This window comes from Salmonella sp. 741265050_HSA, from assembly GCF_046569445.1.
GTDB classification, from domain to species: domain Bacteria; phylum Pseudomonadota; class Gammaproteobacteria; order Enterobacterales; family Enterobacteriaceae; genus Salmonella; species Salmonella enterica.
Window position 1 is genome coordinate 1 of the sequence record NZ_JBKFSV010000005.1, and the last position, 57,671, is coordinate 57,671.

A 57,671-nucleotide genomic window follows, 5' to 3' on the forward strand; every position below is an offset into this window, starting at 1 on the left:
TACGGACGGGTACTGTTTTGTGACTGCCGGATGGCGACGTGAAACGTCTTATCCGGCCTACGGACGGATACTGTTTTGTGACTGCCGGATGGTGACGCGAAGCGTCTTATCCGGCCTACGGACGGGTACTGTTTTGTGACTGCCGGATGGCGACGTGAAACGTCTTATCCGGCCTACGGGCGAGTACTGTTTTGTGACTGCCGGATGGCGACGTGAAACGTCTTATCCGGCCTACGGACGAGTACTGTTTGTAGGCCGGATAAGCGCCAGCGCCATCCGGCATTTTTTATAATACCTTCTCTTTTCTGGATTTCTCTTCGTTAACCGTTTCAGCATCAGGCGGCTTCCTTGAGCGAAATGCGTGATGGTGGTATCGTTTAGCGCTTTTTAAAAAATATCGACAACCTTTGAGGGGATTTTCGTAATGCGTATTATTCTGCTTGGCGCTCCGGGCGCGGGTAAAGGAACTCAGGCTCAGTTCATCATGGAGAAATATGGTATTCCGCAAATCTCCACTGGCGATATGCTGCGCGCCGCAGTGAAATCAGGCTCCGAGTTGGGCAAACAGGCGAAAGATATCATGGACGCCGGTAAACTGGTGACCGATGAACTGGTGATTGCGCTGGTTAAAGAGCGTATCGCCCAGGAAGACTGCCGTAACGGTTTTCTGCTGGACGGTTTCCCGCGCACGATCCCGCAGGCTGACGCGATGAAAGAAGCGGGTATTGTCGTGGATTACGTGCTGGAATTCGACGTACCGGACGAACTGATCGTTGACCGTATTGTGGGTCGTCGCGTACACGCCGCCTCTGGCCGCGTTTACCACGTAAAGTTTAATCCGCCGAAAGTGGAAGGCAAAGATGACGTCACCGGCGAAGATCTGACCACCCGTAAAGACGATCAGGAAGAGACCGTTCGCAAACGTCTGGTGGAATATCATCAGATGACCGCGCCGCTGATTGGCTACTACCAGAAAGAAGCGGAAGCGGGCAACACCAAATACGCTAAAGTTGACGGTACGCAGGCCGTTGCCGACGTGCGCGCAGCGCTGGAAAAAATCCTCGGTTAATTTTTTCGCGTAGTGAACCGCTTATCAGGCCTGCCATTATCCCGCAGGCCTGATAAGCGTAGCGCCATCAGGCAATCGGTGCCGGATGGCGGCCTGAACGCCTTATCCGGCCTACTGGCATCGTTAGCGCCATTCGGCAAATTCTCGTCTTACCTCTCGCAGCAATTAGTTCTTCTTTATCGCTTTTCCGCTACAATTATCAACAATTTGAATAGATAAGAGGCGGCAATGCGTCAGACGAAAACCGGTATCCTGCTGGCTAACCTTGGCACGCCAGATGCCCCAACTCCTGAAGCGGTAAAGCGCTACCTGAAACAATTTTTAAGCGACAGACGCGTGGTGGATACTCCTCGTCTGCTGTGGTGGCCGCTGCTGCGTGGCGTTATTTTACCGCTGCGTTCGCCGCGCGTCGCGAAACTCTATCAATCTATCTGGATGGATGGCGGTTCGCCGCTCATGGTATATAGCCGCGAACAGCAACAGGCGCTGGCCGCGCGGTTGCCAGACACGCCCGTCGCGCTGGGGATGAGCTACGGTTCGCCCTCGCTGGAAAGCGCTATCGATGAGCTGTTAGCAAGCGACGTCGACCATATCGTCGTGCTGCCGTTGTACCCGCAATACTCTTGCTCAACGGTGGGCGCAGTCTGGGACGAACTGGGGCGGATACTGGCGCGTAAACGTCGTATTCCCGGTATCTCATTTATTCGCGATTACGCGGATGACGGCGCTTATATCGATGCGCTGGCGAAAAGCGCGCGTGAGTCGTTCGCCAGACACGGCGAGCCGGATGTGCTTCTGCTCTCTTATCACGGCATTCCACAACGTTATGCGGATGAAGGCGATGACTACCCGCAGCGCTGTCGCGATACCACGCGCGAACTGGTTTCCGCATTGGGGCTGCCGCCGGAAAAGGTAATGATGACGTTCCAGTCGCGCTTTGGCCGTGAACCGTGGCTGACGCCGTACACCGATGAAACGCTAAAAATGTTGGGTGAAAAGGGGACTGGCCATATTCAGGTCATGTGTCCGGGATTTGCCGCGGATTGTCTGGAGACGCTGGAAGAGATAGCGGAACAGAACCGCGAGATTTTCCTTGAAGCGGGCGGTAAAAAATATGCGTACATTCCGGCGCTGAACGCGACGCCGGAACATATTGATATGATGCTGAAACTCACGGCGCCGTACCGTTAACGCGGCGTCTTCATCCTCGCCATAAAGAAGCGTGCGCCGTCCTGCAAGGCATCGTCGGCGATTGTCATCATTCGCGAATAGTGCAGAAAGGCGTGCAGCGTGCCGGGATACATTTTGTATTCGCAGGGCTGCTGGTGCGCCTGTAATGTCTGGTGCAGCAAGCGGCTGTCATCAATGAGCGGATCAAACTCCGCGCTGGCAATAAAGCAGGGCGGCACATCGCGCGTGAGATCGTTATTAAACAGACAATACCAGGGCGATTCCCGATCTTCATCGTTACGCAGATAGGCCTTTTCGTACATGTCCAGATCTTCACGCGTCAGGCCGTCCCACGCGCCGCCGAACAGACGGCGGCTTACCGAATCCTGCAACCCATACAGCCCATACCACAACAGAATCGCGATAACGTTACCGCAGCGAATGTGCTTATCACGTAGCCAGAGCGCGCTGGCAAGCGCCAGCATGGCGCCTGCGGAATCTCCGGCGAAACCGATTTTCTCCACGTTGAGCGAGTATTCATCGGCATGTTGAGAGAAGTAGCTGCATACCGCGACGGTTTCTTCAATGGCCTGTGGATAACGCGCTTGCGGCGACAGCGAATAATCAATACCGATCACGGTGCAGCCGGTATAACGCGCCAGCAGACGCATTATCCGGTCATGCGTATCCAGATTACCGAGGATAAATCCGCCGCCGTGCAGATAGTATAAGGTGGCCTGGCTGGTCGGCTGCGGCGAGTAGAGCCGGGTTGTTACATCGCCATAAGGCGTAGGGACGACGCAGGTGCGGGTGGTCATAGACGGCGCGTCGGCATTCCAGAAACGGCGCTCAAGAAGATAATACTGACGCTGGGTCTCAATATCGCCATCGGCAGGCCAGGGGGGAAGGCCTGGTTGCTGGAAGTTTACGACGGCTGTCATTTCGTCTGACAGTCGGGTGAGTACGGGAATTTTATTTTCCGGCTTCATAAAACGCTCCTTGTGAAAGTGAACCATTGTAAAAAACGCGGCTGGAGAAACTGCGATCTCGTCGTCCGATATTGAAACGCCATCGTCCGTCGCGCGCAGCAGGGGGAATGTGCTACCATGCAGCGCTCCGTTATTCATCCGTAAGCACAATCATGAAATTTCCCGGTAAACGTAAATCCAAACACTATTTTCCCGTCAATGCGCGTGACCCGTTGTTGCAACAAATTCAGCCAGAACAGGAAACCAACGCCTCCTGGGTCGTCGGTATCGACCAGACGTTGGTGGATATTGAGGCGAAAGTGGATGACGATTTTATTACACGCTATGGATTAAGCGCCGGGCATTCTCTGGTGATAGAAGACGAGGTGGCGGAGAAGCTGTATCAGGAACTGACGCGGGAAAATTTGATCACCCATCAGTTTGCTGGCGGCACTATAGGCAATACGATGCATAATTACTCGGTACTGGCGGATGACCGTTCGGTGTTACTGGGCGTGATGTGCAGCAATATTGAGATTGGCAGCTACGCTTATCGTTACCTGTGTAATACTTCCAGCCGTACCGACCTGAATTATCTGCAAGCGGTAGATGGCCCGATTGGCCGCTGTTTCACGCTGATTGGCGAATCCGGCGAGCGTACCTTCGCTATCAGCCCCGGCCATATGAATCAGTTACGGGCGGAAAGTATTCCGGAAGCGGTGATCGCTGGCGCTTCCGCGCTGGTGTTGACCTCATATCTGGTGCGCTGTAAGCCTGGCGAACCGATGCCTGACGCGACGATGAAAGCGATCGAATACGCGAAAAAGCATAACGTGCCGGTTGTCATGACGCTGGGCACCAAATTTGTGATCGCCGATAATCCGCAGTGGTGGCAGGCGTTTCTCAAAGAGAATGTCTCGATTCTGGCAATGAACGAAGAAGAAGCGGAAGCGCTGACCGGCGAAAACGACCCGCTGCTGGCGGCGGATAAGGCGCTGGACTGGGTCGACCTGGTGTTATGCACCGCCGGGCCGATAGGGTTATATATGGCGGGCTTCACCGAAGAGGAAGCAAAACGTAAAACCCAGCATCCGCTGCTACCGGGAGCTATTGCTGAATTTAACCAGTATGAATTTAGCCGGGCAATGCGCCATAAAGATTGTATTAATCCGCTGCGCGTTTATTCGCATATTGCGCCGTATATGGGCGGGCCGGAAAAAATCATGAACACCAACGGCGCGGGCGATGGCGCGCTGGCGGCGCTGCTGCACGATATTACGGCGAACAGTTACCATCGTAGCAACGTACCGAACTCCAGTAAGCACAAATTTACCTGGCTGACCTATTCGTCGCTGGCGCAGGTGTGTAAATATGCTAACCGTGTCAGTTATCAGGTACTGAACCAGCATTCTCCGCGTCTGACACGCGGGCTGCCGGAACGTGAGGACAGCCTGGAAGAGTCGTACTGGGATCGCTAATCTGGCTTGCCCGATGGCGCTGCGCGCATCGGGCCGTCCGGCAAACCCTTAACTGGCGACGACTTCACCCGCGGGCGGCGTTTCAAGCAGTTCCAGCATCGCCCGGGCAATTTCTCGCTCGCCCATCACTACCTGATTGGCTCCCCGCTCGGTAATATATTTCACTTCATCATCATAGTGCGCGCGGGCGATTATCTCGATATCAGGACTTTTTTCCCGCGCTGAGGCGACAATCTCACCGGCTTCGTAACCGTTGGGGATGGTCAATAACAGCCAGCGGGCGCAGTCCAGATGCGCCAGATTCATGATTTCTTCGTTAGCGGCGTTGCCCAGTACGGCGCGAATCCCGCGTTCGCGCAGTTCATCCACGCGGGTACGGGACGTTTCGATAACCACCAGCGGAATCCCCGCCGCCAGTAATTTTTCTCCCAGCAGACTGCCTACGCGGCCAAAACCCACCAGCAGGGCATGATTACAGATATCCACCGGAATTTGCTTCTCTTCTTCGATAGCCTCTTCCAGAGTTTGCTCTTCCAGCGTTTCGGTTTTCGCCAGATACTTCTCCAGCAGGGTAAACAGTACGGGATTAAGCATAATCGACAAAATAGCGCCTGCCAGCACCAGGTTCTGTCCCGCTTGCGGCAGCAGATTGAGCGCCATGCCGAGTCCGGCGAGAATAAAGGCGAATTCGCCGATTTGCGCCAGGCTGGCGGCAATGGTCAGCGCGGTTCGCGGCGAGTGGCCGAACATACGCACCAGGAAAAACGCAGCGATCGATTTGCCAAAGACGATAATGGCAAGCGTCGCCAGCACCGCCAGCGGCTGTTGGATCAAGACTAACGGATCGAACAACATGCCGACGGAAACAAAAAACAGGACGGCAAAGGCGTCGCGCAGCGGCAACGTATCGTGCGCCGCCCGGTGACTCAGTTCCGACTCATTAAGCACCATTCCAGCGAAGAACGCGCCCAGCGCAAAAGAGACGTCAAACAGTTCTACCGCGCCAAACGCAATGCCTAACGCCAGCGCCAGTACGGAAAGGGTAAATAATTCGCGCGAGCCGGTGGCGGCGCTGCGGGCCATAATCCACGGCACCAGGCGGCGTCCGACCAGCATCATGATGGCGATAAACGCCACCACTTTACCAATGGTTATCCCCATATCGACCGTCAGCGAGGCTATGCCGACATCGCCTTTTTCCACCATGCCGGAAACGGCGGGCAGCAAGACCAGCGTCAGCACCATCACCAGATCTTCGACAATCAGCCAGCCGATGGCGATTTGTCCGCGCTGGCTATCAAGGAGTTGCCGCTCCTCAAGCGCGCGCAGCAGGACGACGGTACTGGCGGTAGACAGACAGAGCCCAAAAACGATGCCGGTCATTAATGACCATCCCAGCACGGCGGAAAGCGCCATACCCAGCAGCGTCGCCACCGCTATCTGAGCGACAGCGCCGGGAATGGCGATAGACTTTACCGCCATCAAATCCTTCAGCGAAAAATGCAGCCCGACGCCGAACATCAATAGAATCACGCCGAGCTCCGCCAGCTCCGGCGCCAGTTTGGTATCCGCAACAAAACCTGGGGTAAAAGGTCCCGCCAGAACGCCCGCTAACAGATATCCCACCAGTGGAGAAATACGCAATTTGTTGGCAATCATGCCGAGAATAAAAGCGAGCACAAGGCCGCCGACAATGGTGGTGATAAGCGGGGTAGCGTGATGCATTCCGTCTCCTTTGGTTGCTGGACTCCAAAACTCCGGGTAATAGTTTATGACAATTTCAATCAGGATGTTTATAAAAAATGGTTGTGTTTTATAAAAAAATACAATCTGACGGTAAAAAGAGCACGGAACGGAAAAGTGATAAGTATGGGATGGGCAAAGCATGATGGCATCGGGATGTACAGGCGGTTAAAGCGTACCTTTAACCGCCATAAAATCACGCTTTATGTCGATTATCAGGTAATAATATGGTCAGTATCCCCAGAAGCGGCAGGAAAGCACAGATTTTATAAACTAAGTAGATACTGGTATGGTCGGCAATCAGCCCCAGCACCGCTGCGCCCAGGCCTCCCATCCCGAAGGCAAACCCGAAAAACAGGCCGGAAACCATACCGATGCGTCCTGGCAGCAGCTCCTGGGCATACACCAGAATGGCGGAAAACGCCGACGCGAGAATAAAGCCGATAATCACCGTTAAAATCCCCGTCCAGTACAGTGTGGCGTAGGGTAAAACAAGGGTAAACGGCGCGACGCCGAGAATAGAGCCCCAAATCACATATTTCCTGCCGATTTTATCGCCCACCGGCCCGCCGATTACCGTCCCGGCAGCCACCGCAAACAGGAAGGCAAACAGATGGAGCTGCGCGTTTTGTATTGATAATCCGAATTTTTGCATCAGATAAAAGGTGTAATAGCTACTGATGCTCGCCATATAAAAATATTTCGAGAAAATGAGTAGCAATAACACGCTGACCGCCAGCACGACTTTATTGCGCGGCAGCGGGTTAGCGATTATCGCTTTTGGCTTGCCTTTCGCTATCCGGTGCTGGGCGGCATACCAGCGGCTGATCTGCGCCAGCACCACGATCGCCAGCAGCGCGGCCAGCACAAACCAGGCGACATTCCCTTTGCCATAGGGCGCGATAATCACGGCGGCCAGCAGCGGGCCCAATGAACTGCCGAAGTTTCCGCCGACCTGGAAGATAGACTGCGCCAGACCATGACGTCCGCCGGAGGCCATGCGCGCCACGCGGGATGATTCCGGGTGAAAAACGGACGAGCCGGTACCCACCAGCGCCGCAGCGAGCAATACGCCGCCAAAACTTCCCGCCATTGCCAGCAGTACCAGCCCGCTCAGGGTAAAACACATGCCGACAGGCAGCGACCACGGCATGGGATACTTATCCGTCCAGTAGCCGACGACCGGTTGCAGTAGCGATGAGGCGAGCTGGAACGTCAGGGTGATCAAACCTATCTGGACGAAGGTCAGCGAGAACTCCGCCTGCAACAGGGGATAAATGGCTAAGATTAGCGACTGGATCATATCGTTCAGCAGATGGGAAAGACTGATCGCGCCCAAAATACCAAACGAAGTACGTGCTTTAGCGGCCGCTGCGGGCGCGCCGGCTAACGGCTGGGTTGGTTCACTCATGGCCATAGAAAGTCACTTAAATTTTATGCGATGTTGGAGATAGTAGGATGTGTAATTATTACTTGCCTAACATACCTGTGAAATGTGTTTGAAGGAAGTCTCAATTCTGAAAACATATTTGTCTATTATTGCAAGGAAAGGTAATTTCTGCGGTTGATATTGAGTCAGGGAGAGAAAGATGAAATTTTTGAAACGGGGTGTGGCGCTAGCGTTACTGGCGGCGTTCGCGCTGACGACTCAGCCTGCACAGGCTTACGAAAAAGATAAAACCTATAAAATTACTATCCTGCATACCAACGATCACCACGGTCACTTCTGGCGCAGCGAATATGGCGAATATGGTCTGGCGGCGCAAAAAACGCTGGTGGACAGTATCCGTAAAGAGGTGGCGCAAGAGGGGGGAAGCGTCCTGTTGTTATCCGGCGGCGACATTAATACCGGGGTGCCGGAATCCGATCTCCAGGATGCGGAGCCCGATTTCCGCGGGATGAATCTGATTGGCTACGACGCTATGGCCGTCGGTAATCATGAATTTGATAACCCGCTCACCGTATTGCGCCAGCAGGAAAAGTGGGCGAAGTTTCCCTTTCTTTCCGCCAATATTTATCAAAAAAGTACCGGCGAGCGTCTGTTTAAGCCGTGGGCTATTTTTACACGCCAGGATATAAAAATCGCGGTAATCGGCTTAACCACCGATGACACGGCGAAAATAGGCAACCCGGAATATTTCACCGATATTGAGTTTCGTAAACCTGCTGAAGAAGCAAAGGTGGTGATTCAGGAACTTAATATGAATGAAAAACCGGACGTGATTATCGCGACCACACATATGGGGCATTATGACAACGGCGATCACGGTTCGAACGCGCCGGGCGACGTTGAGATGGCGCGTAGCCTGCCTGCCGGTTCGCTGGCGATGATTGTGGGCGGTCACTCACAAGACCCGGTATGCATGGCGTCGGAAAACAAAAAACAGGTGAATTACGTACCGGGAACGCCCTGCGCGCCGGATAAGCAAAATGGCATCTGGATCGTGCAGGCGCATGAGTGGGGTAAATATGTGGGTCGCGCGGATTTCGAATTCCGTAACGGCGAGATGAAAATGGTTAACTACCAGCTTATTCCGGTAAATCTCAAGAAAAAAGTGACCTGGGATAACGGGAAAAGCGAGCGTGTACTTTACACGCCGGAAATCGCCGAAAATCCGCAAATGCTCTCGTTATTAACGCCGTTCCAGAATAAAGGTAAAGCGCAACTGGAGGTGAAAATTGGTAGCGTGAATGGCCTTCTTGAAGGCGATCGCAGTAAGGTCAGATTTGTCCAGACCAATATGGGACGGGTGATTCTGGCTGCGCAGATCGCGCGCACCGGCGCCGATTTTGGCGTGATGAGCGGCGGCGGTATTCGCGACTCGATTGAGGCGGGAGATATTACCTATAAAAGCGTGCTCAAGGTACAGCCGTTCGGCAACATTGTGGTGTATGCCGATATGAGCGGCAAAGAGGTGGTTGATTATCTCACCGCCGTAGCACAGATGAAACCGGACTCCGGCGCCTATCCACAGTTCGCCAATGTGAGCTTTGTCGCCAAAGAGGGCAAGCTCACCGATCTGAAAATCAAAGGCGAGCCTGTTGATCCGGCTAAAACCTATCGCATGGCGACGCTGAGTTTCAACGCCACGGGCGGCGATGGTTATCCGCGCATCGATAACAAACCGGGATACGTGAATACCGGGTTTATTGACGCGGAAGTGCTGAAAGAGTTTATTCAGCAGAATTCACCGCTGGATGCGGCGGCGTTTACGCCAAAAGGCGAGGTGAGCTGGCTGTAGCGGTACGGATAGCCATCACTGCCTGATGGCGCGCAGCCTTAAGGCCTACGGATTATGTCTGCTGTAGGCCGGATAAGGCGTTTGCGCCGCTATCCGGCAATGTATTTTACGCAGGCTTAATCCCGACGCGCGATATCAGCGAATTTAGCACCCAGGATGGCGGCCAAATCGTCAGCCGCCAGTTCAATATCCAGCCCGCGTTTACCACCGGAAACATAAATAGTGGCAAACGTGCGGGCTGGCGCATCAATCAGCGTGGGCAGCCGTTTCTTCTGTCCCAGCGGACTGATCCCGCCGACCAGATATCCCGTGGTGCGTTGCGCCACCATCGGGTCGGCCATATCGACCTTTTTCGCGCCCAGAGCTTTGGCGACTTTTTTCAAATCCAGCTGCCCGGCTACAGGCGTCACGGCGACGGCCAGTTGCTTCATATCGCCATTCACGGCGACCAAAAGCGTTTTATACACCTGATCGGCGTTTAGCCCGAGCTTACGCACCACTTCATCGCCAAAGTTAGTTTCATTCGGATCGTGATCGTAGGTGTGAATGTTAAACGGAATCTTATTCTTTTCGAGTAACTTAACTGCGGGTGTCATAACGTTCCTTCTTACTACAGACGTGATTTGCCATCAGCATACGCCCGAAAGCGGACTAAAAAATAGTATAATCTTGTGCATTAGGTCTTGGCAGTTGCGGCAACTTTGAGCGACAATCTGAAGATCCGAAGCGAAAGCGTCGGGATAATAATAACGATGAAATTCCTCTTTGACGGGCCAATAGCGATATTGGCCATTTTTTTATTTCAATATTTGCGGTAGGTTGCCTTCGCCGTACAGATGTAGCGCCCCTACGGCTACCACGTAGCGTCCCGGCGGCAGTGCCAGCAGCGCGTCGCGCCAGGCTTCATTGCGTTTCACCATCAGTACATCATACAGCGGTTGGCTAAACGTTCTGGGGAGCGAAGCGCCGACGCTGGTCGGCGGCTGTTCAAGCCACCAGCCGATCATCACCTGCAAAAGCCGTGCGTTGGTGTGCCAGTGCGTCAGCGTGTCGTCGAGCAGCGCCATCCCGCCATCGGGCAGATCGCAGAGTAGTTCGAGCTGGTGTTTCGCCCCTTCCAGCTCTTGCACCGGCAGCGACATTTCGCGGGCAGCCTGTAATAGCTGATAATCAATGCCATAGTCCGGGCGCAATCCCAGCCGTTGCGCCTGCGTGGCCTGTAGCACCATAGCTATCTGCCATAAAGGTTGATTATCAAAATGGATCAGCGGCATACCCAACTCGCTGACCCGTTTTTCCAGTGCGCTTAGCTGCCCGGCGCTGAGACGTTCGACCAACGGCGGGCATTTGGGGAGATTGCTGAATGGCGTTTCGTTACCTGAAATATCCGCTTCAACGACCAGCGCGTCGGCCTGGCGTAGCTTTTTCACCAGCTTTGCTGGAAGAGGAGCCATATCGCGTGTCCCCATATGAATACTGCCAACCAGATGCAGATGACGACCGCCGGGCAGGGAGAGATCGATAGCAGGCCAACTATTTGGGGTACCACGCAGCGCGCGCCATAAACGTTTAAGTTGATTTAATAACTCCATACGCGCTCCCTTTGAAAAAGCTCATGCTAGCGCGTTGGAGAAAAGGGCGCAATGCGCCCTGACGGGACGTCAACGATCGGTCGGGTTATTCGTTGCCGTCGAGATAGGCCGTTCTGGCGATGGTCATTTCAAGCTGGCATTTATAAATACTGATGCGCTTCTCAGCAGGTATGGCCTCGGATTTTGCATCGCTAAGTTTGCCGCACTGCTGCTCTTTTTGGGTCACCCAGACTCGCTGCTCTTGTTTTAATGCCGTTCGGGCAGAGGCGGGTAGTGAATTCCAGACCTGATTAAGCTCGCGATCTCTACTCTCAAATTTCTTTGCTGCGATTTCAATCAGTGAGTTATTTTTTTTCTTTATAATACTATCACCAGATACCGTCATTCTTGCCATTACATAAATAGATCGCGCCAATTTATCGGTTTTTTGCACAGAGGTGACAACAATATCTTTGTTGTTGTCTGCTAGCTGAATATTGTAGTTAACCTGTTTCCAGGTCACCGTATTGTTTATTACCTGTCCATCCCCTTGTGAAATATAGAATAGAGTATTTGGTAAGTCTTTCATTAATTTAAACAATGGCTGAGGAATACTCATGGCGACGGTAGCCGAGCAAGTTCGTAGGTTGGCATTTTCTGGTTGAGGGTTCTGCGTGATTACATCACTGAATTGAACAGGAATAGCCCGGAGTTGTTGCTCGTATTGAGTCTGGGGGATATCGAAGAAAAGCGTGGAGGGCTCTTTAATATAGTCTTGCTGTAAACGACCTAATGCTTCATTGTAAATCCATTCTTTTGCCGCCGTGACTGCATTATCGTTGCCACATTTTAACTCTGGAGTGGAATCAAATAACCCTGCATAACTGACGGCGGGAGAAAGCAGGAAAAGAAGCGTAACTGCTTTTCTAAACATAAATAACACATCCTTATGATTCAAAAAAACATTATAAAATGTTGATTTTTATTTTTCTACAGGATGTGCGGTTAAATTTTATATATATATTGATACGGTAAATTACTGATGGCTTAATAATATATCAGGCAGCTGATGCTGCCTGATATAGCGTTTTTACGCTTTCGGTTTAAAGCGCAATAGCCGGTTGGCATTGCTGACGACGGTAATGGAAGACAGCGCCATTGCCGCGCCCGCTACTACCGGGTTTAACAAGGTACCGGTAAACGGCCACAGAATACCGGCGGCCACCGGGATACCAATGCTGTTGTAGATAAATGCGCCAAGCAGGTTTTGCTTCATATTGCGCAACGTCGCGCGCGAAATGGCCAGCGCATCCGCCACGCCCATCAGACTATGGCGCATCAGCGTAATCGCCGCGGTTTCAATCGCCACATCGCTGCCGCCGCCCATCGCGATACCGACGTCCGCCTGCGCCAGCGCGGGCGCATCGTTGATACCATCGCCGACCATCGCAACCTGACGACCCTGGCTTTGCAGACGTTTAATCGCATCGGCTTTGCCATCCGGCAGAACGCCCGCAATGACTTCGTCAATACCCGCTTCTTTGGCAATCGCGTTAGCCGTCGTTGGGTTATCCCCGGTGAGCATTACCAGACGGTATCCGGCGTTGTGCAGGCGTTCAAGCGCGGCAATACTATCGCTGCGCAATGGATCGCGTACCGCCAGTAACGCCGCCGCTTTACCGTCAATCGCCAGCAGGACCGGAGTCGAGCCTTGCGAGGCCTGCGCGGTGATTTCTGCCGTCATATCATCCGTGGCGACGTGCTGTTCGTTCAGCAACGCCTGGTTCCCCAGAAGCAGTTGATGACCTTCTGCTTCACCGCTGACGCCCAGTCCGCGCAGCGTTCTGAAACCGTTCACCTGCGGCAGTTTATCGTCGCCGGCTTTTTCCAGAATCGCATGGGCCAGCGGGTGGCTGGAGCCTTGTTCGAGCGCGGCTGCCAGACGTAATGCCTGAGCTTCATCAACGCCGTTAAAGGTTTTTACCGCCACCACTTGCGGCTTGCCTTCCGTCAGCGTCCCGGTTTTATCAAAAACGAGGGTATCCAACGTACTGGCGCGTTGCAGGGCATCGGCGTCGCGTACCAGCACGCCGAATTCGGCAGCGCGGCCTACGCCGGAAATAATCGACATTGGCGTCGCCAGGCCTAATGCGCAAGGGCAGGCGATAATCAGTACGGTGGTGGCGATGACCAGCGTATAAACAATTTGCGGCGCCGGTCCGAAGAAATACCAGATAGCGGCGCTGAACAGCGCAATGGCCACGACGACGGGAACGAATACCGCGGAGATTTTATCGGCCAGTTGGCCAATTTCCGGTTTACTGCTTTGCGCCTGGCGTACCATGCGAATAATGCGTGACAGCGTGGTATGACTGCCCACCGCGCTGGCGCGGAACAGGACGCTGCCGTCCTGGACGACGGTGCCGGCATGAACGCTGTCGCCTTCGCCTTTTTGCTGCGGAATGGGTTCGCCGGTCAGCATGGCTTCATCAAGCCACGCTTCGCCCTGGGTAATTTCGCCATCCACTGGCACGCGATCGCCGGTAGTGAGCCGCAGCAGCATCCCAGGCTGAACGTCCGCCAGCGGGACGCTTTTTTCGCCGTCTTCTGTCACGACGCGTGCGGTGGGCGGGGTGAGATCGAGTAATTTTTCCAGCGCTTTTGAGGAACGCTGACGGGCGCGCGCTTCCAGCATGTGTCCGAGATTAATCAGACCGATAATCATCGCGCTGGCTTCGTAATAGAGGTGCCGCGCTTCCATCGGGAACCACTGCGGCCACAGGTTGACGCTCATGGAGTAGAGCCAGGCGACCCCGGTGCCGAGCGCCACCAGCGTATCCATCGTCGCCGTGCCGTTCAGCAGGCTTTTCCACGCGTTACGGTAAAAATGACCGCCCGCAAAGACCATCACCGCAAGCGTGATCAGGCCAATAGCCAGCCACAGGCTGCGGTTGTCGCCGGTCACCATCATGTTATCGCCGATCATCCCCCAGACCATGACCGGTATACCGACCGCCAGGGCGACGATGGCCTGCCAGCGAAAACGTTTCATGGTGGCGATGGCGGTTTCCTGCTGGCGCTCGCGGCGTTTGATGTCATCTTCAATCGCTTCTGCGCCGTAGCCGGCTTTTTCCACCGCCTGCACTAAATCAGCGGCGGACGCGCTGCCCATCACCAGCGCAGTGCGTTCCGCCAGGTTTACCCGTGCCTGTGTGACGCCCGGTACGCTTTGTAGCGCATGTTGTACGCGGGTGACACAACTGGCGCAGCTCATGCCGCTTAACAGCAACTGTTGGCTTTCTTCATCGGCCGTCGCTACCGGAAGCTCATGAGGAACCGCTGCCAGTGCTTCCGACGGGATTGATGACTCTGTCAGCGGTTTAGCCTTTGGGTGGCTTAACGTCGCGCCATACCCGGCTTGTTTGATGGTTTCAATTAACGCGTCCGCACTGGCGGTACCGGTAACGTGCGCTTCGGTTACGGTGACGTCCGCCAGCTCAACATCCGGACGTTGTTCAAGACTTTCTTTCACGCGTTTAACGCAATGACCGCAGGACAAACCGTCCAGGGTCAGGTCGATAGTTTGAGACATAGTAAAAACTCCTTTATGATTGGTCATCAATTCATTGACCTTAGTAATCGTAGTGACTCACTGTGATAAAGGTTAAACCTTCCAGCAAGGTTAAGGTCAAGGGGGAAATATGAATATTAGCGATGTGGCGAAAAAAACCGGTTTAACCAGCAAAGCCATTCGGTTTTATGAAGAGAAAGGGCTGGTGACGCCGCCATTACGTAGCGAAAATGGTTATCGCACCTACACGCAGAAGCATTTAAACGAGCTGACGTTGCTGCGACAGGCGAGGCAGGTGGGGTTTAATCTGGAAGAGTGTGGCGAACTGGTCAATCTGTTTAACGATCCGCGACGCCATAGCGCAGATGTAAAAAAGCGGACGCTGGAAAAGGTCGCGGAGATCGAGCGCCATATCAGCGAGCTGCAATCAATGCGCGATCAACTGCTGGCGTTGGCGGAGAGTTGTCCCGGCGATGACAGCGCCGACTGCCCGATTATTGATAATCTTTCCGGCTGCTGTCATCACAAGGCGCAAAAGCCACGTTGATTAAACGGCGCGAATGCGTAAGGTGATGCCTTCCACGGCGATCACTTCGACATGCGTACCTGCGCGCAGGTCTTCGTCAGCGCATACCGGCCACGAGCTGTCGCCGACACGCATATGACCCCGTCCGTTAACTAACGCGGCATCAAGCATAAACCGGCGGCCTACCAGTTGTTGTCCGCGTTGGTTAAGGCGGCTGTCGGTCGGCTTCTGCTCCCGCACGCGACGCGCCAGCCAGCGCCACCAAAGCCAGGCCGCCAGCAACGTTAAGGCCGCAAACAGCACGCCCTGCCATTCCCAGCCGAGCGGTAAGAGCCAGACGGTTAAGCCGGTAATCACTGCCGCCACGCCGCTCCACAGCAAATAGCCGTTACCGCCGAGCATTTCCGCAGCCAACAACAGGCCGCCGAGGCTAAGCCAGAAGATATGCGGATGTACCAGAATCATCGCTATCATGCTTTTTTCCGTTCGCTGGCGCTGTCCTTAACCAGCTCGCTGATCCCGGCGATAGCGCCCATCAGACTGCTGGCATCCAACGGCATCATGACCACTTTGCTGTTATTCGCCGAGCCGATTTGCTGTAACGCTTCGGTGTATTTCTGCGCCACGAAGTAGTTTATCGCCTGAATATCCCCGGCGGCGATGGCTTCAGATACCATCTGCGTAGCGCGGGCTTCCGCTTCGGCGGAACGTTCGCGCGCTTCCGCCTGCAGGAAAGCGGACTGACGTTCGCCTTCGGCTTTCAGAATCTGCGACTGTTTTTCCCCCTCGGCTTTCAGGATTTCCGCCTGACGTACCCCTTCGGCCTCAAGGATATAGGCGCGTTTGGTACGTTCCGCTTTCATCTGGGCGTTCATCGAGGAGATCAATTCCGCGGGCGGGCGGACATCGCGAATTTCGATACGGGTAACTTTAATTCCCCACGGATTGGTGGCTTCATCGACAATATGTAGCAGCCGCGTGTTGATGCTGTCGCGCTGGGAGAGCATTTCATCCAGCTCCATCGAACCGAGCACCGTACGGATATTGGTCATGGTCAGGTTAATGATCGCCAGTTCCAGGTTACTGACTTCATAGGCGGCGCGCGGCGCATCGATAACCTGAATAAAACAGACCGCATCGATAGTGACGTTGGCGTTATCTTTTGAGATCACCTCCTGCGACGGAATATCCAGCACTTGTTCCATCATATTGATCTTGCGGCCAATTCTGTCCATAAACGGTACAACAAGGCTTAATCCCGGCTGCAGGGTTTTGGTGTAACGTCCAAAGCGCTCCACCGTCCACTGGTATCCCTGCGGAACGATTTTGACGCCCGCGCCGACGATCACCAGCGCGACGAAAATGAGAATAGGGATAAGAATGAGCATAGCTAAACCTCCTGTTGCGTTGTCCATAAACCGATTTTGCTGACGAATTAAGCGAATTATACCTGATTCAGTAAAGCATGTTCCCCCCTTATTAATTACAGGGATACACTATCGCTATAAAAATATGAACAATGGATGCGCAATAAATGACAGAACGTAGCATGTTGCTTGAGTTAAAGCAGGTCGGTTACCGGACTGCGACGACAAAAATAGTGAATAACATCAGTTTTACGCTGCAACGCGGCGAATTTAAGTTAATTACCGGTCCTTCTGGCTGCGGAAAAAGTACGTTGTTGAAAATGGTGGCCTCGCTAATAAGCCCTGATATCGGCATGATTCTTTTTGAGGGGCAGGATATTACTACTCTGAGTCCGGAAGCCTATCGCCAGCAGGTTTCTTATTGCGCTCAGACGCCAGCGCTATTTGGTGATACGGTTTACGATAACCTGATTTTTCCCTGGCAAATTCGCCATCAGCGCCCGCAGCCGGCAGCCTTCGCAGACGATTTGGCGCGTTTTGAACTGCCGGAGACGATTCTGCAAAAACCGATTGCCGCGCTTTCCGGCGGGGAAAAACAGCGTATTGCTCTAATTCGTAATCTACAGTTTCTGCCGAAAATACTGTTACTCGACGAAATAACCAGCGCGCTGGATGAACATAACAAACGGAATGTGAATGATATTATTCATCGCTATGTTCGCGATAAGCAGGTCGCTGTCTTGTGGGTAACGCATGATAAAGATGAAATTCAACACGCGGATAAGGTGATAACGTTAACGCCATCTGCCGGAGAGATGCAGGAGGCGCGTTATGAACGAGCATAATATTACCAATACCTCGCTGGCGTTATCGATGCTGCTGGTGGTGGTCGCGATGCTCATCAGTCACAAGGAAAAGCTGGCGCTGGAAAAAGATATTCTGTGGAGCGTATGCCGGGCGGTGATACAGCTCATTATTGTCGGCTATGTACTGAAATACATCTTTGGCGTTAATCATGCCGCCCTGACGCTGCTGATGGTGCTGTTCATCTGTTTTAACGCCGCCTGGAACGCGCAAAAGCGCAGTAAATATATCGACAAGGCATTTCTCTCCTCGTTTATCGCCATCACCGTCGGCGCCGGACTAACGCTGACGGTACTGGTGCTTACCGGTTCGATTGAATTTGCGCCGATGCAGGTGATTCCCATCGCTGGCATGGTCGCCGGTAATGCGATGGTGGCGGTAGGGCTGTGCTACAACCAACTGGGGCTACGTTTTCATAGCGAGCAGCAGCAAATACAGGAAAAGTTAAGTTTGGGCGCAACGCCGAAAATGGCCTCCGCCGGGCTTATCCGCGATAGCATCCGCGCATCGCTTATCCCGACGATCGACTCGGCAAAGACCGTTGGGCTGGTGAGCCTGCCGGGGATGATGTCCGGGCTGATTTTTGCCGGGATCGATCCGGTAAAAGCGATTAAATATCAAATTATGGTAACGTTTATGCTGTTGTCGACAGCCAGCCTGTCTACCATCATTGCCTGCTATTTAACCTACCGGAAGTTCTATAATTCGCGTCATCAGTTGGTAGTAATGCCGCTCAAGAAATCATGATAGTTGCCGGATGATGGCGCAAGCGCCTTATCCGGCCTGAGGACGACAGATAGGCCAGATAAGCGCGCCATCAGGCAAGAGAGGATTAATACAGTAGCGCGTACAACTGGCGGCGGTATTTCGACGCCAGCGCGTCGCCGGTGCCGAGCGCGGCAAGGATCTCCTGGAAGGTTTTGCGCGTCTGTCCCTCGGCGGCGGTAAGATCTTTTCTCAGATGGCTGAACAGCAATTCCAGCGCTTCTTCATTACGTCCGACCTGGTGCAACTGCAACGCCAGTTGCGTTGCCAAAGCCGCATCCTGCGGATTCTCCGCGACTTGCTGCTGAAGTTGCTGAATTTCCGGCGTATCCGCCGCCTGTTTAAGCAGTTCGATCTGCGCGACCAGCCCCTGATAACGAGTATCCTGATCCTGTAGCGGGATAGTTTTTAATACCGCTTCGGCCTCTTCAGAGCGGTTCAGCGCAATTTGCGCTTCCGCCAGTAACAGGCCAATCTCACTATTCTGCGAAGAGAGCTGCCAGGCGTCTTTGAGCAACGGCAGTGCGTCAATGTAGTTGCCCTCCTGCATTAACTGCATCGCTTGTTGCGCTTTTAGCTCTTCTTCGCGCGGTAGTACTTTATCCAGCAGAGCGCGGATCGCCTCTTCCGGCTGCGGCCCCTGGAAACCATCGACCGGTTGGCCATTCTGGAACAGATAGACAGTCGGGATAGCGCGCAGACCAAACTGAGCGGCGATCATCTGTTCGGCGTCGCAGTCCAGCTTTGCCAGAATAAACTGACCGTGGTACTGGGCAGCCAGACTTTCCAGCACTGGCGTTAATTGCAGACAGTGTTGGCTGCGTTCAGACCAGAAATAGAACAGTACCGGCGTGGTCATGGACTGCTCTAAGGTCTGCTGCAGGTTGGATTCATTAATATTGACAATGTTCTGTACGGACATGGCGTCGCTCTCTTTTGTCTGTGTCACGTTTACATGGGGGCTGACTGGCGCGCTTCAACTCAGCTTTGTAAAATTTTATCCAGCACCCGGCCCGGCAATAGGCGTTTCAGCGCCATCACCGCCCAGGTGACCAGCGTAACGGGATAGCGCAGCCTGGGTTTATCGCTTGCAAAAGCATGACGGACTTTCGCTACTACCGCGTCAGGATCGCGGGTGAAACGTGCGGCGATGCCGGGATTTTCTACCGGTTTATCACGCTGCGTCTGGTTAACGTTATCCGTAAAACGGGTACGAATCGGCCCCGGTTCTATCAGGCTCACTTTAATGCCTGTGTGCCGTAGCTCCATACGTAGCGCGTCAGACCAGGCTTCGAGCGCATATTTGCTGGCGGCGTAAGCGCCGCGCCCTGGGGTGGAAATCAGCCCCATCACCGATGAGGTCATCACAATGCGTCCTTCGCCATGCGGCAACATGGCCGGAAGTAAGCGCATGGTAAGCTGATGCGCGCCGAAAAAATTACTGGAAAACTGTTGCTCCATCTGCTCACGGCTGATGGTAGAAAGGGGGCCATACACGCCGTAGCCGGCATTGTTAAAGATCCCATACAGACGATTATCGGTCAGGGCGATCACTTCATCGGCGGCACGATCCACGCTTTCAGGGGAGTCGAGATCGATCAACACGCCGGTAAATCCCATACTGTTCATCCGGGCGACATCATCAGGTTTGCGGCAGCCCGCCAGGATTTGAAAGCCCTGGCGTTTAAGTTCAAGCGCGCTGTCCAGACCGATTCCGCTGGAACATCCTGTTATTAAGACCGATTTTTGCATAACTTTACCTGTCAGGATCTCCGTTGATTTAAGAGTCGTGGTTAACTATATCCGTCATACTTCAAGTTGCCTGTGCGTTCGTTTACTCCAGTCACATAGGTATCTATGCTCCTGGAAATTCTCTTACGTGCCGCCTTCATGCAACTCGAATTATTCAGGAGAGAAAAGGGGTCAACTGCTTCGCCATCCAGTCGGCAATAAACGGCTGGGCGTCGCGGTTGGGATGAATGCCGTCATCCTGCATCCACTGCGGTTTCAGATATACCTCTTCCATAAAAAACGGTAACAGAGGAATATCGAACTCTTTGGCGAGCTTAGGATAAATGGCGCTAAAGGATTCATTATAACGGCGACCGTAGTTAGCGGGCAGATGAATTTGCATCAGTAACGGTTGGGCATCGGCGGCTTTCACCGTCTGAATGATTTTACGTAGCGTCTGTTCGGTTTGCGCAGGCGCAAAACCGCGTAGGCCATCGTTGCCGCCAAGTTCCACCACTACCCAGCGCGGGTGATGCTGTTGCAACAGCGCCGGCAAACGCGCCAGTCCCTGCTGCGAGGTATCACCGCTTATACTGGCATTAACGACCGACGTTTTGTTTTGCCATTTATCATTAAGGAGCGACGGCCATGCCGCGCTGGCGGCCATACGGTAACCGGCGCTGAGGCTATCGCCCAGAATTAATAAGGTGTCTGCGGCGGCGGCACGGAAAGTTAACAGGATCAAAAACAGGAAGGGCAAATGCCAGCGGAAAACAGTGTTGAAGTTCATCGTCTCAGGAAGTCCGTCGGTCAGGGTGAGCATGAGCTTTCCATCCTTACCGGAGTTGAACTGGTTGTCAAACGCGGCGAAACCATTGCGCTGATTGGCGAATCAGGATCGGGAAAATCTACGCTGCTGGCGATTCTCGCCGGACTGGATGACGGCAGTAGCGGAGAGGTCAGTCTGGTGGGGAAACCGCTTCACCAGATGGACGAAGAGGCGCGGGCGCAGCTTCGCGCTCAGCATGTCGGTTTTGTTTTTCAATCCTTCATGCTTATTCCTACGCTTAACGCGCTGGAAAACGTTGAGCTACCGGCCCTGCTACGCGGTGAAAACAGCGGTCAGAGTAAGGCGGGGGCGAAAGCGCTGCTCGAACAACTGGGACTGGGAAAACGGCTTGACCACCTTCCGGCACAGCTTTCCGGCGGCGAACAGCAGCGCGTAGCGCTGGCGCGCGCGTTTAACGGGCGTCCTGATGTGCTGTTTGCCGATGAGCCGACGGGCAACCTTGACCGTCAGACCGGAGATAAAATCGCCGACCTGCTATTTTCGCTTAACCGCGAGCACGGCACCACGCTGATTCTGGTGACGCACGACCCGGCGCTGGCGGCGCGCTGCAACCGGCGGCTGCGGTTGGTCAACGGTCAGTTACAGGAGGAGGCATGATAGCTCGCTGGTTCTGGCGCGAATGGCGCTCGCCGTCGCTGATTATTGTCTGGCTGGCGTTGAGTCTGGCGGTGGCCTGCGTACTGGCGCTCGGCAGTATTAGCGACCGGATGGAAAAAGGGTTAAGTCAGCAAAGCCGCGAGTTTATGGCAGGCGATCGGACGCTGCAAAGTTCGCGAGAGGTACCGAAAGCCTGGCTTGAAGAGGCGCGTAAACGCGGCCTTAACGTGGGCGAGCAGTTAACCTTTGCGACCATGACGTTTGCCGGCGATACGCCGCAACTGGCCAGCGTGAAGGCGGTAGATAGCGTTTATCCGATGTACGGCGAATTGCAAACCCGTCCAGGCGGAGTAAAAGCGCAGCCGGGTAGCGTACTGCTGGCGCCGCGTCTGATGGCGCTGCTTAATTTGAAAACGGGCGATACCATTGATGTCGGCGACGTGACCTTGCGTATTGCCGGTGAAGTGGTGCAGGAGCCGGATTCCGGGTTTAACCCTTTTCAGATGGCGCCGCGTCTGATGATGAATATGGCCGATGTGGCAAAAACCGGTGCGATACAGCCGGGGAGCCGCGTGATGTGGCGGTATAAATTCGGCGGAACGCCGCAACAGCTTGCTGGCTATGAAAGCTGGCTGTTACCGCAGCTTAAACCGGAACATCGCTGGTACGGACTGGAGCAGGATGACGGGGCATTGGGGAAATCGCTCGAACGTTCGCAGCAGTTTTTGCTGCTTTCGGCGTTATTAACGCTACTGCTGGCGGTAGCTGCCGTCGCGGTGGCGATGAGCCATTACTGCCGTAGCCGCTACGATCTGGTGGCGATTTTAAAAACGTTGGGCGCGGGCCGGGCCCAGTTACGTAAACTTATCATCGGACAGTGGTTGATGGTGCTGGGGCTTTCCGCCGTCACGGGAGGCGCGATTGGGTTACTGTTTGAAAACATATTGCTGGTGCTGCTAAAACCGGTACTGCCCGCCGATTTGCCGCCCGCCAGCCTGTGGCCCTGGCTGTGGGCGCTGGGCGCGATGACGGTCATCTCTCTGCTGGTCGGTTTACGGCCTTATCGATTGTTGCTGGCGACCCAGCCGCTACGGGTGCTGCGCCGCGACGTTGTCGCTCGCGTCTGGCCGTTAAAAATTTATTTGCCTGTCGCCTGCGCCGTCGTGGTGGCGCTGCTCGCCGGATTGATGGGCGGAAGCATGCTGTTGTGGGCGGTTCTGGCGGGCGCCGTGATACTGGCGCTGCTGTGCGGTCTGGTGGGCTGGATGCTGCTTAACGTGCTGCGCGGCATGACGTTGACGTCGCTACCGCTGCGTCTGGCCGTCAGCCGACTTCTGCGTCAGCCGTGGTCAACGTTGAGTCAGCTTTCGGCGTTTTCGCTTTCGTTTATGCTGCTGGCGCTCTTGCTGGTGCTGCGCGGCGATCTCCTCGATCGCTGGCAACAGCAGCTCCCGCCGGAAAGCCCGAACTATTTCCTTATCAATATTGCTTCAGAACAGGTCGCGCCGCTGAAAGCCTTTTTGGCGGAACATCAGGTGATCCCGCAGACGTTTTATCCGATTGTGCGGGCGCGGTTAACGAAGATAAACGGTAATCCGACGGAAGGTCAGCAGGATGAGTCACTCAACCGTGAACTGAATTTGACCTGGCAGGATACGCGCCCGGCGCATAATCCGCTGGTCGCCGGTCACTGGCCGCCAAAATCGGGCGAAGTCTCCATGGAAGAGGGGCTGGCGAAGCGGCTGAACGTCAAACTCGGCGATAGCGTAACCTTTATGGGCGATACCCAGGCATTTAGCGCTAAAGTCACCAGCCTGCGTCAAGTGGACTGGGAAAGCCTGCGGCCCAACTTTTTCTTCATTTTTCCTTCCGGGGCGCTGGACGGGCAACCACAAAGCTGGCTGACCAGTTTTCGCTGGGAGAATGGCAACGGCATGTTAACGCAGCTTAACCGCGAGTTTCCTACCGTCAGCCTGTTAGATATCGGGGCGATCCTGAAACAGGTGGGACAGGTGCTGGAGCAGGTCAGTCGGGCGCTGGAGGTGATGGTTGTGCTAGTCACCCTCTGCGGCATGTTGCTATTACTGGCCCAGGTACAGGTCGGGATGCGTCAGCGCCATCAGGAGCTGGTGGTGTGGCGCACGTTAGGAGCCGGAAAGAAACTGTTGCGTACCACACTCTGGTGCGAATTCGCCATGCTGGGGTTAGTTGCCGGGTTGGTCGCCGCGATTGGCGCGGAGACGGCGCTGGCGATCTTACAAATTAACGTTTTTGATTTCCCCTGGGAGCCGGACTGGCGTTTATGGGGCGCACTGCCGTTTTGCGGCGCGCTGCTGCTTTCCGTATGCGGCGGCTGGCTTGGCGTTCGTTTGCTGAAAGGCAAAGCGCTATTCCGCTAGTTTAGCGGATGATTCATGATGTGAATAATTTCGCGCCGGTTTTTAAAACGGCGCGTACTTTTTTAGTCGCACAAATTGCTAACTCCTTGATTTTTAGTAGCACAAATCATTAAAAAATACACAACACGTAAGGTTTTATAACAGTTATTATTTGCCTGCTAAATGATTTGGATTGGCTATCTATCAAGGAAAATATAATGACAATTAAAATAACAGCGTTGGCGGCATCGATCGGCGCGGCAGTGGCTTTCATGCCTTTCGCCACTCAGGCGGAAATCACCGTTTTAAAACAAGATCCCCAGGCGGGTAATCCACTCAGCCGACTCAATTTCACCGTCGGCGGGAGTATTCGTCCGCAGTTCCAGAATATGACCGGCAATGACGGCGCGAACGGTTATAAACGTAATGGTTTTGATGGCGGGACGCGTTTCCGCTTCGCCGCGGATTATTATCTGTTTGATGATATCAGTTGGATTAGCTATTACGAGCTGGGCGTCAATATCCCTGCGGTATTTGACTGGGATAACCATTATGCGAAGGGCGCGACTGATACCACTCGCCGTATGCTGTATACCGGCTTCAAGAGCGCGACGTGGGGAACGCTGACCTTCGGTCAACAGAACAGCATTTATTACGATGTGGTGGGCGTAAAAACCGATATCTGGGATTACGACATGATAGGTCAGGCGCCGGGCAACGGGATTAACGGCGACTACGATGGTTCTTATCGCACGCGTAAGTCATTGAAGTATAAGAAAAGCATTGGCAATGTCGATCTCTACGCATCTTATCTGTTCAGCGACGATTATAATGCCAATAACGGCCTGAATTACAAGCGTAAAGGCGGCGGTTCTTTAGGCGCGGATTACCATCTCACCGACGATCTGACCTGGGGGACGGCATGGAACTATACCCGTGCGGAGATGCGCGGCAACGGCAATAAAACTTACGATCAAAATATTGTCGGTACCGCGTTAAGCTGGACGCCGGAAAACTGGACTATCGCCGCAGGCGGCGGTTGGTATCAGAACTTTATGACGACCAAAAAAGTATCTGTGAATGATTACTTTGCCGGCGATGCGTGGGGTCTGGAATATTTTGTCGGTTACGCTTTCCCGATTGGTCAGTATGCCGTGAAAGCTATTCAACCGTACTTTATGGGCGACCGCATTGAATATGTGAATGGCCGCGACTATCTGCGTACCGATAACGGCGTGGGGATCACCTTCCAACTGGATTATGGTTTCCGCGTTGATTATGAACATGTTTTCACCTCCAGCACTGACAATCTGGGCGATATGAACCTGGTGCGTCTGCGTTACGATTTCTAAAGCGTTTTCCTCTGCCGGATGTTGGCGTTAAGACCTCTTATCCGGCATTTCCCTTTACGCCATTCCCGCCTGACACACGCCTGAGCGCCTGCCTCGTACATTTAACGACACACCAGGAAACATCATGAAATAATTTCAAGGACAGCAGGCTGTGATCTGTGTCATGTTAAGAAATAGCCTTTCGTTTGGGCCAAAACAGACGATGCCGCATGAACGGCATCCGGCACAGCATCACACTATTTAAAATGGAGAAATTATGGGATTGCGTCAGAGTTTACGCATTGCGGCCAGCACGCTATTACTGGCCTGCGGATTACAGTTTGCCCATGCCGATAGTTCCCCGCAAACGATCGTATTTGGCGTCGCGCCAGGGCCGTATGGCGACATGGTGAAGCAGGCGATTGCGCCGACATTAAAAGAAAAAGGGTATAAGGTCGTGGTGCGCGAGTTTAGCGACTATGTCCAGCCCAATATGGCGTTAGCTAACGGCAGCATTGACGCCAACCTCTTTCAACATACCCTCTATTTTGACAAATTCACCGCTGACAAAGGGTTGAAGCTCAGCAAACTTATTGTGGTACCGACCGCCGGGATGGGCTTCTATTCACGTAAAATCAACAGTCTGGATGCGCTTAAAAAAGGGGACATTATTACCCTCTCCAACGATCCGACCAACCTGGCGCGCGGCCTTCGTTTCCTGCAATCGTTGGGGCTTATCACGATTAAGGACAATATCGATCCGACCAAAGCCTCTGAACGAGATATCGCCAGCAATCCAAAAGGACTGGTTTTCAAACCGCTGGAAGCCGCACAGCTACCGCGCACGCTGGATGGCGTGACCGGCGCGCTGGTTAACGGGAACTTTGCGGTGGCGGCAGGACTGGATCTTTCCAGCGCGATTAAGCAGGAACACCTGGATGAGAATCTGAAAAATATCATTGCGGTACGCAGTGAAGATGCCGATAAGCCGTTTGCCAAAGATATTGTCGAGGCGGTGAAATCGCCGGCTTATCGCGCGGTCATCGACGATCCAAAGAATATTTATAGCGCCTTCCAGAAACCGGAATGGATGACCGCGACACCCTGATCGCAGCGGTGGCCATCCCCAATTTCTGAGGTGAATATGATTGAAATAGAAAAAGTCTGCGTCGATTTTACCGCCGGTCGCGGTACCCCCACGCGCGCGGTGGATGATGTGAGCCTGCATATCGCCGCGGGCGAGATTTTTGGCATTGTCGGTACCAGCGGCGCAGGAAAAAGCACTCTGCTGCGTACCCTGAACGCCTTAACGCGTCCCAGCCAGGGGCGCGTCAACGTCAACGGCGTGGAAATTTCTGCGCTGGACGGAAAAGCGTTACGCCAGGCGCGGCAGCGTATTGGTATGATTTTCCAGCATTTTAACTTAATGCATACCCGGACAGTGGCGCAAAACGTGGCGTTTAGCCTGAAAGCGGCTGGCTGGGAACGCAGCAAAATCGCGCCACGGGTGGCGGAAATTTTAACGCTGGTGGGCCTTGCCGATAAAGCGAACCGTTTTCCGGTACAGCTCAGCGGCGGGCAAAAACAGCGGGTGGGGATAGCCCGCGCCATCGCTAACCATCCGGATGTTTTGCTGTGTGACGAACCGACTTCCGCTTTGGATCTGGAAACTTCCGCCACGATTCTGGCTCTGCTCAGACAGATCAACGCACAGCTCGGGATTACTATTGTGCTGATCACCCATGAAATGAACGTGATCAAATCTATTTGCGATCGCGTGGCGGTGATGTCGGGCGGTAAGGTTGTGGAATCGGGCGAGGTGTTTGATGTGTTTGCCCACCCGCAACACGCTTTCACACAGCAACTGGTGTCTCATACCCTTAATTTGACCCTGCCGGAACGTTTACGGGAACACCTGCCCGGGCAGTTGCTGAAAATTTTGTTTATCGGCGATTCGGCGGAGCAGCCGGTACTGTCAGAGGTGGCGATCAAGTTTGGCGTCGCGGTCAATATCCTGCATGGCAAGATTGAATATATCGGCGAACGCGCGTTGGGCATTCTGGTGGTGCAATTAACCGCGCCGCATAATCCAACGGCGGTGACCGCCGCCGTGGAGCATATCCGTCAACGTACCGCACAGGTGGAGGTGATCCGTGGATGATTTATTGCCGGATTTAACGCTGGCGTTCAATGAAACTTTCCAGATGTTGAGTATTTCAACGGTGCTGGCGATTCTTGGCGGTCTACCGCTCGGTTTTCTGATTTTTGTCACCGATCGTCATCTGTTCTGGCAGAACCGTTTTATTTATCTCGTCGCCTCGGTTCTGGTGAATATTATCCGCTCGGTGCCATTTGTTATTTTACTGGTGCTGTTACTGCCGCTAACGCAGCTTTTGCTGGGCAATACCATTGGCCCGATTGCAGCCTCCGTCCCGCTGTCGGTGGCCGCAATCGCGTTTTATGCACGCCTGGTAGATAGCGCGCTCCGTGAAGTCGATAAAGGGATTATTGAGGCGGCGCTGGCATTCGGCGCTAGTCCGATGCGTATTATCTGTACCGTACTGTTGCCGGAAGCCAGCGCAGGGCTGCTGCGCGGCCTGACGATTACATTGGTAAGCTTAATCGGCTACTCGGCGATGGCCGGGATTGTCGGCGGCGGCGGGGTAGGCGACCTGGCGATTCGCTATGGCTACTACCGTTACGAAACCGAAGTGATGGTTGTTACCGTAGTGGCGCTGATTGTGCTGGTTCAGGTCGTTCAGATGCTGGGCGACTGGCTGGCAAAACGTGCCGACAAGCGCGACAGACACTAAGCCGGCGTCAGCCGGCAATAAAAATAAGCTATTGCGCTTTTAGCCAGTTGGCAACGTCTTGCCATGGGCCGCGAAAAACGATATTCGCGGCTTTTTTCTCCAGTTGATAGCGATACATCGGGTCGTAATATTCGTTAAGTAGCGGAACCAGCCATGCCATATGGCCGTCGGTGCTGCCGCTGGATAATTGCTCCGCCAGCGCCCTATCCAGCGTGTCCGTCAGTTCGGCAAAGCGTTGCAACCCCAGACGGCGGCGAATAGCGAACAGTCCATGATGAAGATATTCACTATACGCCTGCCAACCGGCTTCATCGCCGTAGGCGTGGGTGAAGTCGTGATGCATACGGATGAAATACTCTTCACGCAGTCGTTCCAGACGAAGCGCAAACGGATCTTCCACTACCGCAATGGGGGCCTGCGCCATTCTTTCGCGTAAACACTCAGGCAGATGGTTGGCGCCGATCGTTCGCCCTTCATCTTCCAGTACCCACCTTTTTAGCGTCTGACGCGCGTTAATTTTCAGCAATTCAACGGCAAGTTTGTTTTCAAAACTGGCCTGGCTGAGCTGGGGGTTCAGCGTGCGGCCAAAAGAGGAGCCGCGATGACGCGCGAGACCTTCCAGATCCACGCCGTTGGGCTGTTGTCGCACCAGTTGCGTTTTGCCGCTGCCCGTACAGCCGCCAATTAAAAGTATCGGTTTTTGCGCCAGTTGCCAGGTCGCCTGAATTGCTGTCTGGCGCAGCGCTTTATAGCCGCCTTCAATAAGCGGGCAGTCAATCCCTGTTTCTTGCAGCCAACGTTGTACGATATGTGACCGCTGACCGCCGCGCGCGCAGCACAGATACCCGTTGGGGAAACGTTGATACGCGGCTTTCCAGGCCTCAAGCCGCTGCTGGCGAATGTCGCCGCAAACCAGCCGATGCCCCAACGCTAACGCCGCATCCGCGCCCTGACGTTTGTAGCAGGTGCCGACGGCGGCTCGCTCGTCATCCATCATCAATGGCAGGTTGATAGCGCCCGGCATGGCGCCCTGTTCAAACTCAATCGGCGCGCGTACATCAATTAAAGGCGTATCGGCAAGGAGGAGCGCGCGATAGTCCTGTGCTTTTTGTCTGTCTTGCATAACGTAAAACGTAACCTTAAATCATCCTTTGCGCTATTTTACGCGCCAATTCGCAAAGTGGCTTGATTTTTAACAGCGTACCGTGTTGAAAATGGATAAAAAACCGGCTATTTCGGGTTGCCGTTGGGTAAATAATTTCACAATGTCTTCTACCGCTTTGCCTCCGCCAAATTTATGCCAGGCGAGGCTTAACGGTGAGGGCGGACGCATCGTCGGAATGGTACAGCTTACCAGTTCGTTTTTGTCGATCAGCGTTTGACAAAGCGGCTGCGGGACAAAACCGATACCGACGCCTGCCAGATGAGCGGCGATTTTGGTTTCCATATCAGGCACGATAATTTCCTTCTGCCCCGGAAGGCGCCAGGCTACCCGCTTGGTCAGCGTACGTGCGCTGTCTTCGATATTAATTGCCGGGAAACGGCGCAGCTGCGCTTCTGTTAGAGGCCCGCTGACGTGAGCTAAAGGATGATCCGCGGACATCACAAAACGCCATTGTACGGAACCTAAAGGGTCGAGCATAAAGGTATTAGCCAACGGCTCGGTGCCAGTTACGCCAATCGCCAGCGAAAAACCTTCATACAGGAGCGAATCCCAGACGCCCATATAAATTTGCCGGGAAAAGTGAAACTGAGTGAAAGGGTAACGCGCATTAAGCCACGATAAGAGACTGGCGACCGCTTGCGGGCTATAGAGCAGGTTATTCACCACAATATTGACCTGACGCTCTACGCCGTCGTTAACCTGGCGTAGCTCGTCAGGCATGCTGTCCAGCCACGCAAGCCAGTCTTTTGCCTGAGAGAGAAGGTGAGAGCCCGCCGCCGTCAACGAGACGCTTCGCGTTGTGCGAAAGAACAGCCCTACGCCGGTATTTTCCTCCAGCAGTTTGATGCGGTAGCTAATGGTTGCCGTGGTTTTACACAGGCGCTCCGCCGCTTTGGAGAAACTCCCCGTTTCGGCAACGCTGATAAAGGTACGCAGTGTTTCCGGGTCAAACATCGTCAGACGCCTCCTTACGATCCTGATAAAACCAGAATTGTTTTCCTATGATTTTTAAGTAGTTTTACATAATAGCCATGTTTGATTTGTGGTCTAAATCTACTTTTGGAAAAATATTCCAACTTTTATGTTGATGTTAAATCCCGAAGGTTTTAGATTGCATGGTATTGAAACCGGACAGAGTCCAAACCGCGGTTAAACGGAATCGAGCTACAAGGGAAAAATAATGAAACTTGAGGTATTACCGTTAGATCAGAAGGCGTTCAGCGCTTATGGCGATGTTATTGAGACGCAGGAACGTGACTTTTTTCATATAAACAACGGGTTAGTTGAGCGATATCACGACCTGGCGAAGGTTGAAGTTCTGGAGCAGGATCGCACGCTGATCAGTATTAACAGGGCGCAACCGGCCGCGATGCCTATTGTGGTACATGAACTGGAACGTCATCCTTTAGGTACGCAGGCGTTTGTGCCGATGAACGGCGAGGCTTTTGTCGTTATTGTCGCGCTCGGCGATGATAAACCCGATCTCTCCACGCTGCGGGCGTTTATTAGCAATGGACGGCAGGGCGTCAATTATCACCGTAATGTATGGCATCACCCGCTGTTTGCGTGGCAGACGGTTACCGATTTTCTGACGGTGGATCGCGGTGGCAGCGATAACTGTGATGTTGAAAGTATCCCGACACATGAACTCTGTTTTGCGTGACGCTATTGGCCTTCTTGCATAAGATGAACATATTGTTCATTGTTTATGCTCATATTTTGGGCCGGAGTTAACGTAAATATGACGGAAGTAAGACGACGCGGCAGGCCAGGACAGGCAGAGCCGACTGCGCAGAAAGGCGCTCAGGCGCTGGAGAGGGGCATAGCGATATTGCAATATCTCGAAAGAAGCGGCGGCAGTTCATCAGTTAGCGATATTTCCGGCAGCCTGGATTTACCGCTTTCTACGACGTTTCGCCTGTTAAAGGTACTGCAAACGGCTGATTTTGTGTACCAGGATAGCCAGCTTGGCTGGTGGCATATTGGTTTAGGCGTATTTAATGTGGGCTCTGCGTATATTCATAATCGCGATGTCCTCTCGGTGGCCGGACCCTTTATGCACCGACTTATGCTGCTTTCTGGCGAGACGGTCAACGTAGCGATTCGCAACGGTAATGAAGCGGTGTTAATCGGTCAAAAGGAGTGCAAATCGATGGTCAGAATGTGCGCGCCCTTAGGGAGTCGTCTGCCGTTACATGCTTCCGGCGCCGGAAAAGCGCTGCTGTACCCGCTCACCGAAGAAGAGCTGGTGGGGATCGTCGTCAATACCGGTTTGCGGCGGTTTACGCCGACCACTCTGGTGGATTTACCTATCCTGCTTAAAAATCTGGAGCAGGCGCGTGAACAGGGCTACACCGTTGACCAGGAAGAACATGTTGTCGGGCTGAATTGTATCGCCTCCGCTATCTATGACGATGCGGGCAGCGTGGTCGCCGCTATCTCAATATCGGGACCGGCTTCCCGGCTGACGGAAGATCGCTTTATCAGCCAGGGGGAACTGGTACGGGATACCGCGAAAGACATCAGTACGGCGCTTGGGCTAAAACCCCCTGTAGCCTGAGCCGCATCCCGCTCGCTGGAGCGGGACTTTTTTAAAATTTTTAAAAGTTGGAAACTTTTTCCAATAAAAAGAGGTAGCAATAAAATGGCAAAAATGAGAGCCGTGGATGCGGCAATGTATGTGCTGGAAAAAGAAGGTATCACCACAGCATTCGGCGTTCCTGGGGCTGCAATCAACCCCTTCTATTCTGCAATGCGTAAGCATGGAGGCATTCGCCATATACTGGCGCGTCATGTGGAAGGCGCTTCGCATATGGCTGAGGGCTACACACGTGCGGCGGCAGGTAATATTGGGGTCTGCCTGGGCACTTCCGGCCCGGCGGGAACCGACATGATCACCGCGCTCTATTCCGCTTCTGCCGACTCTATCCCGATTTTATGCATTACTGGTCAGGCGCCACGAGCGCGTCTGCACAAGGAAGATTTCCAGGCAGTCGATATTGAAGCGATTGCAAAACCAGTCAGCAAGATGGCAGTGACGGTTCGTGAGGCGGCGCTGGTGCCGCGCGTATTACAACAGGCTTTTCATCTGATGCGCTCAGGCCGCCCAGGTCCTGTGCTGGTTGATTTACCGTTTGATGTTCAGGTTGCGGAGATCGAATTCGATCCGGATATGTATGAGCCGCTGCCGGTATATAAGCCAGCCGCCAGCCGCGTACAGATTGAAAAGGCGCTGGAGATGCTGATTCAGTCCGAGCGTCCGGTAATTGTCGCGGGCGGCGGGGTTATTAACGCCGACGCCGCGCCACTGCTGCAGCAGTTTGCCGAACTGACCAGCGTACCGGTGATCCCTACTCTGATGGGCTGGGGCTGTATCCCGGACGATCACCCCTTAATGGCGGGGATGGTCGGCCTGCAAACGGCGCACCGCTACGGCAACGCCACTCTGCTGGCATCTGATATGGTTTTTGGCATCGGTAACCGTTTCGCCAACCGTCATACGGGGTCCGTTGAGAAATATACTCAGGGGCGAAAAATCATCCATATCGATATTGAACCAACGCAAATTGGCCGCGTGTTGTGCCCGGATCTGGGCATCGTTTCTGACGCCAAAGCGGCGCTAACGTTGCTGATCGATGTCGCGCAGGAGATGCAAAAAGCGGGGCGTTTGCCATGCCGGAAGACCTGGGTGGGCGAATGCCAGCAGCGTAAACGGACTTTGCTGCGTAAAACCCACTTTGACAACGTGCCAGTGAAGCCGCAGCGCGTCTATGAAGAGATGAACAAAGCCTTTGGTCGCGATGTGTGCTATGTCACCACCATTGGATTGTCGCAAATCGCGGCAGCGCAGATGCTGCATGTGTTTAAAGACAGACACTGGATCAACTGCGGCCAGGCGGGGCCTCTTGGCTGGACAATCCCGGCGGCATTAGGGGTATGTGCTGCCGATCCGCAACGCAATGTGGTGGCGATTTCCGGCGATTTCGACTTCCAGTTCCTGATTGAAGAGTTAGCCGTCGGCGCGCAGTTTAACATTCCGTATATCCATGTGCTGGTTAACAACGCTTATCTTGGCCTGATTCGCCAGTCGCAACGCGCATTTGACATGGACTACTGCGTACAGCTCGCCTTTGAAAATATCAACTCCAGCGAAGTGAATGGCTATGGCGTTGACCATGTAAAAGTGGCGGAAGGATTAGGCTGTAAAGCAATTCGTGTCTTTAAACCGGAAGATATTGCGCCTGCATTTGAACAAGCCAAAGCGCTAATGGCGCAATATCGCGTTCCGGTGGTGGTGGAAGTCATTCTGGAACGCGTAACCAATATTTCCATGGGCAGCGAACTGGATAACGTAACCGAGTTTGAAGAGGTTGCGGATAGTGCGAAAGATGCGCCAACAGAAACCTGTTTTATGAAATATGAGTAAGGGAGGTAATCGATGTTACGTTTCTCTGCCAATCTTTCTATGCTGTTTACGGAATATGATTTCCTGGAACGCTTTGATAAAGCAGCGTTGTCGGGATTTCGCGGCGTGGAATTCATGTTTCCCTACGATAACGACATCGAAGTGTTAAAACGTAAGCTCAGGGATAATAATCTGGAACATACGTTACATAATTTACCGGCTGGCGACTGGGCGGCTGGCGAACGTGGAATTGCCTGTATTCCTGGGCGCGAAGAAGAGTTTCGCGATGGCGTAGCGGCCGCAATCCGCTATGCACGCGCGTTAGGCAATAAGAAAATAAATTGTCTGGTAGGTAAAACGCCGTCAGGATGCTCCGCAACGGAGATCCACGACACGTTGGTTGAAAACCTGCGCTATGCGGCAAATATGCTGGCGAAAGAAGACATTTTATTACTTATCGAACCTATTAATCACTTTGATATGCCGGGATTCCATCTCACCGGCACTCAACAGGCGTTAGCATTAATTAAGGATATCGGCAGCGATAATATCAAAATTCAGTATGATATTTATCACATGCAACGCATGGAAGGGGAATTAACGCAAACCATGACGGCATGGGCCGATAAAATAGGCCATTTACAAATTGCTGATAACCCGCGTCGCGGCGAGCCGGGGACCGGGGAAATCAATTATGACTTTATTTTTAATGTCATTAAACAGTCTGGTTATGATGGCTGGGTTGGCTGTGAATATAAACCACTGACTACCACGGAAGCGGGATTATTGTGGATTAATCAGTACCGTTAAAACGCAGAATAATTCGGGCAGCGCTTTTTTTCCACTGTGTTGGAAGGGGATTGTGTTGCCTGAATCTGGAAACACCGAAAGCAATAAAAGAGGTTGTATATGAAACTGGGATTTATTGGCCTGGGAATTATGGGCTCGCCAATGGCTATCAATCTGGCACGCGCCGGTCATCAATTACACGTTACGACTATTGGTCCGGTCGCGGACGAACTGCTCTCGCTGGGGGCGGTAAATGTTGAGACTGCACGTCAGGTAACTGAATTTGCAGACATCATCTTCATAATGGTGCCGGATACGCCGCAGGTTGAAGACGTGTTATTTGGCGAACACGGTTGCGCTAAAACATCGCTTCAGGGAAAAACCATCGTCGATATGAGTTCTATTTCTCCTATCGAAACCAAACGTTTTGCCCAGCGCGTTAATGAAATGGGCGCTGATTACCTGGATGCCCCGGTTTCCGGGGGCGAAATCGGGGCGCGTGAAGGCACTCTGTCGATTATGGTCGGCGGCGAGCAGAAAGTCTTTGACCGCGTTAAGCCGCTCTTTGACATCCTGGGAAAAAATATCACCCTGGTGGGCGGCAATGGGGATGGGCAAACCTGTAAGGTGGCTAACCAAATTATTGTTGCGCTGAATATTGAAGCGGTTTCTGAAGCCTTAGTGTTTGCTGCAAAAGCAGGTGCCGATCCGGTACGCGTGCGCCAGGCGTTAATGGGCGGGTTCGCCTCTTCACGCATTCTGGAAGTTCACGGCGAGCGGATGATCAACCGGACGTTCGAGCCTGGTTTCAAAATCGCGCTTCATCAGAAAGACCTTAATCTTGCATTGCAAAGCGCAAAAGCGCTGGCGCTGAATTTACCGAATACGGCGACCTGCCAGGAATTATTCAATACCTGTGCGGCAAATGGCGGGAGCCAGCTTGATCATTCGGCAATGGTACAGGCGCTGGAATTAATGGCCAATCATAAATTGTCCTAATTATGTGTATCGCTGCGGCTGCAGCGATACCTGTTCACAAGGAACACTCTGTAAAGGTGAAGAACATGAGTGAAACTAAAAAATCCGGGATTGATTACTGGAAACAAATTGTTGTCGTAATGAGTCTGGGCTGGGTAGCGATTTGGATCTATCGCACCGTGCTTACGCCAATTTATCCAGAAATTCAGGCATCTTTAGACAATGTAAGTAATGCAGAAATAGGCGCTATTGCAAGTTTTTACTTTTTTGCTTACTGCAGTATGCAAATTCCTTGCGGAATATTGGTCGATAAATTCGGTCAAAAAATCATGCTGATGGCCGGATTTACGCTATTTATTATTGGTACACTCTGTATCGCGAAAGCCAATGGCCTGGCCATGATCTATACAGGGTCGCTAATGGCAGGTGGCGGATGCGCTTCTTTCTTTAGCTCGGCTTATTCACTCTCTTCGGCAAACGTGCCGCAGGCCCGTCGGGCATTAGCCAACGCGATTATCAACAGCGGGTCGGCTATAGGGATGGGGATTGGCTTAATCGGTTCCAGCGTATTAGTAAAAAACATGAGCATGGCCTGGCAAAATGTACTGTATATCGTGGCCGCGATATTAGTAATCATGCTGTGCGTCTTTACGCTGATCATTCGCGGTAAAGCCAAAAGCGACTCTGCGCAAGCGGAAAAGCAAACCCAAACCGTTACGGAAGATGAGAAACGCGCACCTTTATTCTCTGGTTTATTGTGTAGCGTTTACTTCCTCTATTTCTGTACCTGCTACGGTTACTATTTGATAGTGACCTGGCTGCCCTCTTATCTCCAGACTGAAAGAGGATTTGATGGCGGAGCTATCGGGCTGGCATCAGCGCTGGTGGCGGTGGTTGGCGTACCGGGGGCGTTATTTTTTAGCCATCTGTCAGATAAATTCCGTAACAGTAAAGTTAAGGTTATTCTCGGTCTGGAAATTGTGGCGGCAGCAATGTTGGCGTTTACGGTTTTGTCCCCGAATACCACGATGCTGATGGTCAGCCTGACGCTATACGGCTTGCTGGGGAAAATGGCGGTAGACCCGATCCTGATCTCCTTTGTATCTGAACAGGCTTCGGCAAAAAGTCTGGGAAGAGCTTTCAGCCTTTTTAATTTCTTTGGCATGAGCTCGGCGGTTGTCGCCCCAACGTTGACCGGATTTATTTCGGATGTAACGGGGTCGAAGGAGATCAGTTTTGTGATTTCAGCATGTTTAGTGGTTACCGGAACGCTGATTTTTGCTGCCGTTACGTTATATAAAAAGAAAGCAACACAACGTATTGCTTCAGCTTAAAAATAATTATATCTACTATTTCTTTATTTTATATTTATTTGTTCCTCATAGCTAAACCCATAACAACGTTATCCGATGCGTGAAAAGAGGGATTTATGGAACATCAAAGAGAGCTATATCAGCAGCGCGGTTATAGCGAAGACTTATTACCTAAAACAGAAACCCAACGAAACTGGAAAGCATTTAACTATTTCACCTTATGGATGGGATCTGTACATAACGTGCCAAATTACGTTATGGTCGGCGGTTTTTTTATACTGGGGCTATCAACATTTAATATCATGTTGGCCATTATTATCAGCGCATTATTTATTGCGGCGGCGATGGTAATGAATGGCGCGGCAGGCAGTAAATATGGCGTTCCTTTTGCTATGATATTGCGAGGTTCTTACGGCGTCCGCGGCGCGCTATTCCCTGGATTATTACGAGGGGGGATCGCGGCAATTATGTGGTTCGGCTTACAGTGTTACGCGGGATCGCTGGCATTTCTTATTTTGATTGGGAAGATCTGGCCAGGATTTCTGACATTAGGCGGAGATTTCAAGCTGCTGGGTCTTTCACTGCCAGGACTAATTACTTTTCTAATTTTTTGGATTATTAACGTTGGCATCGGTTTTGGCGGTGGTAAAGTATTAAATAAATTTACCGCTATCCTCAATCCATGTATTTACATTGTCTTTGGCGGCATGGCTATTTGGGCAATATCGCTGGTCGGCATTGGCCCGATTCTGGACTATCTGCCTTCAGGCGTGCAAAAAACAGAGCACAGCGGCTTTCTGTTCCTGGTGGTGATTAACGCCGTAGTCGCCGTCTGGGCTGCGCCAGCGGTAAGCGCGTCCGATTTCACGCAAAACGCGCATTCATTTCGCGCTCAGGCATTGGGACAAACATTGGGGCTTATCGTAGCGTATATATTATTCGCCGTAGCCAGCGTGTGCATTATTGCCGGAGCCAGTATTCATTATGGTATGGATACCTGGAACGTGCTGGATATTGTGCAGCGCTGGGACAGTCTGTTTGCTTCATTCTTTGCGGTGCTGGTGATTCTGATGACGACAATTTCAACCAACGCTACCGGTAATATTATACCTGCGGGGTATCAAATTGCGGCGCTTGCCCCGACAAAGCTTAACTATAAAAATGGCGTAATGATTGCCAGTATTATCAGTCTACTGATTTGCCCATGGAAATTAATGGAGAATCAGGACAGTATTTATCTGTTCCTCGATATTATCGGCGGTATGCTTGGCCCGGTAATCGGCGTAATGTTAGCTCATTATTTTGTGGTAATGCGTGGAAAAATTAATCTTGATGAGCTGTACACCGCCAGCGGTGATTACAAATATTATGATAATGGATTTAACCTGACTGCATTTTCAGTCACCCTGGTCGCAGTCATTCTGTCATTAGGCGGCAAGTTTATACCATTTTTGGAGCCTTTATCCCGCGTGTCCTGGTTTGTAGGCGTAATAGTTGCGTTCGTTGCTTATGCGCTATTGAAGAAACGCACGGGTTTTGAAAATACAGGAGAGCAAAAACTCGCAGGTTAAATATTGAAAAAGCATTAAGCGTATTTAATGAAGTGTGCGCTATTTAAAAACTATCTGTATCCATACAAGGAGTTTGTTATGTCTTTTGATTTAATTATTAAGAACGGTACTGTCATCTTAGAAAACGAAGCGAGAGTTATCGATATCGCCGTCCAGGGCGGAAAAATCGCCGCGATTGGCGAGAACCTGGGGGAAGCGAAAAATGTGCTGGATGCGACGGGATTGATCGTTTCGCCGGGCATGGTTGACGCGCATACCCACATTTCTGAACCGGGCCGTACCCACTGGGAAGGCTATGAAACCGGTACGCGCGCGGCGGCGAAAGGCGGTATTACCACGATGATTGAGATGCCGCTCAATCAGCTGCCGGCGACGGTCGATCGTGAGACGATTGAGCTCAAGTTTGACGCGGCAAAAGGTAAATTGACCATCGACGCCGCGCAGCTGGGCGGTTTGGTTTCTTATAACCTGGATCGGCTGCATGAGCTGGACGAAGTGGGCGTTGTCGGCTTCAAGTGCTTTGTCGCCACCTGCGGCGATCGTGGCATCGATAATGATTTTCGCGACGTTAATGACTGGCAGTTTTACAAAGGCGCGCAAAAACTGGGGGAAATGGACCAGACGGTACTGGTACATTGCGAAAATGCTCTGATTTGCGATGAGCTGGGCGAGGAAGCTAAACGCGAAGGACGCGTAACGGCGCATGATTATGTCGCCTCACGTCCGGTATTTACTGAAGTGGAAGCCATTCGTCGCGTGCTGTATCTGGCGAAAGCGGCAGGTTGCCGTCTGCACGTTTGCCATATCAGCAGCCCGGAGGGGGTAGAGGAAGTAACGCGCGCGCGTCAGGAAGGTCAGGATGTCACCTGTGAATCGTGCCCGCACTATTTTGTCCTCGATACCGATCAGTTCGAAGAGATTGGCACCCTGGCAAAATGTTCTCCGCCAATTCGCGACCAGGAAAACCAGAAAGGAATGTGGGAAAAACTGTTTAACGGCGAAATCGACTGCCTGGTATCCGACCACTCTCCATGCCCTCCGGAAATGAAAGCAGGCAATATCATGCAAGCATGGGGTGGAATTGCCGGACTGCAAAACTGCATGGACGTCATGTTTGATGAAGCGGTGCAAAAACGCGGTATGTCGTTGCCGATGTTTGGCAAATTAATGGCGACCAACGCCGCCGATATTTTTGGTCTGAAACATAAAGGACGTATTGCCCCCGGCAAAGATGCTGACCTGGTCTTTATTCAGCCTGACAGCAGCTATGTTCTGAAAAATGAAGATCTGGAATATCGCCATAAAGTCAGTCCGTATGTTGGCCGTACTATTGGTGCGCGTATTACCAAAACGATTTTGCGCGGCGATGTTATTTATGACATCGAGCATGGCTTCCCTGTGCCGCCAAAAGGTCAGTTTATCCTTAAACATCAGCAGTAATCCGGTGTGATTTAATGCCCGTCGTCACGACGGGCATTCTCTATTTTAAGGTGTGGATATGTTCCCTGTTATTAACCGCGAAAGTGTATTGTCCGGCTTTCAGTGGTTTTTCTTTATTTTCTGTAACACGGTTGTGGTTCCCCCTACCTTGCTGTCCGCTTTTCATCTTCCCGCTGATAACCTGTTAATGCTCACACAATACGCTTTTTTGACCACCGCGTTGGCCTGCCTGGTTCAGGCATTTTGCGGCCATCGCCGCGCCATTATGGAAGGGCCGACAGGGTTGTGGTGGGGCGCTATTCTTACGATTACGCTTGGCGAGGCGTCTCGCGGCACGCCGCTGAACGATATCGCCTCCAGCCTGTCGGTCGGGATCGCGATCTCCGCAATGGTGACGATATTTATCGGCATTAGCGGGTTAGGACACCGTCTGGCTCGCCTGTTTACGCCGGCGGTAATGGTTTTTTTCATGCTGCTTTTGGGCGCGCAGCTGACCTCAATATTTTTTAAAGGCATGCTGGGGCTGCCTTTTGGCATTGCCGATACCAGCGCCAGAATCAAATTGGCCCCCTTTGGGTTGGCGGTCGCGGTGATGTGTTTTATCCTCGCAATGATTATTTTCCTGCAACAGCGTATCTCCCGTTACGCGTTACTGGTAGGGACCGTGGTCGGGTGGGGGCTATGGCGGTTATGCTTTCCTTCATCACACTTACCGCCGGGTGAATTAAGCTGGCGATGGTTTCCGCTGGGCAGCCACGGCACGCTGATGCCGGGTATTATTGTGACGGCGGTGATGACGGGGTTAGTCAACATCAGCAACACTTACGGCGCCATCCGCGGTACCGATATCTTTTATCTGCATCAAGGGTCGGGCAGTTCTCGTTATCGCCGAAGCTTTATGATTTCCGGACTGATGACGTTAGTGACGGTGCCTTTCGCGGTCGTGCCTTTTTCGCCTTTTGTATCTTCCATTGGTTTATTAACGCAAACCGGCGACAGTTCTCGCAAATCCTTTATCTGCGGTAGCGCGCTGTGTCTGCTGGTTGCCATTATAACGCCGTTAACCCGCTTATTTTGCGCTATTCCACTGGCGATCAGCAGCGCCGTTATGCTGGTCTCTTATTTACCTTTACTTTATTCCGGTTTGGTTTTTAGCCAGCAAATTACGTTTACCGCGCGGAATATTTATCGCCTGGCATTACCGCTTTTTGTCGGCATTTTTTTGATGGGGCTTCCTCCGGTCTATTTACAGGATCTTCCACTGATGATTCGTCCTCTGCTTAGCAACGGATTACTGGTGGGAATCTTACTGGCAGTGCTTATGGAAAATCTTATTCCGTGGGAACGCATTAAATAACATGAGAAAACAAGGAGACATGATGAAGATTGTAATTGCGCCAGATTCATTTAAAGAGAGCTTAAGCGCTGATAAATGCTGTCAGGCTATTAAAGCGGGATTTTCAACCGTATTTCCTGATGCGCGCTATGTCTGTTTACCGATCGCCGATGGTGGAGAAGGAACCGTGGACGCGATGGTGGCAGCGACCGGCGGGAAACGGGTTTCTGTGGACGTTAGCGGGCCGATGGGGGAAAAAGTAAACGGATTTTATGGCCTGACCGGCGATGGCAAAACGGCGATTATTGAAATGGCGGCGGCGAGCGGATTGATGCTGGTGGCGCCCGAGGCGCGTAATCCGCTGCTGGCATCCAGTTTCGGCACCGGCGAATTGATTCGTCACGCCCTGGACGCGGGGATTCGCCATATTATTCTGGGTATCGGCGGCAGCGCCACGGTGGATGGCGGAATGGGAGTAGCGCAGGCGCTCGGTGTGCGTTTTCTGGACGCGCAGGGAACGCCGCTTGGCGCCGGAGGGGGCAATTTATCGCGCCTGGCGAGCATTGACCTGCAGGGGTGCGATCCGCGAATTTCAGAGTGTCGTATTGAGGTCGCCTGTGATGTTGATAACCCGTTGGTGGGGCCACGCGGCGCGGCGGCGGTATTCGGTCCGCAGAAAGGGGCGACGCCTGAAATGGTCGAGACGCTGGAAAATGGATTACGTAATTATGCCCGTGTCTTACATGCCCTGACCGGACGCGACATGTCTCAAATACCGGGCGGTGGAGCGGCCGGAGGAATGGGGATTGCCGCTATCGTCTTCCTGGAAGCGGAAATGAAGCCCGGTATTGAGATTGTTATGCAGGCGGTGAAGCTGGAGGAGGCGGTAAAAGAGGCCTCGCTGGTGATTACCGGAGAAGGACGAATCGACTCGCAAACGGCGGGAGGAAAAGCGCCGATAGGCGTCGCGTCAGTGGCGAAACGACATCACGTCCCGGTTATCGGCATTGCCGGCGTACTGGGCGACGGCGTGGAAGTGGTCCATCGCCACGGTATTGATGCGGTATTCAGTATTTTGCCGCGGCTGGCGCCTTTGCCGGAGGTTCTGGCGAACGGTGAACAAAATCTCTACCACAGCGCCTGTAATATTGCCCGCGTCATCAAACTTGGCCAGGATATCGGGACTCGTTAAGCATAAAAAAAGCCACGGTTCTCACCGTGGCAAAATCCAACATAGCTAAATTAAAAATAATCAGGAGGGCTGCCTGCCGTTAAATCATAACGTCGCGGTTACAGTCTTTGGAGTAGATGTAGCTGAATGCTTCGCCACGACCTACACCGTATCCGGCCTGCAGGGAATAAGCGCCCATGAAGATGTAGTCGCCTTTTTTCACCGGCACCCAGTTGTTGTCGAGGTTATAAACTCCCTGGCCGGAAAGGATATAAGCGCCATGTTCCTGGACGTGGGTTTCAATATAGCCGTGGCTGGCGCCCGGTTCGAAAGACAGAATATGCATATTCATATCGAAGCCCAGCTCTTTAGGCAGGAAATCCAGCAGAATAACATCTTCCATGCCTTCATAATGAATACGCTCCAGCTGGTTGGCATTGCCGGAAACCAACCACGGGGCATGCCCCTCGACAGGAGTATAGCGGCGTTTATATAAAAATAGCTGGCTGTCTTCCGTTTGAGCGTTGCTAAAGGTCATCATCTCGCCCGGTGGACAATAGAGGTATCCGCCCTGGGTTAAAGAGAATGTTTTTCCTTCTGCTTTAGCTTCAATATTTCCCGTAATGACATAGAGAAAAGTTTCAATCCCCTCGCCGCCAAAGCCCTGCTGGTTGCCGCCATTCTGATGTAAGGTGACCAGATAATCGACGAAAGAAGCACCCAGCTTCGGCGTCGAAAGGATGGTGACGTCACAGTTTTCAAATCCGGGAATAATATTTTTCACCAGACCGTCCGGCGTTAAGAGCGCATAGTTACCGTGTTTCACAATGGCGCGGTTCGCCAGTAAATCATCGCGGTAACCCGTGACGTTATTCAGATATCCCATTGATGGCTCCTTATTTTTGCCAGGCAAGTTGATGCAGCATTAATGCCAGAGTTTTGACCCCTTCAGCAAGGTCATTAATGTTGGTACGTTCCGCCGGGTTATGGCTGATACCATTAATGCTGGGGACGAAAATCATACAGGTAGGGACGCGCGGCGCGAAAATTTGCGCGTCATGACCTGCGCCGCTATGCATTATGCGATAGTTCAGTTGTTCGGTTTCACACAGCCTGGTGAGGGCCGCGACCAGTTCGGCGTTCATCGGCACCGGCGCTTCGTCCATCCACAAATCGATATCGATGCTGATATCCATTTCATCGCAGATGGCGCGCATATCGTTTTCCAACTGTTCGGTAAATTCGCGAAGTACCGCGGCGTCCGTATGCCGGCAATCGATTGTAAATGTGGTTTTTCCAGGGACAACATTGACCGTATTCGGCTGCGGCTCAACTTTGCCGAACGTTAATACCAGGGGATCGCCATGCTGTTTGGCTTTTTCAATGGACTGACTGCAAATACGACTGAAGGCATGCACCGTATCGCGACGATAGCCCATTGGCGTTGTGCCTGCATGGTTGGACTCGCCGTTGAGCGTCACCGTGTAGCGACGTTGCCCGACGATGGCGTTGACGACGCCAATCGACTGTCCGTTGCTCTCCAGAACGCAGCCTTGCTCAATATGCAATTCAACAAAGGCGCGGATATCGGTTCGCGCGGCGAGCGGCGCGGCGGGAAGGGTAAATCCGCACGCCTGCATAGCGTCGACAAAGCCTGTGCCTTTGGCGTCCTGGATATGGCGTACCTCTTCAGGATTCGCCAGGCCAAAAATGTTCTTGCTGCCCCAAAAAACGTAAGGGAAACGGCTGCCTTCTTCCTCAGCCATTGACACTACCTCGACGGTGCGCAGCGGCGCGCCGTAGGTCGCTTTTAGCCAGTCGAGCGCCAGCCAGGCGGCAAGCGCGCCGAATTGCCCGTCCAGATTGCCGCCGTTGACGACCGTATCAATATGCGAACCGCTTAAAATCACCTGCTCCGGAAATTGTGTGCCGCAAAGGCGGCCATATAAATTTCCGACGTCATCAAAGCGTGTCTCCAGACCGCTTTCTGCCATTCGCTTTTTAAACTGCTGCTGTGTTTCCAGCCACTCAGGCGAATAAAGTAAACGCGTCATTCCACCCGTAGGATCGGCTCCAATGGAAGAGAGCCAGGGCAATGTTTCTTCTATCGCGTGGCGAAAATGCTTTATCATAGAAAATTCCTGTTTCAATAATTATTGGGCAAAGGGATTTTTTGTTTCGTATGACTTGAGATAGAGGGCATCGGAAATCAGATATTGATAAATATCATCAACAATATCGATACCATTCATATCGGCATTTTTCTGTTTAATATCCTGATCCTGTCCAGGATAATAAACCTGTTTAAAACCGGGGGCGGGCTTCACGGAATTGAGTTCCTGCATGGTCTGACTAATATGTTTGCGGAATAATTCACAGGAAGAGAAGAACGCCGGATTAATGACCAGATGAAGTTGTCCTAAATTGCGTCCGGCGTGTAAATCTTCATACATCGAACTGACCTGGCGGCCAAACGGCAGCCCCAGCAGAATACCGGACAGAATATCGATCATCATCATCAGGCCGTAACCTTTCGGGCCTGCGGCGGGTAATAACGCATTGACGGCAAAAGGATCATGTGTCGGCGCGCCGTTTTTATCAACGGCCCAATTCTCCGGAATGGACTCATTGCGGGACCGTGCATCGAGGACTTTTCCCCAGGCCTGCACGGTGGTGGCCATATCAAAGGTAATGATGTCGTCGCCTTCGCCCGGCGCGGCAAAGGCCAGCGGATTAGTGCCATAGTAAATATCCGCCCCGCCAAACGGCACGACCATAGGATCGGACTGACAGATAGACAGACCGATCAGGCCTTCGCGAGCAGCCTGGCGGACGAAATAAGAGATGGCGCCGCTATGGCCCATTCTGCTAATGCCGACAACCGCGACGCCATTTTTTTTGGCTATTTCAATAGCATGCTCCATTCCCATTTTGGCTGCGACCTGTCCGGCAGCATTATCGGCATGCAGTATCGCCGTACAGGGACCGGTATTCTCAATGCGGAACGTCGGCTCTCGGTTGGTGCCGCCTTTTGAAATTCGTTCGGCATAATATTCAACGCGTACGGCGCCATGTGAGTGAATACCTCTGGCATCTGCATAAACCAGTACGTCGGCGACGATGGCGGCGTGCTCACGTTTTAGTCCGGCTTTATAAAGCTTATTTTCGATAAGCTGATGGAGTGTTTCCCGACTGATTTTCATCTGTCTTCCTTTTTAACGACGGTGTGAAGCATGACTGCGATTAACATACCGGGAAAATAAAATGATTATGTGATCCAGACAGGAAAAAAAATATAATTAGAATTTATTTGATAATCAGGCGGGTTTTATCTTTTTGCTTAAATAAAAAGCTTTTTTAGAAAATCATAACTAATCCTTTAGCCGTTGTTTGAATTCTTTTGTTAATAAATTTGATGTGACGTTAATCACTCTATTTACCCTCCCGGATATATACCGTGAAGCGCACATTAACACTGCTCGTGCAATTGCAATGGGTGCAATTATTAAGGAGTTGTTATGATCCACGCCTTTATTAAAAAAGGGTGTTTTCAGGACTCTGTCAGCTTAATGATTATTTCTCGAAAGCTGAGTGAGTCCGAAAATGTTGATGATGTATCGGTAATGATGGGAACGCCTGCGAATAAGTCGCTGCTGGAAACTACCGGTTTCTGGCATGACGATTTTCATGGCGCTACGCCCAATGACATTTGCGTGGCGATTCGTACCGAAGCGGTAGATGACGGCATTACGCAGGTGATTGTGCAACAGCTCGAAGAAGCATTGCAGCAGTTGGCGCAGGGAAGCAGCGGCAGCCAGTCGTTAATCCAGGTCAGACGCTGGGAAAGCGCCTGTCAGAAACTGCCAGAGGCGAATCTGGCGCTGGTATCGGTGGCCGGCGAATATGCGGCGGAACTGGCGGAGCAGGCGCTGGATCGTTCGTTGAACGTGATGATCTTCTCCGATAATGTCACGCTGGACGATGAAATCAGACTAAAACGCCGGGCGCGTGATAAAGGACTGCTGGTCATGGGGCCGGATTGCGGCACCGCTATGATCGCCAATACGCCGCTGGCTTTCGCTAACGTCATGCCAGAGGGCAACATCGGGGTGATTGGCGCTTCCGGCACCGGTATTCAGGAGCTCTGTTCACAGATTGCGCTGGCGGGGGAAGGGATTACCCATGCCATCGGGCTTGGCGGACGCGATTTGAGCGCCGAGGTCGGCGGGATCAGCGCGCTAACGGCACTGGACATACTCAGCGCGGATGAAAAGAGCCAGGTGCTGGCCTTTGTCTCCAAACCGCCTGCCGATGCGGTTCGTCAGCATATTATCGCGGCGATGAAAGCCACCGGGAAACCCGTTGTAGCGCTGTTCTTAGGGTTTTCCTCTCCCGTTGCGCGTGAGGGAAACGTCTGGTTTGCCTCGACGCTGGATGAAGCCGCCCGCCTGGCATGTTTATTGTCTCGCGTGACGTCGCAGCGTAAAGAAATGGTTTCAACAGGCGGCGTGATTCGTGGTCTCTATACCGGCGGAACGCTGGCGGCGGAAGCGGCGGGACTGCTGGCCGGCTATCTGGGCGTCGCGACGGATACGGAACATCACCATGGCATGATGCTTGACGCTGACGGCCACCAGATTATCGATCTGGGCGATGACTTTTATACCGTTGGGCGACCACATCCGATGATTGACCCGGCGTTACGTAATCAGCTTATCGCCGGGCTTGGCGCACAGCCGCAGGTACGCGTGTTATTAGTGGACGTCGTTATTGGTTTTGGCGCGACCGCCGATCCCGCCGCATCGCTGATTCAGGCCTGGCAGAAGGCATGCGCCGCACGCGCCGGCGACCAGCCGCTGTTCGCCATCGCAACCGTCACTGGAACGGAACGCGATCCTCAGTGCCGCTCGCAACAAATCGCCGCGCTCGAAGATGCCGGCATCACGGTAGTGGATTCTCTTCCCGAAGCCACTCTGTTGGCCGCGGAACTGATTCGACCAACCCTCTCTTCCACTCATCCATCAGCTCCCCGGTTACTGGAAGCGGTAGCGGTGATTAATGCCGGGTTACGTAGCTTCGCGCTGGATTTACAGGTTGCCGGTATGCCCGTGGTGCACTACCAGTGGGCGCCTGTCGCTGGCGGTAATAAAAAACTGGCTCGTCTGTTAGAACGTTTGCAATAAGGGGTTCCCATGTTTACATCAGTGGCGCAAGCCAACGCTGCAGTCATCGAACAAATTCGTCGCGCACGTCCGCACTGGCTGGATGTGAAGCCAGCTTCTTCATTAATTAGCGTGCTCAATCAGGGGAAAACGCTTCTTCATGCCGGCCCGCCGATGCGCTGGCAAGAGATGACCGGCCCGATGAAAGGCGCCTGTATCGGCGCATGCCTGTTTGAAGGATGGGCCAAAGATGAAATGAGCGCGCTCGCGCTGTTAGAGCAGGGAAAGGTCAACTTTATTCCCTGCCATCACGTTAACGCCGTGGGGCCGATGGGCGGTATTACCTCAGCCAGTATGCCGATGCTGGTCGTGGAAAATATCACCGACGGCAATCGTGCGTACTGCAATCTCAACGAAGGGATCGGCAAAGTGATGCGTTTCGGCGCCTATGGCGAGGATGTTCAGCAACGTTTGCGCTGGATGCGTGATGTGCTGATGCCGGTATTAAGCGCGGCGCTGGGACGTCTGGAGCGGGGCCTCGACCTGACCGCAATGATGGCGCAGGGCATTACGATGGGAGATGAATTCCACCAGCGCAATATCGCCTCTTCCGCATTGCTGATGCGCACGTTGGCGCCGCATATCGCCCGTCTGGAACACGATAAGCAGCAGATAGCGGAAGTGATGGATTTTCTGAGCGTCACCGATCAGTTCTTCCTTAATCTGGCGATGGCCTACTGTAAAGCCGCCATGGACGCGGGCGCGCAGATTCGCGCCGGCAGTATTGTGACGGCGATGACCCGCAATGGCGATATGTTTGGCATTCGGGTTAGCGGTCTGGGCGACCGTTGGTTCACCGCGCCTGTTAATACGCCACAGGGGCTATTTTTTACCGGTTTTTCGCAGGATCAGGCCAACCCGGACATGGGCGACAGCGCCATTACTGAAACATTTGGTATTGGCGGCGCTGCGATGATTGCCGCGCCTGGCGTAACGCGTTTTGTCGGTGCCGGGGGAATGGAAGCGGCGAAATCTGTTTCTGAAGAGATGGCTGAAATTTATCTCGAACGCAACATGCAGCTACAAATCCCCGGCTGGGATTTTCAGGGGGCCTGTCTGGGACTGGATATCCGCCGCGTGGTCGAGACCGGAATTACGCCGCTGATTAACACGGGTATCGCGCATAAAGAGGCGGGGATTGGCCAGATTGGCGCGGGAACCGTCCGTGCGCCGCTGGCCTGTTTCGAGCAGGCGCTGGAAGCGCTGGCGGAAAGCATGGGCGTAAGTTAAGAGAGCGTCTCATGAAACGTATCCATCCTCTTATGGCAAGCCGACAATCGGCGGATTATCGGCAACCCTGGCAGATGTCAGGGGTATGGCGTCGCTCTATTAATTTTGTGGCGAAAAGCGGTGAGTTATTAACGCTTCACCGTCGGGGGAGCGGCTTCAGTCCGGGAGGGTGGATACTGCGCGGCGGCGATTTTGACGCATTGCGCGATGTGCTCACCGATGGCGAAAAACCGCAGTCAACCGCTGCCGGTATTCAGATTGGCGAGTTTCTTTTATGCGAGCCGGAGAGGCGCTGTTCGCTGCGGGTTCCACGCTATCTTGCGTCGCCGCGTCTTAACGCAACGTACATGCAGCGTAGTGAGGAGACGGGACTGTTTGGGCCGTTAACCGTCGCCGCAGCTCAGCCTCTATGTCCGGAACTTCGCCAGTTTTGTCACTGCTTTCAGTCGGCGCTTGCAGGTGCTGCGACTGACTGGCGGCTGTGGCTGGGTAAAGGGCCGGGCTTAACGCCCAGTCATGACGACACGCTGACGGGAATGTTGCTGGCGGCCTGGTATTTTGGCGCCATAGATGAACGCGCCGGGCGTAATTTTTTTGCCCAATCCGGCAGCCTTGATCGGGCGACGACGCTCGTGAGCGTTAGCTATTTACGCTATGCGGCTATGGGTTATTTCGCGTCGCCTTTACTCCACTTTATTCATGCGCTGCGACGAGATGCTCGCACAGAAACGGCGATTGACGGACTGCTGGCGCTGGGGCACACCTCTGGCGCGGATACGCTGCTGGGGTTCTGGCTTGGACAACAAATAGTAAAAGGATAGGGAATGAAAACGTTGGTAGTTGCTCTTGGCGGCAACGCATTATTGCAGCGCGGAGAAGCGCTAACGGCAGAGAATCAATATCGCAATATTGCCGACGCGGTGCCTGCGCTGGCGCGACTTGCCCGCTCGTATCGGCTGGCGATAGTACATGGCAACGGCCCCCAGGTCGGCCTGTTGGCTTTACAGAACCTTGCCTGGAAAGCCGTTGAGCCTTATCCGCTGGATGTGCTGGTAGCGGAAAGTCAGGGCATGATCGGCTATATGCTGGCGCAGCGTCTGGCTCTTGAACCCGATATGCCGCCGGTGACTGCGGTATTAACGCGGATAAAGGTATCGGCGGACGATCCTGCTTTTCTTGAACCGGAAAAGTTTATCGGTCCCGTTTATTCGCCAGAAGAGCAAATGTCGCTGGAAGCGACTTATGGCTGGCATATGAAACGTGATGGAAAATATCTGCGCCGTGTCGTCGCTTCCCCGGCGCCGCGTCAGATTATCGAAAGCGCCGCTATTGAGTTATTGCTAAAAGAGGGCCATGTGGTGATTTGCAGCGGCGGTGGCGGGGTACCTGTTGCCGGCGAGGGCGAAGGGGTCGAGGCGGTGATAGATAAAGACCTGGCGGCGGCATTGCTGGCGGAGCAGATAGCGGCCGATGGTCTGATCATTTTGACGGATGCGGATGCGGTGTATGAACATTGGGGAACGCCGCAGCAGCGAGCTATTCGTCAGGCTTCGCCCGATGAGCTGGCGCCGTTTGCCAAAGCCGATGGCGCGATGGGGCCGAAGGTGACCGCGGTAAGCGGGTATGTGAAGCGGTGCGGAAAGCCGGCATGGATTGGCGCGCTGTCGCGTATTGACGATACCCTGGCGGGCAGAGCGGGAACCTGCATCTGTCTGTGATCGCGACGGGCGGCGACAGAGAATGCGCCGCCCACGCTGTTTATTTAAGCTTACTTTGCGCCCAGATAATGCCACTGGCGTATTCGCCCGGCAGGAGCGGAGAGAGTGCTTCCAGGGTGGCGCTAAGACGTGACGTATCGCTGTCGGTCAGATTCAGATGGCCGACTTTTCGCCCCGGACGTACCGCTTTATCATACCAGTGCAGATGTACCAGCGGCAGCTTCAGCCAGTCGTAATTCAGCTCGCTGCCGATCAGGTTGATCATCACCGACGGGGCGTTAATCACCGGCGCGGGCAACGGCAGGCCGGTAATCGCGCGCAAATGCAATTCAAACTGACTGATGCTGGCGCCATTTTGCGTCCAGTGTCCGCTGTTATGCACGCGCGGCGCCAGTTCATTGATTAACAGGCCTTCCGGCGTGATAAAACATTCCATCGCCATTACGCCGACGTAGTTCAGCGCCTGCATAATTGCTGACAGCATCGATTCCGCCTGCTCCTGCTGTTCGGCGTTCGCCTGTGGGAACGCGACGCTGGTCCGCAAGATGCCGTCCTGATGCAAATTGTGCGTTAGCGGGTAAAACACGGTACTGCCGTCATGAGCGCGCGCGCCGACTAACGACACTTCGCCGGAAAAATGGATACCGCGCTCAACAATACATTCGCCATAGCAGTCATCCGGCAGTTGCCCGGTTTCGTCCGCGCGTAGACGCCACTGCCCGCGACCGTCGTAGCCGCCAACGCGACGCTTAATAATCGCCAGTTCGCCCAGGCGGTCAAAGATGCCGGACCACTCGTCGGCGCTGGTCAGCAGTTGCCACGGCGCGGTCGCGAGTCCCAGCTTATCGAAAAGCTGTTTTTGTGTCAGACGGTCGGCGATGATCGGAAATACATCACGATTGACGAAGGCCGGGTGGCGCGCCAGCTCGCGGGTAAGCGCGGTTTCCGGCCAGCGCTCAATCTCTGCGGTAATGACGCTCTGCTGTACCGGCACGGCGGTAGGCTCTGCATCCAGGCCAACCGGCCAGACGGCGATACCCAGCGGTTCGCCCGCCTGGCGCAGCATTCGGCCCAGTTGTCCGTTGCCGAGAACGCAAACTTGCTTCATAGCGTCCCCCGCGGATCGGGATTTTCCAGAACTTCATCGGTTTGCGCTTTGCGCCAGTCAGCGATGCGCTGATGCAGTTCCGCGTCGTGTTGCGCCAGAATCTGCGCGGCGAGCAGGGCGGCGTTAGCGGCACCGGCTTTACCGATCGCCAGCGTACCCACCGGAATGCCGCGCGGCATCTGCACGATGGAGTAGAGGCTATCCACGCCGCTGAGCGCAGCGCTTTGTACCGGCACTCCGAGTACCGGGACCAGCGTTTTTGCCGCAATCATTCCCGGCAGGTGCGCCGCGCCGCCCGCGCCGGCAATAATCACTTGATATCCGTTCTCTTCCGCCGTTTCGGCGAAGCTGAACAGTTTATCGGGGGTGCGATGGGCGGAAACCACTTCTACATGGTGCGGGACATCCAGAATTTCAAAAATTTCGGCGGCGAATTGCATGGTAGCCCAGTCGCTTTTGGACCCCATCACGATGGCGACACGCGCCGGATTATTGCGGGAAGACATGCGTCTTAAAACTCCTGTGGTGCGGGACACGCTGCTTTTGAGGTGTCAGAGAATAGCATGATAATCAGGCAAGGAAAACGGTTGCGTGTGCGCCGTAACGGACGATTCGACGAACATTTACAGGGGGAAGGCGATTAACTCAACGTTGTCCGGCGTGACTTTTACCATTGAACCTTCATGATGCCATGCGCCTAACACCACGCGGAATGCGGGCTGGTCGTTGACGGAAAGTTCATGCACTGCCGGGCGGTGGGTGTGACCGTGAACCAGCCACTGTACGCGGTGTTTTTCCATTTCGGCGACGACGGTCTGCGCATTGACGTCCATAATATCCAGCGATTTGCTGCTGTTGGCGGCTTTACTGCCGGCGCGCATTCTGGCGGCGATACGGCGGCGGATAAACAGCGGCAGGGTAAGGAACAGTCGTTGAACCCACGGATTATGGACTTTGGCGCGAAACGCCTGATAACCGGCATCATCGGTACAGAGCGTATCGCCGTGCATAATCAACACATTGCGGCCATACAGGTCGAGCACTTTTTCCTGCGGCAGTAGAATCATGCCGCTTTCGCGGGCAAATCGCTTGCCAATCAGGAAATCACGGTTACCGTGAATAAAGAAGCAGGGGACGCCGGAATCAACCAGCGATTTAATGGCAACGGCCATTTCACGATGTAGCGGGTTGGGGTCGTCGTCGCCAATCCAGGCTTCGAAGAGATCGCCAAGAATATACAGCGCGTCGGCCTGACGGGCTTCTACGGCTAAAAAACGCAGAAAACCGGCGACGATCGCCGGTTCTTCCGTTTGCAGATGCAAGTCTGCAATAAACAGTGTCGCCACGATTACTCGCTGACGGTCACGTTTTCAATGATGACGTCTTCTTTTGGTACGTCCTGATGCATACCGCTACGGCCAGTGGCGACGCCTTTGATTTTATCTACCACGTCCATACCTTCTACGACTTCCGCAAAGACGCAGTAGCCCCAGCCTTGCAGACTTTCGCCGGAGAAGTTCAGGAAGTCGTTGTCTGCCACGTTGATGAAGAATTGCGCGGTAGCCGAGTGTGGTGCCTGAGTACGCGCCATTGCCAGCGTACCACGGGTATTTTTCAGACCATTGTTGGCTTCGTTTTTGATCGCCTCTTTGGTGGCTTTCTGTTTCATGCCCGGCTCAAAGCCGCCGCCCTGAATCATAAAACCGTTAATCACACGGTGGAAAATGGTGTTGTTGTAAAAACCTTCGCGGCAGTAGTCCAGGAAGTTTTTAACTGTTTCAGGCGCTTTATCATCAAAGGTTTTGATTACGATATCGCCGTGATTAGTGTGGAAAGTAACCATTTTTGCATCCTGTTCCAAGAGAGTGGTGCTTTAGCCCGCAATGGGGCACATATAGGGGCTTGTTATAGCATAACCGTAAGCTGCGATCACCTTGCAAAGTGTGCTGCTTCGATTACGAATAATATGTATCATACAGAGATTATTACCCACACACGTCTATACGGAATCTTCGATGTTAAAAATTTTTAATACACTGACGCGCCAAAAAGAGGAATTCAAACCCATTCATGCCGGGGAAGTCGGCATGTACGTGTGTGGTATCACCGTTTACGATCTCTGCCACATTGGCCACGGACGCACGTTTGTCGCTTTTGACGTTGTCGCACGCTATTTGCGTTTTCTCGGTTATAAGCTGAAGTATGTGCGTAACATTACCGATATCGACGATAAAATTATTAAACGCGCCAATGAAAACGGCGAAAGTTTTGTCGCGCTGGTCGACAGAATGATTGCGGAAATGCATCAGGACTTCGACGCGCTGAATATTCTGCGTCCGGACAGCGAGCCGCGTGCGACGCACCATATTCAGGAAATTATCGAGCTCACCCGCACCTTAATCGAGAAAGGGCACGCCTATGTGGCGGATAACGGCGATGTGATGTTCGATGTACCGACCGATCCGACTTATGGGCAGCTTTCCCGTCAGGATCTTGAGCAGCTTCAGGCGGGCGCGCGCGTAGATGTCGTTGACGTGAAGCGTAACCCGATGGACTTCGTGCTGTGGAAAATGTCGAAAGAGGGCGAGCCGAGCTGGCCGTCGCCGTGGGGCGAAGGGCGTCCGGGCTGGCACATTGAATGTTCGGCGATGAACTGCAAGCAGTTGGGCAACCATTTTGATATTCACGGCGGCGGTTCCGATCTGATGTTCCCGCACCATGAAAACGAGATTGCCCAGTCTACCTGCGCGCATGACGGCGAATACGTCAACTACTGGATGCACTCCGGTATGGTGATGGTGGATCGCGAGAAGATGTCCAAATCGCTGGGCAACTTCTTTACCGTGCGCGACGTGCTGAAATACTACGATGCGGAAACCGTGCGCTACTTCCTGATGTCCGGGCATTACCGTAGCCAACTGAACTACAGCGAAGAGAACCTCAAGCAGGCGCGCGCCTCGCTGGAGCGGCTATACACTGCATTGCGTGGAACGGATAAATCAGCGGCCCCGGCGGGCGGCGAGGCGTTTGAAGCGCGTTTCGTGGAGGCGATGAATGACGATTTCAACACGCCGGAAGCCTACTCCGTCCTGTTTGATATGGCGCGTGAAGTCAACCGTCTGAAGGGCGAGGATATGACCGCCGCGAATGCGATGGCGTCTCATCTGCGGAAGATTTCCGGCGTGCTGGGACTGCTGGAGCAGGAGCCGGATGTTTTCCTGCAAAGCGGCGCGCAGGCGGATGACGGTGAAGTTGCGGAAATTGAAGCCTTGATTCAACAGCGTCTGGATGCCCGTAAAGCGAAAGACTGGGCGGCGGCGGACGCGGCGCGCGATCGTCTCGCTGAAATGGGTATTATTCTGGAAGATGGCCCGCAGGGCACCACCTGGCGGCGTAAGTAATTGCCGTATTGCCGGATAAGGCGCAGGGCGTCTTATCCGGCCTACCTGAGATGAAATCTACAGGTCGGGTAAGCGTAGTGCCGTCCGACATTAGCGAGCCCGCTTTTCGTCCCCTATACGCCATCTGTGCCAGCCCAATATCCCCATTAGCACGCCTCCCGGTAGCCACACCCATAGCAGCTCCGAAATAATCACCTGATGTCCATACGGCGTGATGTAGCTTGAAAGCGCGAACGGCGCGACTTTAATCACCTGCCAGGGCGCAAAAAAACGTTCATCTGACCACGGCCACAGCCATCCGACGCCTTTACCGCCCGTGGTTATCGAATCCAGCAGGCTGTGCGACAACAATGAAACGGTTAAAAACAGCCAGCAGCGCACCTGCCCAGCTCGAAACCATCGTCGTCCCGCGAGTACGCACAACAGGGGGAGGACGAATGCGAAAAGTAAAGAGTGGGTAAATCCGCGATGGCCGAAAACGTTGCCGTAGGCGATGCCAAATTTAAAGGCCAGCACTTCGGCATCGGGGAGCATCGCCAGCACAACACCGGCAAACAGCAGGCGAGGAGGGATAACTTTCAGGCCTAAGCCTGCGCCAAAACACAGGGGAACGGCGGCGTGGGTGATAACGGTAGGCATAGCGATGGTTCACAGGGAAATAGCCATGCTAGCAGTTGGAACGCAGAGGATTAAGTGGATGATTATCTGAAAAGACAGCGTAATCAGGCCGGATAAGACGCTTTGCGTCGCTATCCGGCACTCTGTATCAGGCCACGACGTTCACACTTTGGCCTTCAAAGCTAACGGTTTGCCCGGCGACAATTTTGCAGCGTTTACGCGTTTCAACCGCGCCATCAACCTTCACCAACCCGTCGGCAATGGCGATTTTCGCCTGTGCGCCGCTTTCGCTCCAGCCTTCCAGCTTGAGCAGATCGCACAGCTCGACGTGCGGGTGCTTGCCTAAAGAGAATGTCGCCATGTTATTTTCCTTGTGGATCGTGATATTCAATGCACGCCTGCAGCGTGTTTTCGATAAGCGTAGCGACCGTCATCGGGCCGACGCCGCCCGGAACTGGCGTGATGTATGACGCGCGCGCCGCGGCTTCGTCAAACACGACGTCGCCAACGACCTTGCCATTTTCCAGACGGTTAATACCGACATCAATCACAATTGCGCCTTCTTTAATCCATTCGCCGGGAATAAAGCCCGGTTTACCTACGGCGACAATGAGCAAATCAGCATGCTCGACATGGTGACGCAGATCTTTGGTAAAGCGGTGTGTAACGGTAGTCGTACAGCCAGCCAGCAGCAGCTCCATGCTCATCGGGCGTCCAACGATATTGGACGCGCCAATGACCACCGCATTCAGGCCGTAGGTATCAATATTGTAACGCTCAAGCAGGGTCACAATACCGCGGGGCGTACAGGGACGCAGGCGCGGCGCACGCTGGCACAGACGACCGACGTTATAAGGATGAAAACCGTCTACGTCTTTATCTGGCGCGATACGCTCCAGCACTTTAACGTTGTCGATACCTGCCGGTAAAGGCAACTGCACCAGAATACCGTCGATTGTGTTATCTGCATTCAGAGTATCGATAAGCGCCAGCAGTTCGGCTTCGCTGGTGGTTTCTGGCAGGTCATAGGAGCGGGAGACGAATCCCACTTCGTCGCACGCTTTACGTTTGCTTGCGACATAAATCTGTGAGGCCGGATTGCTGCCGACCAGCACCACAGCCAGGCCGGGAGCGCGAAGACCTGCTGCGACGCGTGCCTGAACTTTTTGAGCAACCTCAGATCGCACCTGCTGCGCAATCGTTTTACCGTCAATAATCTTTGCTGCCATCAGAGAGAAGATTCCATCTGTTACTTCAAGTCAAAGGGGATAACGCTATTTTGTCAGAAGCGGGCCTCGCTGTCAGTTAACGTTTGTGTTTACGATGCAAACGCGACGTCTCCCCCGTCTGTTGACGATACTGAGACGTGACCCGTAAGCGCGCCATGATTAACCAAAAAGAAACAATTCATCACCCTGGCTATGGTTACCGTAATCCCTCGTCGTTAATAGCATCGGGCGGCATAATGCGACATTTTATACAAAATAAGATTAGACCCTTCTTATATCCCAATAAGAATTAGCTTAGGTCATTAAAAGAGTTTGCGGCTATTTTTTATTTAGCGAAATGTTTAATTTATTACCGTGACGAAATGTCATATTCGCAAAGATTAATTACTGCGTCTGATACTCAGGGGAGAAACAGAAAACTAATTAATCTGCGATATCTATCTTTACAGGATGCAGAGATAACTTTTCTGACATGCTATGTCGATAATAATTCAAACGGAGCCGACAGGATGCCGAAACCGGGTGTGTGTAATTCAAGGGAAATCCATGAAACATAAATTAATGACCTCTACTATTGCGAGTCTGATGTTTGTCGCTGGCGCAGCGGTTGCGGCTGATCCTACTCCGGTGAGCGTGAGTGGCGGTACTATTCATTTCGAAGGTAAACTGGTTAATGCAGCCTGTGCCGTTAGCACTAAATCCGCCGATCAAACGGTGACGCTGGGTCAATACCGTACCGCCAGCTTTACGGCGATTGATGATACGACCGCGCAGGTGCCTTTCTCCATCGTCCTGAATGACTGCGATCCGAAAGTGGCGGCTACCGCTGCCGTGGCTTTCTCTGGTCAGGCAGATAACACCAACCCTAATTTGCTGGCTGTCTCCTCTGCGGACAATAGCACTACCGCAACCGGCGTCGGAATTGAGATTCTTGATAATACCT

53 protein-coding genes (1 of these 53 running past the window's edge) are annotated in these 57,671 nt (G+C 53.2%); 29 read left to right on the plus strand and 24 right to left on the minus strand.

Annotated features, from left to right (window positions below; genetic code table 11):
• Positions 1–424 precede the first annotated feature (424 nt).
• Positions 425–1,069 (plus strand): adenylate kinase, encoded by a 645-nt coding sequence (gene adk / locus ACLD4F_RS11960; protein WP_001220237.1) that lies wholly within the window; start codon positions 425–427, stop codon positions 1,067–1,069.
• 228 nt (positions 1,070–1,297) lie between these two features.
• Entirely contained in the window at positions 1,298–2,260 is a 963-nt protein-coding gene (gene hemH / locus ACLD4F_RS11965; RefSeq protein ID WP_064043807.1) for a ferrochelatase, read from the plus strand.
• On the opposite strand, the gene aes is transcribed toward hemH, so the two are convergent.
• Complete coding sequence (gene aes, locus ACLD4F_RS11970; RefSeq protein ID WP_000801789.1) at positions 2,257–3,228, minus strand: acetyl esterase; 972 nt, start codon at positions 3,226–3,228, stop codon at positions 2,257–2,259. The two genes, hemH and aes, sit on opposite strands and share 4 nt — an antisense overlap.
• 152 nt (positions 3,229–3,380) lie before the next feature.
• On the opposite strand from aes, the gene gsk reads away from it, so the two are divergent.
• On the plus strand, positions 3,381–4,685 hold the full coding sequence (gene gsk, locus ACLD4F_RS11975; protein ID WP_000671592.1) for an inosine/guanosine kinase: 1,305 nt from the start codon (positions 3,381–3,383) through the stop codon (positions 4,683–4,685).
• Positions 4,686–4,733: 48 nt separating this feature from the next.
• Here gsk and ybaL read toward each other — a convergent pair whose 3' ends face one another.
• Together ybaL and ACLD4F_RS11985 are read right to left on the minus strand one after the other, a co-directional pair.
• A complete protein-coding gene (gene ybaL / locus ACLD4F_RS11980; RefSeq protein WP_079941958.1) occupies positions 4,734–6,410 on the minus strand; it encodes a YbaL family putative K(+) efflux transporter in 1,677 nt (558 codons plus the stop codon).
• 214 nt (positions 6,411–6,624) lie between these two features.
• Positions 6,625–7,845, minus strand: coding sequence for an MFS transporter (locus ACLD4F_RS11985; protein WP_411010854.1), 1,221 nt, complete (start codon positions 7,843–7,845; stop codon positions 6,625–6,627).
• Positions 7,846–8,017: 172 nt separating this feature from the next.
• Between ACLD4F_RS11985 and ushA the strand changes: the two genes are divergently transcribed.
• Positions 8,018–9,670 carry a bifunctional UDP-sugar hydrolase/5'-nucleotidase UshA gene (ushA, locus tag ACLD4F_RS11990; protein ID WP_000670398.1) on the plus strand — a complete coding sequence of 551 codons (1,653 nt, stop codon included), beginning with the start codon at positions 8,018–8,020 and terminating at the stop codon, positions 9,668–9,670.
• 116 nt (positions 9,671–9,786) lie between these two features.
• Here the strand turns inward: ushA and ybaK are convergent, their stop codons facing one another.
• The 4 genes from ybaK to copA form a co-directional block, all read right to left on the minus strand.
• Entirely contained in the window at positions 9,787–10,266 is a 480-nt protein-coding gene (gene ybaK / locus ACLD4F_RS11995; protein WP_000186618.1) for a Cys-tRNA(Pro)/Cys-tRNA(Cys) deacylase YbaK, read from the minus strand.
• A gap of 201 nt (positions 10,267–10,467) precedes the next feature.
• Positions 10,468–11,262, minus strand: a complete 795-nt coding sequence (locus tag ACLD4F_RS12000; RefSeq protein ID WP_000421861.1) for a TraB/GumN family protein — start codon at positions 11,260–11,262, stop codon at positions 10,468–10,470.
• An 85-nt stretch (positions 11,263–11,347) separates the two neighbouring features.
• Positions 11,348–12,175, minus strand: coding sequence for a lysozyme inhibitor LprI family protein (locus ACLD4F_RS12005; RefSeq protein ID WP_411010855.1), 828 nt, complete (start codon positions 12,173–12,175; stop codon positions 11,348–11,350).
• 156 nt (positions 12,176–12,331) lie between these two features.
• Positions 12,332–14,833 (minus strand): copper-exporting P-type ATPase CopA, encoded by a 2,502-nt coding sequence (gene copA / locus ACLD4F_RS12010; RefSeq protein ID WP_000083910.1) that lies wholly within the window; start codon positions 14,831–14,833, stop codon positions 12,332–12,334.
• A gap of 109 nt (positions 14,834–14,942) precedes the next feature.
• On the opposite strand from copA, the gene cueR reads away from it, so the two are divergent.
• Positions 14,943–15,359, plus strand: a complete 417-nt coding sequence (gene cueR / locus ACLD4F_RS12015; protein WP_001026760.1) for a Cu(I)-responsive transcriptional regulator — start codon at positions 14,943–14,945, stop codon at positions 15,357–15,359.
• On the opposite strand, the gene ACLD4F_RS12020 is transcribed toward cueR, so the two are convergent.
• Together ACLD4F_RS12020 and ACLD4F_RS12025 are read right to left on the minus strand one after the other, a co-directional pair.
• Positions 15,360–15,812 carry an NfeD family protein gene (locus ACLD4F_RS12020; RefSeq protein WP_000561177.1) on the minus strand — a complete coding sequence of 151 codons (453 nt, stop codon included), beginning with the start codon at positions 15,810–15,812 and terminating at the stop codon, positions 15,360–15,362. It abuts the gene before it with no gap.
• Positions 15,809–16,726, minus strand: a complete 918-nt coding sequence (locus tag ACLD4F_RS12025; RefSeq protein ID WP_000906146.1) for an SPFH domain-containing protein — start codon at positions 16,724–16,726, stop codon at positions 15,809–15,811. Before ACLD4F_RS12025 ends, ACLD4F_RS12020 begins: the two co-directional genes overlap by 4 nt.
• Before the next feature lie 146 nt (positions 16,727–16,872).
• Between ACLD4F_RS12025 and fetA the strand changes: the two genes are divergently transcribed.
• Both fetA and fetB read left to right on the plus strand, forming a co-directional pair.
• Positions 16,873–17,550, plus strand: a complete 678-nt coding sequence (fetA, locus tag ACLD4F_RS12030; protein ID WP_079981483.1) for an iron efflux ABC transporter ATP-binding subunit FetA — start codon at positions 16,873–16,875, stop codon at positions 17,548–17,550.
• On the plus strand, positions 17,537–18,316 hold the full coding sequence (gene fetB, locus ACLD4F_RS12035) for an iron efflux ABC transporter permease subunit FetB (protein WP_001002130.1): 780 nt from the start codon (positions 17,537–17,539) through the stop codon (positions 18,314–18,316). Before fetA ends, fetB begins: the two co-directional genes overlap by 14 nt.
• A gap of 85 nt (positions 18,317–18,401) precedes the next feature.
• On the opposite strand, the gene cnoX is transcribed toward fetB, so the two are convergent.
• The 3 genes from cnoX to tesA all read right to left on the minus strand — a co-directional run bounded on the left by cnoX (position 18,402) and on the right by tesA (position 20,855).
• Entirely contained in the window at positions 18,402–19,256 is an 855-nt protein-coding gene (cnoX, locus tag ACLD4F_RS12040; protein WP_000116061.1) for a chaperedoxin, read from the minus strand.
• A gap of 59 nt (positions 19,257–19,315) precedes the next feature.
• The gene (locus ACLD4F_RS12045; RefSeq protein WP_023182324.1) at positions 19,316–20,086 is read right to left on the minus strand and encodes an SDR family oxidoreductase; all 771 of its coding nucleotides are present in this window, start codon (positions 20,084–20,086) and stop codon (positions 19,316–19,318) included.
• A 154-nt stretch (positions 20,087–20,240) separates the two neighbouring features.
• Positions 20,241–20,855 carry a multifunctional acyl-CoA thioesterase I/protease I/lysophospholipase L1 gene (gene tesA / locus ACLD4F_RS12050; RefSeq protein WP_001010574.1) on the minus strand — a complete coding sequence of 205 codons (615 nt, stop codon included), beginning with the start codon at positions 20,853–20,855 and terminating at the stop codon, positions 20,241–20,243.
• Between tesA and ybbA the strand changes: the two genes are divergently transcribed.
• From ybbA to ACLD4F_RS12080, 6 genes are all read left to right on the plus strand, one after another.
• On the plus strand, positions 20,826–21,512 hold the full coding sequence (gene ybbA / locus ACLD4F_RS12055) for a putative ABC transporter ATP-binding protein YbbA (RefSeq protein WP_411010856.1): 687 nt from the start codon (positions 20,826–20,828) through the stop codon (positions 21,510–21,512). The genes tesA and ybbA overlap by 30 nt on opposite strands.
• Positions 21,509–23,911: a putative ABC transporter permease subunit YbbP gene (gene ybbP / locus ACLD4F_RS12060; protein WP_411010857.1), complete on the plus strand. Its 2,403-nt coding sequence runs from the start codon at positions 21,509–21,511 to the stop codon at positions 23,909–23,911. The genes ybbA and ybbP overlap by 4 nt, the downstream gene beginning before the upstream one ends.
• Before the next feature lie 197 nt (positions 23,912–24,108).
• Complete coding sequence (locus tag ACLD4F_RS12065) at positions 24,109–25,242, plus strand: porin (RefSeq protein WP_000152869.1); 1,134 nt, start codon at positions 24,109–24,111, stop codon at positions 25,240–25,242.
• A gap of 256 nt (positions 25,243–25,498) precedes the next feature.
• A complete protein-coding gene (locus ACLD4F_RS12070) occupies positions 25,499–26,329 on the plus strand; it encodes a MetQ/NlpA family ABC transporter substrate-binding protein (RefSeq protein ID WP_000524317.1) in 831 nt (276 codons plus the stop codon).
• Positions 26,330–26,365: 36 nt separating this feature from the next.
• Positions 26,366–27,382, plus strand: coding sequence for a virulence-associated ABC transporter ATP-binding protein SfbB (gene sfbB / locus ACLD4F_RS12075; RefSeq protein WP_411010858.1), 1,017 nt, complete (start codon positions 26,366–26,368; stop codon positions 27,380–27,382).
• The gene (locus tag ACLD4F_RS12080; RefSeq protein WP_000342247.1) at positions 27,375–28,034 is read left to right on the plus strand and encodes a methionine ABC transporter permease; all 660 of its coding nucleotides are present in this window, start codon (positions 27,375–27,377) and stop codon (positions 28,032–28,034) included. Before sfbB ends, ACLD4F_RS12080 begins: the two co-directional genes overlap by 8 nt.
• Before the next feature lie 28 nt (positions 28,035–28,062).
• On the opposite strand, the gene mnmH is transcribed toward ACLD4F_RS12080, so the two are convergent.
• Positions 28,063–29,157: a tRNA 2-selenouridine(34) synthase MnmH gene (gene mnmH / locus ACLD4F_RS12085; protein WP_001154077.1), complete on the minus strand. Its 1,095-nt coding sequence runs from the start codon at positions 29,155–29,157 to the stop codon at positions 28,063–28,065.
• A gap of 69 nt (positions 29,158–29,226) precedes the next feature.
• A complete protein-coding gene (allS, locus tag ACLD4F_RS12090; protein ID WP_000460169.1) occupies positions 29,227–30,153 on the minus strand; it encodes an HTH-type transcriptional activator AllS in 927 nt (308 codons plus the stop codon).
• 226 nt (positions 30,154–30,379) lie between these two features.
• On the opposite strand from allS, the gene allA reads away from it, so the two are divergent.
• The 10 genes from allA to glxK all read left to right on the plus strand — a co-directional run bounded on the left by allA (position 30,380) and on the right by glxK (position 42,223).
• Entirely contained in the window at positions 30,380–30,862 is a 483-nt protein-coding gene (gene allA, locus ACLD4F_RS12095; RefSeq protein WP_183058351.1) for an ureidoglycolate lyase, read from the plus strand.
• Positions 30,863–30,940: 78 nt separating this feature from the next.
• Positions 30,941–31,759, plus strand: coding sequence for an HTH-type transcriptional repressor AllR (gene allR / locus ACLD4F_RS12100; RefSeq protein WP_411010859.1), 819 nt, complete (start codon positions 30,941–30,943; stop codon positions 31,757–31,759).
• Positions 31,760–31,843: 84 nt separating this feature from the next.
• Positions 31,844–33,625, plus strand: a complete 1,782-nt coding sequence (gene gcl, locus ACLD4F_RS12105; protein ID WP_079945074.1) for a glyoxylate carboligase — start codon at positions 31,844–31,846, stop codon at positions 33,623–33,625.
• Between the two features lie 12 nt (positions 33,626–33,637).
• Positions 33,638–34,414: a hydroxypyruvate isomerase Gip gene (gip, locus tag ACLD4F_RS12110; protein WP_411010860.1), complete on the plus strand. Its 777-nt coding sequence runs from the start codon at positions 33,638–33,640 to the stop codon at positions 34,412–34,414.
• 99 nt (positions 34,415–34,513) lie between these two features.
• Positions 34,514–35,392, plus strand: a complete 879-nt coding sequence (glxR, locus tag ACLD4F_RS12115; RefSeq protein ID WP_183059523.1) for a 2-hydroxy-3-oxopropionate reductase — start codon at positions 34,514–34,516, stop codon at positions 35,390–35,392.
• 65 nt (positions 35,393–35,457) lie between these two features.
• Complete coding sequence (locus ACLD4F_RS12120) at positions 35,458–36,705, plus strand: MFS transporter (protein ID WP_220544079.1); 1,248 nt, start codon at positions 35,458–35,460, stop codon at positions 36,703–36,705.
• A 95-nt stretch (positions 36,706–36,800) separates the two neighbouring features.
• Entirely contained in the window at positions 36,801–38,255 is a 1,455-nt protein-coding gene (locus tag ACLD4F_RS12125) for an allantoin transporter (protein ID WP_411010861.1), read from the plus strand.
• 78 nt (positions 38,256–38,333) lie between these two features.
• The gene (allB, locus tag ACLD4F_RS12130; RefSeq protein WP_000006865.1) at positions 38,334–39,695 is read left to right on the plus strand and encodes an allantoinase AllB; all 1,362 of its coding nucleotides are present in this window, start codon (positions 38,334–38,336) and stop codon (positions 39,693–39,695) included.
• Between the two features lie 58 nt (positions 39,696–39,753).
• Positions 39,754–41,052 (plus strand): uracil/xanthine transporter, encoded by a 1,299-nt coding sequence (locus ACLD4F_RS12135; protein ID WP_000484505.1) that lies wholly within the window; start codon positions 39,754–39,756, stop codon positions 41,050–41,052.
• Between the two features lie 22 nt (positions 41,053–41,074).
• Complete coding sequence (gene glxK / locus ACLD4F_RS12140; protein WP_000706331.1) at positions 41,075–42,223, plus strand: glycerate 3-kinase; 1,149 nt, start codon at positions 41,075–41,077, stop codon at positions 42,221–42,223.
• 79 nt (positions 42,224–42,302) lie between these two features.
• On the opposite strand, the gene allE is transcribed toward glxK, so the two are convergent.
• The 3 genes from allE to allD are packed head-to-tail and all read right to left on the minus strand — an operon-like array spanning position 42,303 to position 45,405.
• Positions 42,303–43,088, minus strand: a complete 786-nt coding sequence (gene allE, locus ACLD4F_RS12145; RefSeq protein ID WP_058821692.1) for a (S)-ureidoglycine aminohydrolase — start codon at positions 43,086–43,088, stop codon at positions 42,303–42,305.
• A gap of 10 nt (positions 43,089–43,098) precedes the next feature.
• Positions 43,099–44,334 (minus strand): allantoate deiminase, encoded by a 1,236-nt coding sequence (gene allC, locus ACLD4F_RS12150; RefSeq protein ID WP_000589769.1) that lies wholly within the window; start codon positions 44,332–44,334, stop codon positions 43,099–43,101.
• 21 nt (positions 44,335–44,355) lie between these two features.
• Complete coding sequence (gene allD, locus ACLD4F_RS12155) at positions 44,356–45,405, minus strand: ureidoglycolate dehydrogenase AllD (RefSeq protein WP_000703930.1); 1,050 nt, start codon at positions 45,403–45,405, stop codon at positions 44,356–44,358.
• Between the two features lie 315 nt (positions 45,406–45,720).
• Here allD and ACLD4F_RS12160 point away from each other — a divergent pair, with 315 nt between their 5' ends.
• The 4 genes from ACLD4F_RS12160 to ACLD4F_RS12175 are packed head-to-tail and all read left to right on the plus strand — an operon-like array spanning position 45,721 to position 50,372.
• Positions 45,721–47,385, plus strand: coding sequence for an acyl-CoA synthetase FdrA (locus ACLD4F_RS12160; RefSeq protein WP_058331296.1), 1,665 nt, complete (start codon positions 45,721–45,723; stop codon positions 47,383–47,385).
• Between the two features lie 9 nt (positions 47,386–47,394).
• A complete protein-coding gene (locus ACLD4F_RS12165; RefSeq protein WP_000495330.1) occupies positions 47,395–48,654 on the plus strand; it encodes a DUF1116 domain-containing protein in 1,260 nt (419 codons plus the stop codon).
• A gap of 11 nt (positions 48,655–48,665) precedes the next feature.
• On the plus strand, positions 48,666–49,475 hold the full coding sequence (locus ACLD4F_RS12170) for a DUF2877 domain-containing protein (RefSeq protein WP_000821191.1): 810 nt from the start codon (positions 48,666–48,668) through the stop codon (positions 49,473–49,475).
• A gap of 3 nt (positions 49,476–49,478) precedes the next feature.
• Entirely contained in the window at positions 49,479–50,372 is an 894-nt protein-coding gene (locus tag ACLD4F_RS12175; protein WP_000855342.1) for a carbamate kinase, read from the plus strand.
• A 40-nt stretch (positions 50,373–50,412) separates the two neighbouring features.
• On the opposite strand, the gene purK is transcribed toward ACLD4F_RS12175, so the two are convergent.
• The 4 genes from purK to ppiB all read right to left on the minus strand — a co-directional run bounded on the left by purK (position 50,413) and on the right by ppiB (position 53,323).
• On the minus strand, positions 50,413–51,480 hold the full coding sequence (gene purK / locus ACLD4F_RS12180) for a 5-(carboxyamino)imidazole ribonucleotide synthase (protein ID WP_000815601.1): 1,068 nt from the start codon (positions 51,478–51,480) through the stop codon (positions 50,413–50,415).
• Positions 51,477–51,986, minus strand: a complete 510-nt coding sequence (gene purE, locus ACLD4F_RS12185; RefSeq protein WP_000098736.1) for a 5-(carboxyamino)imidazole ribonucleotide mutase — start codon at positions 51,984–51,986, stop codon at positions 51,477–51,479. Before purE ends, purK begins: the two co-directional genes overlap by 4 nt.
• 117 nt (positions 51,987–52,103) lie before the next feature.
• Positions 52,104–52,826: a UDP-2,3-diacylglucosamine diphosphatase gene (lpxH, locus tag ACLD4F_RS12190; protein WP_000212287.1), complete on the minus strand. Its 723-nt coding sequence runs from the start codon at positions 52,824–52,826 to the stop codon at positions 52,104–52,106.
• Positions 52,827–52,828: 2 nt separating this feature from the next.
• On the minus strand, positions 52,829–53,323 hold the full coding sequence (gene ppiB / locus ACLD4F_RS12195; protein ID WP_000255991.1) for a peptidylprolyl isomerase B: 495 nt from the start codon (positions 53,321–53,323) through the stop codon (positions 52,829–52,831).
• Positions 53,324–53,495: 172 nt separating this feature from the next.
• On the opposite strand from ppiB, the gene cysS reads away from it, so the two are divergent.
• A complete protein-coding gene (cysS, locus tag ACLD4F_RS12200; protein WP_000912376.1) occupies positions 53,496–54,881 on the plus strand; it encodes a cysteine--tRNA ligase in 1,386 nt (461 codons plus the stop codon).
• Positions 54,882–54,971: 90 nt separating this feature from the next.
• Here the strand turns inward: cysS and ACLD4F_RS12205 are convergent, their stop codons facing one another.
• The 3 genes from ACLD4F_RS12205 to folD form a co-directional block, all read right to left on the minus strand.
• The gene (locus ACLD4F_RS12205) at positions 54,972–55,520 is read right to left on the minus strand and encodes a metal-dependent hydrolase (RefSeq protein ID WP_079944476.1); all 549 of its coding nucleotides are present in this window, start codon (positions 55,518–55,520) and stop codon (positions 54,972–54,974) included.
• 127 nt (positions 55,521–55,647) lie between these two features.
• The gene (ybcJ, locus tag ACLD4F_RS12210) at positions 55,648–55,860 is read right to left on the minus strand and encodes a ribosome-associated protein YbcJ (RefSeq protein WP_000190278.1); all 213 of its coding nucleotides are present in this window, start codon (positions 55,858–55,860) and stop codon (positions 55,648–55,650) included.
• A gap of 1 nt (position 55,861) precedes the next feature.
• Complete coding sequence (gene folD, locus ACLD4F_RS12215; RefSeq protein ID WP_000729165.1) at positions 55,862–56,728, minus strand: bifunctional methylenetetrahydrofolate dehydrogenase/methenyltetrahydrofolate cyclohydrolase FolD; 867 nt, start codon at positions 56,726–56,728, stop codon at positions 55,862–55,864.
• A 546-nt stretch (positions 56,729–57,274) separates the two neighbouring features.
• Between folD and fimA the strand changes: the two genes are divergently transcribed.
• Positions 57,275–57,671, plus strand: partial view of a type 1 fimbrial protein subunit FimA gene (gene fimA, locus ACLD4F_RS12220; RefSeq protein WP_000681025.1) — the 5' portion only. 161 nt of this gene lie beyond the right edge of the window; only the first 397 of its 558 coding nucleotides appear in the window; its start codon is at positions 57,275–57,277; its stop codon lies beyond the right edge, outside the window.

What these genes read in the sequence shown, in the direction of transcription:
- adk (WP_001220237.1), top strand. Translation starts at nt 425, where the DNA reads ATGCGTATTATTCTGCTTGGCGCTCCGGGCGCGGGTAAAGGAACTCAG.
- hemH (WP_064043807.1), top strand. Translation starts at nt 1,298, where the DNA reads ATGCGTCAGACGAAAACCGGTATCCTGCTGGCTAACCTTGGCACGCCA.
- aes (WP_000801789.1), bottom strand. Translation starts at nt 3,228, where the DNA reads ATGAAGCCGGAAAATAAAATTCCCGTACTCACCCGACTGTCAGACGAA.
- gsk (WP_000671592.1), top strand. Translation starts at nt 3,381, where the DNA reads ATGAAATTTCCCGGTAAACGTAAATCCAAACACTATTTTCCCGTCAAT.
- ybaL (WP_079941958.1), bottom strand. Translation starts at nt 6,410, where the DNA reads ATGCATCACGCTACCCCGCTTATCACCACCATTGTCGGCGGCCTTGTG.
- ACLD4F_RS11985 (WP_411010854.1), bottom strand. Translation starts at nt 7,845, where the DNA reads ATGGCCATGAGTGAACCAACCCAGCCGTTAGCCGGCGCGCCCGCAGCG.
- ushA (WP_000670398.1), top strand. Translation starts at nt 8,018, where the DNA reads ATGAAATTTTTGAAACGGGGTGTGGCGCTAGCGTTACTGGCGGCGTTC.
- ybaK (WP_000186618.1), bottom strand. Translation starts at nt 10,266, where the DNA reads ATGACACCCGCAGTTAAGTTACTCGAAAAGAATAAGATTCCGTTTAAC.
- ACLD4F_RS12000 (WP_000421861.1), bottom strand. Translation starts at nt 11,262, where the DNA reads ATGGAGTTATTAAATCAACTTAAACGTTTATGGCGCGCGCTGCGTGGT.
- ACLD4F_RS12005 (WP_411010855.1), bottom strand. Translation starts at nt 12,175, where the DNA reads ATGTTTAGAAAAGCAGTTACGCTTCTTTTCCTGCTTTCTCCCGCCGTC.
- copA (WP_000083910.1), bottom strand. Translation starts at nt 14,833, where the DNA reads ATGTCTCAAACTATCGACCTGACCCTGGACGGTTTGTCCTGCGGTCAT.
- cueR (WP_001026760.1), top strand. Translation starts at nt 14,943, where the DNA reads ATGAATATTAGCGATGTGGCGAAAAAAACCGGTTTAACCAGCAAAGCC.
- ACLD4F_RS12020 (WP_000561177.1), bottom strand. Translation starts at nt 15,812, where the DNA reads ATGATAGCGATGATTCTGGTACATCCGCATATCTTCTGGCTTAGCCTC.
- ACLD4F_RS12025 (WP_000906146.1), bottom strand. Translation starts at nt 16,726, where the DNA reads ATGCTCATTCTTATCCCTATTCTCATTTTCGTCGCGCTGGTGATCGTC.
- fetA (WP_079981483.1), top strand. Translation starts at nt 16,873, where the DNA reads ATGACAGAACGTAGCATGTTGCTTGAGTTAAAGCAGGTCGGTTACCGG.
- fetB (WP_001002130.1), top strand. Translation starts at nt 17,537, where the DNA reads ATGAACGAGCATAATATTACCAATACCTCGCTGGCGTTATCGATGCTG.
- cnoX (WP_000116061.1), bottom strand. Translation starts at nt 19,256, where the DNA reads ATGTCCGTACAGAACATTGTCAATATTAATGAATCCAACCTGCAGCAG.
- ACLD4F_RS12045 (WP_023182324.1), bottom strand. Translation starts at nt 20,086, where the DNA reads ATGCAAAAATCGGTCTTAATAACAGGATGTTCCAGCGGAATCGGTCTG.
- ybbA (WP_411010856.1), top strand. Translation starts at nt 20,826, where the DNA reads ATGCCAGCGGAAAACAGTGTTGAAGTTCATCGTCTCAGGAAGTCCGTC.
- tesA (WP_001010574.1), bottom strand. Translation starts at nt 20,855, where the DNA reads ATGAACTTCAACACTGTTTTCCGCTGGCATTTGCCCTTCCTGTTTTTG.
- ybbP (WP_411010857.1), top strand. Translation starts at nt 21,509, where the DNA reads ATGATAGCTCGCTGGTTCTGGCGCGAATGGCGCTCGCCGTCGCTGATT.
- ACLD4F_RS12065 (WP_000152869.1), top strand. Translation starts at nt 24,109, where the DNA reads ATGACAATTAAAATAACAGCGTTGGCGGCATCGATCGGCGCGGCAGTG.
- ACLD4F_RS12070 (WP_000524317.1), top strand. Translation starts at nt 25,499, where the DNA reads ATGGGATTGCGTCAGAGTTTACGCATTGCGGCCAGCACGCTATTACTG.
- sfbB (WP_411010858.1), top strand. Translation starts at nt 26,366, where the DNA reads ATGATTGAAATAGAAAAAGTCTGCGTCGATTTTACCGCCGGTCGCGGT.
- mnmH (WP_001154077.1), bottom strand. Translation starts at nt 29,157, where the DNA reads ATGCAAGACAGACAAAAAGCACAGGACTATCGCGCGCTCCTCCTTGCC.
- allS (WP_000460169.1), bottom strand. Translation starts at nt 30,153, where the DNA reads ATGTTTGACCCGGAAACACTGCGTACCTTTATCAGCGTTGCCGAAACG.
- allA (WP_183058351.1), top strand. Translation starts at nt 30,380, where the DNA reads ATGAAACTTGAGGTATTACCGTTAGATCAGAAGGCGTTCAGCGCTTAT.
- allR (WP_411010859.1), top strand. Translation starts at nt 30,941, where the DNA reads ATGACGGAAGTAAGACGACGCGGCAGGCCAGGACAGGCAGAGCCGACT.
- gcl (WP_079945074.1), top strand. Translation starts at nt 31,844, where the DNA reads ATGGCAAAAATGAGAGCCGTGGATGCGGCAATGTATGTGCTGGAAAAA.
- gip (WP_411010860.1), top strand. Translation starts at nt 33,638, where the DNA reads ATGTTACGTTTCTCTGCCAATCTTTCTATGCTGTTTACGGAATATGAT.
- glxR (WP_183059523.1), top strand. Translation starts at nt 34,514, where the DNA reads ATGAAACTGGGATTTATTGGCCTGGGAATTATGGGCTCGCCAATGGCT.
- ACLD4F_RS12120 (WP_220544079.1), top strand. Translation starts at nt 35,458, where the DNA reads ATGAGTGAAACTAAAAAATCCGGGATTGATTACTGGAAACAAATTGTT.
- ACLD4F_RS12125 (WP_411010861.1), top strand. Translation starts at nt 36,801, where the DNA reads ATGGAACATCAAAGAGAGCTATATCAGCAGCGCGGTTATAGCGAAGAC.
- allB (WP_000006865.1), top strand. Translation starts at nt 38,334, where the DNA reads ATGTCTTTTGATTTAATTATTAAGAACGGTACTGTCATCTTAGAAAAC.
- ACLD4F_RS12135 (WP_000484505.1), top strand. Translation starts at nt 39,754, where the DNA reads ATGTTCCCTGTTATTAACCGCGAAAGTGTATTGTCCGGCTTTCAGTGG.
- glxK (WP_000706331.1), top strand. Translation starts at nt 41,075, where the DNA reads ATGAAGATTGTAATTGCGCCAGATTCATTTAAAGAGAGCTTAAGCGCT.
- allE (WP_058821692.1), bottom strand. Translation starts at nt 43,088, where the DNA reads ATGGGATATCTGAATAACGTCACGGGTTACCGCGATGATTTACTGGCG.
- allC (WP_000589769.1), bottom strand. Translation starts at nt 44,334, where the DNA reads ATGATAAAGCATTTTCGCCACGCGATAGAAGAAACATTGCCCTGGCTC.
- allD (WP_000703930.1), bottom strand. Translation starts at nt 45,405, where the DNA reads ATGAAAATCAGTCGGGAAACACTCCATCAGCTTATCGAAAATAAGCTT.
- ACLD4F_RS12160 (WP_058331296.1), top strand. Translation starts at nt 45,721, where the DNA reads ATGATCCACGCCTTTATTAAAAAAGGGTGTTTTCAGGACTCTGTCAGC.
- ACLD4F_RS12165 (WP_000495330.1), top strand. Translation starts at nt 47,395, where the DNA reads ATGTTTACATCAGTGGCGCAAGCCAACGCTGCAGTCATCGAACAAATT.
- ACLD4F_RS12170 (WP_000821191.1), top strand. Translation starts at nt 48,666, where the DNA reads ATGAAACGTATCCATCCTCTTATGGCAAGCCGACAATCGGCGGATTAT.
- ACLD4F_RS12175 (WP_000855342.1), top strand. Translation starts at nt 49,479, where the DNA reads ATGAAAACGTTGGTAGTTGCTCTTGGCGGCAACGCATTATTGCAGCGC.
- purK (WP_000815601.1), bottom strand. Translation starts at nt 51,480, where the DNA reads ATGAAGCAAGTTTGCGTTCTCGGCAACGGACAACTGGGCCGAATGCTG.
- purE (WP_000098736.1), bottom strand. Translation starts at nt 51,986, where the DNA reads ATGTCTTCCCGCAATAATCCGGCGCGTGTCGCCATCGTGATGGGGTCC.
- ppiB (WP_000255991.1), bottom strand. Translation starts at nt 53,323, where the DNA reads ATGGTTACTTTCCACACTAATCACGGCGATATCGTAATCAAAACCTTT.
- cysS (WP_000912376.1), top strand. Translation starts at nt 53,496, where the DNA reads ATGTTAAAAATTTTTAATACACTGACGCGCCAAAAAGAGGAATTCAAA.
- ACLD4F_RS12205 (WP_079944476.1), bottom strand. Translation starts at nt 55,520, where the DNA reads ATGCCTACCGTTATCACCCACGCCGCCGTTCCCCTGTGTTTTGGCGCA.
- ybcJ (WP_000190278.1), bottom strand. Translation starts at nt 55,860, where the DNA reads ATGGCGACATTCTCTTTAGGCAAGCACCCGCACGTCGAGCTGTGCGAT.
- folD (WP_000729165.1), bottom strand. Translation starts at nt 56,728, where the DNA reads ATGGCAGCAAAGATTATTGACGGTAAAACGATTGCGCAGCAGGTGCGA.